We start from the raw sequence: 57,671 nt of genomic DNA, 5'->3' as shown, positions 1-57,671 counted from the left end.
CAGCAGGTCGAAGCCTTCGGCGTAGGCCTGCATCAGGCCGTACTCGATGCCGTTGTGCACCATCTTCACGTAGTGACCGGCACCGGGCGGGCCGGCGTGGATGTAGCCGTGCTCGGCGCGGTCGTGCTCGCCGCTGCGACCCTGGGTGCGCGGAATGTCGCCGACGCCTGGGGCGAGGGCCTTGAACAGCGGCTCCAGGCGCTCGAACACCGCTTTTTCACCGCCGATCATCATGCAGTAGCCACGGTCCAGGCCCCATACACCGCCGGAGGTGCCGACATCGAGGTAGTGCAGGCCACGCTTGCCCAGCTCGGCGGCGCGGCGCACGTCGTCTTTGTAGAAGGTGTTGCCGCCATCGATGATGGCGTCGCCGGGCTCGAGCAGGTCGGCCAGCTGGGCGATGGTCTGCTCGGTGATTTCGCCCGCGGGCAGCATGACCCACACCGCGCGCGGCGCCTTGAGTTTCTGCACCAGCGCACCGAGGTCGTGGGCGCCCACCGCGCCTTCGCCTTCCAGGGTGGTGATGGCTTCGCGGTTGCGATCGTGGACCACAGTGCTGTGACCTGCGCGCATCAGGCGCCTTGCGATATTGCCGCCCATGCGGCCAAGCCCGATGATTCCCAGTTGCATGTGACGACGCTCCAGTAGCTTTTGCTTTACAACAATTGACGATTTCAGATTAGTCCAGCGTTCTGGCAGAGGGTTCACCGACGAACGGGGCGACAACGATAAACAAAAAAGTTCCCAAGGGCCTGCGAAGAATTCAGAATGCGCGCCGCATGAAGCGACTACGCTTCCAATTGTCACCAGCCATGCGAGGTGTGCCATGGGTACCCTGATGCCAGCCACTCCCACCCAGACCCTCTATGTCACCGTGCGCCGCGACGAGTTGCGCCAGTTGAAGGACGAACGCGACCAGTTGCGTCAGCAGGTCGCCCAGTTGAACCTGTTGCTGCAGCAGGCCCGTGTGCAAGACAACACCACCGGCCTCTGATTCACCGCCCCGTCCAAATGGGAGCCGACCGGCTCCCCTGCGCACCATGACGCCCCTCTTCGAAGCTGTGCCGCGCCTATCGCGGATCGAACCCGCCTGCCAACGCTGCATGACCCTCATATTTTGCAACAACTAGCCAACGTTTGCGCGGGTAAACCGTCGCGAAAAAAATGACCAACGGGTCACATTGCTGTCGTTTCGTCCCCTACACTCCAGTTTCGGCCCGTGTTTTGCTCGGAAAATGTGACGCAAAAAAGTCGAACTTTGCAAAACACGGGCAGGTCAGGACTTAAGTAGGCCGACGCAAAAGGACTTCCTCACGCCAGGCCCACCCACCCCAACCAGTCCATACGTCTTTCGGCCGCAATGCCGAACGTGCCGTGCCTGCGCGCACGAATCCGGGGCAAGGACCGCACTACGAAGATGCAACAACGAGCAGAGAGCAGACCCACGAGCCAACGCTAAGCACACACCAGAACAAGGGACGGAGAGAAGTATGATCAGTGCCGCTGTCGAACCTCACGTAGAGTCATTCAACCCGGATAACCGCGAGCTGCTGCCACCGGCCCTCGCCCCGACAGTCAAGGCACCCGGCGCCCAGCGCCAGCACAATCGGCACAAGCGCAAGATCCTGTTCGTCACCTCGGAGATCGCCGACCTGGTCAAGACCGGTGGCCTGGGCGACGTGTCCTCGGCCTTGCCCCGGGCCCTGGCGCATCTGCACGATGTACGGGTGCTGATCCCCGGCTACCGTCAGGTGGTCGAGAGCGACAACCCCATCCACATCGTCGGCGAACTCGGCGGCCACGCGGCCTTGCCACCCTGCAAGATCGGCCGCATGGACCTGGCCGACGGCCTGGTGATCTACGTGCTGATCTGCCCCGAGCTGTACCAGCGCGACGGCACGCCCTACGGCGCCAACAACGGTCGCGACTGGCCCGACAACCATATCCGCTTCGCCCGCCTGGGCCTGGCCGCGGCGGAAATCGCCGCCGGCGAGGGCATGGCCCACTGGCGCCCCGATCTGGTGCACGCTCACGACTGGCCGGCCGGGCTCGCCCCGGCCTACATGCACTGGCGCGGCTTGAGCACTCCGACCCTGTTCACCATTCACAACCTGGCCTACCAGGGCGTGTACAGCCGTGGTTGCAGCCCGGAGCTGGCGATCCCGGACCATGCCATGCAGCAGGAAGGCATGGAGTTCTACGGCAAGCTGTCGTTCCTCAAGGCCGGGCTGGCCTACTCCAGCCACATCACCACGGTCAGCGCCACCTACGCCCGGGAAATCACCACCCCCGAGTTCGGCTGCGGCCTGGACGGTTTCCTTGCCAGCAAGGCCCAGCACGGGCTGCTCGGCGGCATCCCCAACGGCATCGACGAAAGCTGGGACGCGGCCACCGACCAGCATCTGCACCACAACTTCAGCATCAATGACTGGGCCGGCAAGGCGCGCAACGCCCAGCAGGTGCGCGAGCTGTTCGAATTGCAGCCGTCGGACGGGCCGCTGTTCGCCGTGGTCTCGCGGCTGGTCTACCAGAAGGGCCTGGACCTGACCCTGGGCGTGGCCGACGACATCGTCCGCCAAGGCGGCCAGATCGCCATCATCGGCCGCGGCGAACCGGAGGAGGAACAGGCCATGCGTGAGCTGGCCCTGCGTCATCCGGGCCGTATCGGCGTGCGCATCGGCTTCAACGAGACCGACGCAAGGCGCATGTTCGCCGGTTCCGACTTCCTGCTGATGCCATCGCGCTACGAGCCCTGCGGCCTGAGCCAGATGTACGCCCAGCGTTTCGGCTCGCTGCCGGTGGCGCGCAACACCGGCGGGCTGGCCGATACCATCGAGAACGGCGTCACCGGCTTTCTGTTCGACGACTCGACCGTGGACAGCTACCGCGAAGCCCTGGCCCGGGCGTTCTACGTGTACGCCAAGAAAGACCTGCTCAACGCCATGCGCTGCCTGTCGATGACCCAGCCGTTCAACTGGTGCCAGGCGGTGGAGCCCTACGCCCGGCTGTACGAAGACCTGGTCAGGCAGGCCCAGCACGCCCACTACTGAGCGGAGAGCCGGCGATGCACATACATGGCGCACAGTTGCTGGACGCCACGTCGGCGCGCTTCGCCCTCTGGGCGCCGGATGCGCGTAGCGTGAGCGTGGAAATCGAGCGGCAGCCGCCGGTGGCGCTGCTGCCCGACGAGCGTGGCTGGTACACCGGCGTCGCCCCCTGCCGGGCGGGCGACCGCTATCACTATCGCATCGACGATGAACTGCAGGTGGCCGACCCGGCGTCACGCTATCAGCCCGAGGGCGTGCATGGCCCCAGCGAACTGGTGGATGTCGGCAGCTATCGATGGCAGCACCCGTGGCAAGGCCGCCCCTGGCACGAGGCGGTGATCCAGGAGCTGCACGTGGGCCTGCTCGATGGCTATGACGGCGTGACGAAGGTCCTGCCACGGCTGACCGAACTAGGCATCAGCGCCATCGAGCTGATGCCCCTGGGACAGTTCCCCGGTGAGCGCAACTGGGGCTATGACGGCGTGCTGCCATTCGCCCCGCAGCACAGCTACGGCACGCCGCAGGCGCTGTGCGGCCTGGTCGACCAGGCTCACGGCCACGGCCTGATGGTGCTGGTGGACGTGGTCTACAACCACTTCGGCCCCGACGGCAATTACCTGCACCGCTACGCCAGCCCGTTTTTCCGCGACGACCGGCAGACGCCCTGGGGCGCGGCCATCGACTTCCGTCGCGCCGAGGTGCGCGAGTATTTCATCCAGAACGCGCTGATGTGGCTGTGCGACTACCGCTGCGACGGCCTGCGCCTGGACGCGGTGCACGCCATCGACCAGCCGGATTTTCTCGTCGAACTGGCACAGCGGGTACGCGCCGCCGTCGAGCCCGGGCGGCAGGTGTGGCTGGTGCTGGAAAACGAGCACAACCAGGCCGCGCTGCTGCACCAGGGCTTCGACGCGCAATGGAACGACGACGGCCACAATGCCCTGCATGTGCTGCTGACCGGCGAGACCGAAGGCTACTACGCCGACTACAAGGACCGGCCGATCGACCAGCTGGCCCGCTGCCTGGCCGAAGGCTTCGTGTTCCAGGGCCAGCCCGACCGCCACGGCACGCCTCGGGGCGAGCCCAGCGGTCACTTGCCACCCAGCGCCTTCGTGCTGTTCCTGCAGAACCACGACCAGGTCGGCAACCGCGCCCTGGGCGAACGCCTCACCCGCCTCTGCCCGCCGCAGGCCCTGCGCGCCGCCACCGCGCTGTTGCTGCTGGCGCCGATGATCCCGTTGCTGTTCATGGGCGACGATGACGGCAGCCGCGAGCCGTTCCTGTTCTTCACCGACTTTCACGATGAACTGGCCGATGCGGTGCGTGAGGGGCGACGCGGCGAGTTCGCCCACTTCGATGCCTTCGCCGACCCGCAAAAGCGCGCGCGCATACCCGACCCCAATGCCGAGGCGACCTTCGCCTCATCCAAGCCCCGGCAACAGAATGTGCTGGCCGGCTGGCACGGCCTGTACCAGCAATTGCTCGACCTGCGTCGACGCCATGTCATCGCGCACCTGCCCGGCACCCGCGCCCTGGGCAGCGAGGTACTCGGCGACAAGGCGCTGACCGCCCGCTGGCGCCTGGGCAATGGCGACGAGCTGCGTATCGACCTCAACCTCGCCGCCCTGCCCCAGCCGGTCGCGCTGCCGCCCCTGGAACGGCGTCTGTACGACAGCAGCGACAACGCCCACCCCGACTCGACTCTCGCGGCGCACAGCTGTGTGGTCAGCCTGCTGCCCCGCGACCAGGAGACGCCATGAGCGAACAGCCCCTTCACCGCCTGGCCGCCCGAGTGGGCCTGGCCCGTGACTGGATCGACGCCAACAATCGCCCGCAGCAGGTCAGCGACGACGTGCTGCGCCGGGTGCTCGAAGGCCTCGGCCACCCGGCCGGCGACGCAGCCGCCATCGCTGCCAGCCTGCGCGCCGTCGAACAGGCCGAGGACAGCGAACACCTGCCGCCGCTGCTGACCGTCGATGTCGGCCAGCCGCTGGACCTGCAACGCTATTTCAGCGCCGACCGCCAGGCGCACTGCACGCTGGAGGACGGCAGCCGGCGCAGCCTGGCCCTGGACGCCCAGGCGCGCCTGCCGGGCGAGCTGCCGGTGGGCTACCACCGCCTGGACATCGATGGCCGCACCTTCAACGTGGCCGTGGCACCGCCGCGCTGCCATGCCCTGGAGGACTGCGTCGAACAACAACCGCCGCGCTGCTGGGGCATCGCGGCGCAGCTGTACAGCCTGCGTCGCCCCGGCGATGGCGGCTACGGCGACTGCCTGGCCCTGGAGCAACTGGCGCGCAACGCCGCCGAGCGCGGCGCCGATGCCCTGGCGATCAGCCCGATCCATACCCTGTCGGCGTTCGACCAGCACCACTTCAGCCCCTACTCGCCATCCAGCCGGCTGCTGCGCAACGTGCTCTACGCCAGCCCCGGTGTCGTCTTTGGCGAACGCGAGGTGCGCATGGCCATCGAGACCTGCGACCTGCAGACGACTCTCGACACGCTGGAACAGCAGGCGCTGGTGGATTGGCCCCGGGCCGCGGCTGCCCGCCTGCGCCTGCTCGAGGCGCTCTATCGGCAATTCAGCCAGGGCGAGCATCCATTGCGCCAGGACTTCGACAGCTTCCGCGCCAGCGCCGGCGAGCAGCTGGAGCACCATTGCCGCTTCGAAGTGCTGCAAGCCGAAGCGGTCAGTACCGGCCTGGGCGCCGACTGGCGCCGCTGGCCCAAGGCCTGGCACGACCCCTACCACCCCGAAGTCGAGGCCTTCGCCAACGCCTACCCGGCGCGGGTCGAGTTTCACGCCTTCTGCCAGTGGCTGACCGAGCGCAGCCTGCAACGGGCCCAGGACGCGGCGCGCGGCAATGGCATGGCGGTGGGCCTGATCGCCGACCTGGCGGTGGGGGCCGACGGCGCCGGCAGCCAGGCCTGGAGCCGCCAGGACGAGCTGCTGGCCGACCTCCAGGTCGGCGCCCCGCCCGATATCCTCAATCAGTCCGGCCAGGACTGGGGGATCTGCGCCTTCTCCCCCGAGGGCCTGCGGCGCAACGGCTACCGCGCCTTCATCGAGATGCTGCGGGCCAACCTGGCCCATGCCGGCGGCCTGCGCATCGACCATGTGATGGGCCTGCGCCGCCTGTGGCTGATCCCCCGTGGCGCCAAACCCAGCGAGGGCGCCTACCTGGACTATCCGCTGGACGACCTGCTGCGCCTGCTGGCACTGGAGTCCACGCGGCACCAGGCGATCATCCTCGGCGAAGACCTGGGCACCGTGCCCGAAGGCTTGCGCGAGCGCCTGGCCGACAAGGCGGTGCTGGGCATGCGCGTGCTGCCGTTCGAGCAGACCTCGCCCGGGCAGTTCAAACCGATCCTCGACTGGCCGGACAACGCCTTGGCCACCACCGGCACCCACGACCTCGCCCCCCTGGCCGGCTGGCTGGTGAGCCGCGACATCGACTGGAGCCATCGCCTGCGACTGCTCGACGCCGCCGCCGAGTTGCGCTGGCGCCACACCCGGGCGCTGGAGCGCGACGGCCTGCGCCGCACCCTGGAACAGAACTATGGGCCGCTGGGCGACGACGCGGCGCTGATCGACGCGGCGATCCGCTACGTCGGCCATACCCGCGCGCCCCTGGTGCTGGTGCCACTGGAAGACCTGCTGGGCAGCGACGAGCAGGCCAACCTGCCCGGCACCACCGCAGGCCATCCCAACTGGCGCCGGCGCTTCAAGGCGCAGGTCGCCGACCTGCTCGACGACGAGGACGCCGCCCGCCGCCTGGAGCTGCTGGCCCAGGCCCGCGAACAGGCCTGGGAGCGCGATCGATGAAACCGTTGACCGCCACCCTGCGCCTGCAACTGCACAGCGACTTCACCCTCGATGACGCGGTGCCGCTGGTGCCCTACTTCGCTCGCCTGGGCATCAGCCACCTCTACGCCTCGCCGATCCTCGCCGCCCGCGCAGGCTCCCGGCATGGCTACGACGTGGTCGACCCGACCCGGGTCAACCCCGAGCTTGGCGGCGAGGCGGCGCTCGAACGCCTGGTGGCCGCCCTGCGCCAACATGGCATGGGGCTGATCCTCGACACCGTGTCCAACCACATGGCCGTGGGCGGCGCCGACAATCCCTGGTGGCAGAGCCTGCTGGCCTGGGGCCGGCGCAGCCCCTATGCGGAATTCTTCGATATCCAGTGGCACTCCAGCGACCCGTTGCTGGCCGGCCAGCTGCTGTTGCCGTTCCTCGGCAGCGACTATGGCCTGGCCTTGCAGAACGGCGAGATTCCACTGACGTTCGACGCGCAACAGGGGCGTTTCGAGGTAGCCCACCACGATCACCGCTTCCCGATCTGCCCGCTGGACTACGGGCGCATCCTCGACCAGGCCGAGGATCCGCGCCTGCTGGCATTGGCCGCGCGCTTCAGCGCCCTCGGCGAGGCCAGCGACCCTCTGACCGAGGCCCAACCACTGCACCGTGAGCTGGCGCGCCTGGCCGCCAGCGGCGCAGACCTGCAAGGCGCCCTCGCCGCCTTCGACAGCCGCATTGATGACGGCTTCAAGCGCCTGCACCTGCTGCTGGAGCGGCAGACCTATCGCCTGGCGAGCTGGCGCACCGCCGCCGACGACATCAACTGGCGGCGCTTCTTCGACATCAACGAACTCGGCGGCCTGCGCGTGGAGCGCGCGGTGGTGTTCGAGGCCACCCACGCCAAGCTGTTCGAGCTGATCGAGCGCGGCCTGGTCGACGGCCTGCGCATCGACCATATCGACGGCCTGGCCGACCCGCGCCGCTATTGCCGCAACCTGCGTCGGCGGGTCGACTCGTTGCTGGCGCGCCGGCCACTGGCCGGGGCGCTGGCACACTTCCCGATCTACGTGGAGAAAATCCTCGGCACCGACGAACACCTGCATCGCGACTGGCTTACCGACGGCACCACCGGCTACGAGTTCATGAATCAGGTGTCGCTGCTGCAGCACAACCCCGCCGGCGAAATATCGCTGGGCGAACTGTGGAGTGACGTCAGCGAACGCCCCGCGTTCCCCGAGGAGGTGCGCCTGGCCCGCCACCTGGTGCTCAACGCCAGCCTGGCCGGCGACTGCGAATCCGTGGCCCAGGCCCTGCTGCAGGTAGCCCGCGACGACCTGATGAGCCGCGATCTCACCCTCGGTGCCATTCGCCGGGCGTTGCAGGCGTTGGTCGAGCACTATCCGGTGTACCGCACCTACATCAATGCCTGCGGTCGCCCCGCCGAGGACGAAGCGTTCTTCCAGCAGGCGCTGGCCGGTGCGCGGCAGTCACTGGGGGAAGCCGACCGGCCCCTGATCGATCAGCTCGAACGCTGGCTCGGTGGCCAGCCGTGGCGCCAGCTGCCACCAGGCCGGCCACGCAAGCACCTGCGCCATGCCTGTGTGCGTTTCCAGCAACTGACCGCGCCCAGTGCCGCCAAGGCCGTCGAGGACACCGCGTTCTATCGTTCGGCCCGTCTGCTGTCGCGCAACGATGTGGGCTTCGACGCTGAGCGCTTCAGTGCCGATGCCTCCTGGTTCCACAACGAAGCCCAGCGCCGCCTGCGCGACTTCCCCGACAACCTGCTGGCCACCGCCACCCACGACCACAAGCGCGGCGAGGACTGCCGGGCGCGGCTGGCGGTGCTCAGCGAGCATGGCCCTTGGCTGGCCAGCCGTGTCGAGCATTGGCGTGAACTGGCCGCGCCGCTGCGCGAAACACTCGACGATGGCGACGCCCCCAGCCCCGCCGACGAACTGCTGCTGTTGCAGACCCTGCTCGGCAGCTGGCCGCTGACCCTCGACCCGCATGACCCTGCGGCCCTGCGCGTCTATGCCGAGCGCATCCGCCAATGGCAGCGCAAGGCGCTGCGCGAAGCCAAGCTGCGCAGCAGCTGGGCCGCGCCGAACGAACGCTACGAGCAGGCCTGCGCGGCCTATGTCGACGGCTTGCTGCTGGACGACGAGAACCAGCAGCTGCGCCAGTCCCTGCACGAGGCGGCGCGCCGCCTGGCCTGCCCCGGCGCCTTGAACGGCCTGGTGCAGTGCCTGTTGCGCATGACCACGCCCGGCGTGCCGGACCTGTACCAGGGCAACGAGTACTGGGACTTGTCCCTGGTCGACCCGGACAACCGCCGCCCGGTGGACTACCCTGCCAGACGGGCCAGCCTGGACGACGCCACGCCCCTGGCCGAGCTGCTCGCCCACTGGCGCGACGGCCGCCTCAAGCAAGCCCTGGTGGCCCGGGTGCTGGACGCCCGCCAGGCCCACCCCGAACTGTTCCAGCGTGGCGCCTACCTGCCACTCACCGTGCGCGGGCGCCATGCCGACAAGGTGCTGGCCTTCGCCCGCCTGGGCGAGGACACCCGCGCCATCATCGTCGTACCGCGGCTGGCCAGCGCCCTGCTGGGCCCGGCCGCCACCCCGTTGATCCCGGCACAGAACTGGGACGATACCCGGCTTGTCCTGCCGTTTGCCTTGTCGCCTGCCAACTGCTCGGGACTTTTCGGCGGCGGTGCTGTCACCCCTTCAAGGGAGCTGATGTTGAGCACCGTGCTGATGGAGTTTCCGGTCAATGTGTTGATTGAACATGCCTAACTGCATTCAGGAGCGTCGAGATGAGTGTCGAAGAAAAGCGTATTCGCGAGTTCGCCTATCAGATCTGGGAGTCGGAGGGTAAGCCGGCGGGCCAGGAGGACCGTCATTGGGAAATGGCGCGCAAGCTGGCCGAGGCCGAGGCACTGGCGCCCAAGGCCGCGCCGCGCAAGAAGGCGGCGGCCAAGCCGAAGGTAGCGGCGCCGGCGGAGAAACCGGTGGCAGCCAAGAAACCGCGGGCGGTGAAGAAGCCCGCTGCCGGCTGATTGCCGCACCGGCCTCTTCGCGGGTAAACCCGCTCCCACAAGTGCATGCAACTCCCCTGTGGGAGCGGGTTTACCCGCGAAGAGGCGCGCATTATCACCCAAGCAACTCACCGGACCACGAGGACCGCCATGAGCCCGCGCACCCCGAAGAAGACCCGCTCCGTCGCCCCGTCGCGCATCCGCGAGGGCCTGCCCTTCCCGCTCGGCGCCACCTGGGACGGCCTGGGGGTCAACTTCGCCCTGTTCTCGGCCAACGCCAGCAAGGTCGAGCTGTGCCTGTTCGACGCCAGCGGCGAGCAGGAGATCGAGCGTATCGAACTGCCCGAATACACCGACGAGATCTACCACGGCTACCTGCCCGACGCCCATCCGGGCCTGGTCTACGGCTACCGTGTGCACGGTCCCTACGAACCCGAGAACGGCCACCGCTTCAACCCCAACAAGCTGCTGATCGACCCCTACGCCAAGCAACTGGTCGGCACGCTGCAATGGTCCGAGGCGCTGTTCGGCTACACCATCGGCCACCCCGATGGCGATCTGTCGTTCGACGAACGCGACAGCGCGCCGTTCGTGCCCAAGTGCAAGGTCATCGACCCGGCGTTCACCTGGGGCCGCGACCAGCGCGTGCTGATCCCCTGGGAACGCACGATCATCTACGAAGCCCACACCCGTGGCATCAGCATGCGCCACCCGGCAGTGCCCGAGCACCTGCGCGGCACCTTCGCGGGGCTGGCCAACGACGAATTGCTGGCCCATATCAAGGCACTCGGCGTGTCGAGCCTCGAGCTGTTGCCGATCCACGCCTTCGTCAACGACCAGCACCTGCTGGACAAGGGCCTGAACAACTACTGGGGCTACAACAGCATCGCCTTCTTCGCCCCGCACCCGCGCTACCTGGCCAGCGGCAAGATCGCCGAATTCAAGGAGATGGTCGCGCACCTGCACGACGCCGGGCTCGAGGTGATCCTCGACGTGGTCTACAACCACACCGCCGAGGGCAACGAGCGCGGCCCGACGCTGTCGATGCGCGGAATCGACAATGCCTCCTACTACCGCCTGATGCCCGACGACAAGCGCTTCTACATCAACGATTCCGGCACGGGCAACACCCTCGACCTGAGCCATCCACGGGTGCTGCAACTGGTCACCGACTCGCTGCGCTACTGGGCCGGCGAGATGCACGTGGATGGCTTTCGCTTCGACCTGGCGACCATCCTCGGGCGCTATCACGACGGTTACAGCGAGCGCCACGGCTTCCTCGTCGCCTGCCGCCAGGACCCGATGCTCAGCCAGGTCAAGCTGATCGCCGAACCCTGGGACTGCGGCCCCGGCGGCTACCAGGTGGGCAACTTCGCCCCCGGCTGGGCGGAGTGGAACGATCGCTTTCGCGACACCGTGCGCAGTTTCTGGAAAGGCGACGAAGGCATGCTCGCCGACTTCGCCTCGCGCATCACCGCCTCGGGCGACCTGTTCAACAACCGGGGGCGGCGGCCCTACGCCTCGGTCAATTTCGTCACTGCCCATGACGGCTTCACCCTGCGCGACCTGGTGTCGTACAACGACAAGCACAACGAGGACAACGACGAGAACAACCAGGACGGCACCAACAACAACCTGTCGTGGAACTGCGGCGTCGAAGGCCCCACCGACGATCCCGAGATCAACGCCCTGCGCATGCGCCAGATGCGCAACTACTTCGCCACCCTGCTGCTGGCCCAGGGCACGCCGATGATCGTCGCCGGCGACGAGTTCAGCCGCACCCAGCACGGCAACAACAACGCCTACTGCCAGGACAGCGAGATCGGCTGGGTGAACTGGGACCTGGACCAGGACGGCAAGGATCTGCTGGCCTTCGTCAAGCGCCTGACCCGCCTGCGCCTGGCCTACCCGATCCTGCGTCGCTCACGCTTCCTGGTCGGCGACTACAACGAAGCGATCGGGGTCAAGGACGTCACCTGGCTGGCACCGGATGGCAGCGAAATGACCGTCGAGCAATGGGAAGACCCCCACGGACGCTGCCTGGGCATGCTGATGGATGGCCGCGCCCAGGTCAGCGGCATCGCCCGGCCCGGTGCCGAGGCGACCCTGCTGCTGATCGTCAACGCCTATCACGATGTGGTGCCGTTCACCCTGCCGGCGGTGCCGGAGGGCGACTACTGGAGTTGCCTGGTGGATACCGACCGGCCGGAGCTGCGCAAGCCGCAGCACCTGGCATTCGAAACGGTCTTCGAGGTCAAGGGCCGGTCGCTGCTGTTGCTGGTGTTGCAGCGCGAGGAAGAATGATCCAGAACCCGTCTCCCCGCGCCTCCGGGCGCGGGTTCAGCCGTGAAGATGACGGGTTTGCAGGCACCTGTAGCAACGATTCGGCATAGCCGCGAAGCGGCAAAGCACCGTTCTTGATATGCAAAGAACAAAACCAATCAAATTCAACAAGTTGATTAACTCAACAAGCCATTATCGACTTCTTCACGCTTTCTTGACGCAAGCGCCGGCGTCTCCTTAGCTGAACAGAACCAACACAGTAAAAATTCGTGCCGGGCCCTCTAGCTCGCGCCTTCGTGCGCGCCCGACGAGGCTGGCGCGCTGGTTTGGGTCGCCCCCTGTTTGCGTCGTACAGCTCGTGACACCAGGCCAGGTCCTCGGCTGTTCAACTCACAACAACAGGAGATCCGCCATGAAAAGCCCCTCGAATCCCTCGCGCTTCGATGCTTTTTTTTGCGCGGTTTCCACGTCGCTGCTCCTGGCAACCCCGGTGGAAACTTTCGCGTTCGAACTAGAGCAAAGCGAGCCCTTCGCCCGCTTCATGGAACAGCCCGAGGTGCAGCGACTATCGCTCGAGCCGCTGAGTGTCAGCGGCTTGAACCAAGGCATGCTCAGCGCCTTTTCCGAACGCATGGGCGAGCGCCACGGCCCGCTCGCCCCGGACCTGATCGCCAGCCAGTGGTCACAGTTCTTCCCCGGCGCCCCACGCTCGGGAGCCTTGCCACCCGCCCAGCTCGAGGCCCCCAGCCAGCAATTGATGATCGGCCCCGACTTGTTCGTGCGGGAAACCGCCGCTGGCAATGTACACCGCGCCGGGATCTTCGTCGGTCACAACAACCTGCAGAGCAGCTTCAACGGCATGCGCCCGCTGCTCGGTGACAAGCAGCGTAACGCGGTCAACCTCAGCGGCGAGAGCCTGGGCGTGTACTGGAGCATGACCCACGAACAGGGCTGGCACGTGGACGCCGTGGCCATGGGCACGCGCATCGACGTCAACGGCCGCTCCCAGGCCGGACAGCGGGTGGACGACAGCGGCCATGCGATGACCTTCTCGGTGGAGGGTGGCTACCCCATCGGCCTGGGCGGCGGCTGGGTGATCGAGCCCCAGGCGCAGTTGATCAACCAGCAGTTCTTCCCCGGCAGCCAGGTGCAGGAGGAAACCCTGCAGGCGTTCGACAGCCAGCCGAGCTGGAGCGGTCGGGTCGGTGCGAAACTGTCGGCGCGCTATGAAGTGAAAGGCATGCCGATCGAACCCTACGTGCGCACCAACGTGTGGTACGACTTCAGCGATGGCGACGTGGTCAAGCTCGACCAGGTGGACAAGATCTCCAGCTCGCGCAGCTCCACTTCAGTGGACCTGGGCTTGGGGCTGGTGGCACGGGTCACGCCGAATGTCGCGCTGTTCGTCAGCGCCGACTACAGCACCGACGTGGATGACAATGATCTCAACGGGCTGATCGGCAGTTTGGGGGTCAGGATGCGTTGGTAGATCATCAGCAACCACCGTCCTCTGTAGGAGCGGCCTTGTGTCGCGAAAGGGCCGCAAGGCCGCTCCTACAGGCGAGAGAAAAGCCAGTCACGCCGGCTTCATCACCAGCACCCCCAACGGCGGCAGGTTCAGCGCCAGCGACAGCGGCTGACCATGGCTGGCGATCTCGTCGCTGGCCAGCGCGCCGAGATTGCCCACGTTCGACCCGGCATACAGCCCGGCATCGCTGTTGAGCAGCTCCACCCACTGTTCGCCGAACGGCACGCCGATCCGATAGCCCTCGCGCGGCACCGGGGTGAAGTTGGCCACCACCAGCAACGGCTCGCCCTGGCTGCTCCAACGCAGCCAGGCATACACGCTGTTGTGCGCGTCATCGCCGATCAGCCACTGGAAGCCCTGGGCCTGGCAGTCCTGCTCGTGCAGCGCGGGCAGCTCGCGGTACAGCCGGTTGAGGTCGGCCACCAGTTTCTGCACGCCCTGGTGCTCGGGGTACTGCAGCAGGTACCAGTCCAGCTGCTGGTCGTGGTTCCACTCGCGCCACTGGCCGAACTCGCAGCCCATGAACAGCAACTTCTTGCCGGGGTGGGTCCACATGAACGCCAGGTACGCCCGCAGGTTGGCGAACTTCTGCCAGCGGTCGCCCGGCATCTTGTCGATCAGCGAATGCTTGCCGTGCACCACCTCGTCGTGGGAGATGGGCAGGATGAAGTGCTCGGAGTACGCGTAGATCAGCCCGAAACTCATCTCGTTGTGATGATAGGTGCGGTGGATCGGGTCGTTCTGGATGTAATGCAAGGTGTCGTGCATCCAGCCCATGTTCCACTTGTAGGCAAAGCCCAGGCCGCCCTGCTGCGCCGGCTGGCTGACCCCGGGCCAGGCGGTGGACTCTTCGGCGATGATCAGCGCGCCCGGCGCTTCATGGGCGGCAACGCCATTGAGGTGGCGGATGAAGTCGATGGCCTCGAGGTTCTCGCGTCCGCCATGGCGGTTGGGCACCCATTCGCCGGCCTTGCGCGAATAGTCGCGGTAGAGCATCGAGGCCACCGCGTCCACGCGCAGGCCGTCGATGTGGAAGTGCTTGAGCCAGTACAGCGCCGAGGCCAGCATGAAGCCGCGCACCTCGTTGCGGCCGAGGTTGTAGATCAGCGTGTTCCAGTCCTGGTGGAAGCCTTCGAGCGGGTTGTCGTACTCGTACAGGGCGGTGCCATCGAACCGCGCCAGGCCATGCTCGTCGGTGGGGAAATGCGCCGGCACCCAATCGAGGATCACGCCGATGCCGCCCTGGTGGCAGGCATCGACGAAGAAGGCGAAGTCCTCGGCGCTGCCATAGCGCGAGGTCGGCGCGAACAGCGACAGCGGCTGGTAGCCCCAGGAGCCGCCGAACGGGTGCTCCATGATCGGCAACAGCTCGATGTGGGTGAAGCCCAGTTCCTGCACGTAGGGCACCAGGCGCTCGGCCAGCTCGTGCCAGTTGTAGAAGCGCGCGACTTCACCGGCATCGTCCTGCTCGCAGCGCCAGGAGCCGGCATGCAGCTCGTAGATCGACAGCGGCGCGCTATAGGCATGCCGTTGGGCGCGCTCGGCCATCCAGTCGTGATCGCGCCAGTCATGGGCCAGCGCGCCGGCCACCATCGAGGCGGTGCTCGGCGGCAGCTCGGTGGCACGCGCCAGGGGGTCGGCCTTGAGCGGCAGCACGCCGTCCGCGCCCAGCACTTCGAACTTGTAGGCCTCGCCCACGCCGAGCCTGGGCACGAACAGCTCCCAAACCCCGGCGCTGTGGCGCAGGCGCATGGGGTGGCGGCGACCGTCCCAGTTGTTGAAATCGCCGACCACCGAGACCCGCCGGGCGTTGGGCGCCCACACCGAGAAGCACACGCCCGCGACGCCGTCGGCAACGGTCGGCTGGGCACCGAAACGCCCGGACAGGTCGCGGTGGTTGCCCTCGGCGAACAGGTAGAGGTCCATGTCGCCCAGTTGCGGGCCGAAGCTGTAAGGGTCCTCGGTGACCTGCTCGCCGCCGGCCCAGCCGATCTGCAGCAGGTAAGCCCGTGCCTCATCGAGGTGCGCGGTGAACAGCCCCGGCACGCTGCCCTGCACCATTTCGGCTAGCACCTGCCCATCGTCGCGCGCCAGCAGTCGTGCGTTCAGGGCATTGGGCAGGAAGGCGCGGACGAACAGGCCGCCCGCGCCGTCGCCATGGGGGCCGAGCACGGCAAATGGATCGGCGTGCTCGGCGCGGGCCAGGGCGTCGAGGTCCCGTTGCCGAAGGCCGCCGTTGTCACGCGTGGTTGCGTTCATTTATGACTCTCCCCAGGTACTGATCAGTCCATGCAGGCCATGCAAAGGCACGGCCAGCCAGCTTGGCCGGTTTTCGGCTTCATAGGTGATTTCGTAGGCGGCCTTCTCCAGGCAGAACAGCTCCAGCGCCGCGCGCTCGCCCTCGGCCTGCTGCCAGGCGTGAGGCATGGCGGCGGTGGCCAGCCCGTAGGCTTCGACGAAGGCGTGACGCGACTGGTGCAGGTACTGCCGGGCGACCCGCTGCCGGGCCTGGCGCGCCGCGTCGGACAGGTCGACCGCCGAGGCGCTGCGCAGGATCATCGCAGCAGCATAGTCGAAGGAGCGCAGCACGCCGCTGACATCCTTGTACGGGCTGTGTTTCGCCCGGCGCTCGTCCAGCGGGCGCGCCGGCTCGCCCTCGAAATCGATCAGGTAGGCATCGCCCTGCACCACCAGTACCTGGCCCAGGTGCAGGTCGCCGTGCACGCGCATCAGCAAGCCACCCCGGGCCTGCCGGGCAAGGTTGTCGACATGCTGCTGCAGGCCTTCACGCTGTTGCTGCAAGTCGTCGACCAGGGCCTGGCTGTCGCGGTCCAGCGTGTCGCGGTGCTGGGCCAGCAGGTCGAGGGCACGGGTCAGCTCAGTGCTGATCTGCCGGCTCCAGCGCTCGCTGTCCCGGGCATCGCTCGGGCGAGACTGGAACGCCGCGTCGTCGCTCGGCGCGGCCAACAGCAGGTGCATCTCGCCCAGGCGCTGGCCGAACAAGGCGGCGAAACCGGTCAGCTCGGCCAGGGCATCGGTATGCGCCTCCTGTTCGACATCGCCGGGTTCCATCTGATCGCGGATCGCCCGCTCCAGGGTGTTCTGCGTCCATTCCCAGGCATCGCCCTGGTTGCTCAGGTAGCCCTGGGCGATCATCAGCAGGTGGGGCTGCCCGCTGTCATCGACACGGCTGACCCAAGCCAGCAAGGGCGAGATATTGGCAAAGCCCGCAGCGCTGAGGTAAGCGCTCATCTCCAGCTCAGGATGCACGCCCGGATTGACCCGGCGAATCAACTTGAGCACCAGGCTGCCACCGACCACCACCGAGCTGTTGGACTGCTCGGCGCCCAGGTAGCGCACCTCGCTCTGCTCATCGAGCTGCAGCGCGGCCAATGCCTCGGTGCGATGGAAATGCAGCTCGCCCAGCCCGTCGCCACAGGACAGGCGCAGGCCCTCCTGGCAGCCCTTGAGCACGGCGCGAACGAACGGTTCGAGCACGAAGGCATCGGTGATCAGCCCCACCTGGCGGCCACGGCGCACCCGTGACAACGCCAGCTGCTGGGGCAAAGCGGTGTTGATCTGCTCTTCGGGCAGCAGGCCGAAGGGCAGCTGGTAGTGAGTGACGACGCCCTCGCTGTGCACTTCCAGCTCGGCGAGCAGCACCGGCAGCGCCGTGGTGGCGAAGCGCACGCCATAGCGCAGCCGCACCTGGTCGATCGGCCCTTCCTTGCCGGCGAACCAGCGGCGCTTGGGCAGGTATTGCGGCAGGATCGACCCCTGCAAGGTCTCGCGCGATGGCGACTCGAGCAGCTCCTCCATGCGCTTGCGCAGCACCAGGGTGGTCAGCTCGGGCAGCCCCTCGGCAGGCTGGACATGCCAACTGGGCATACGATCGTGGGAGGCCAGCAAGAACCAGTAGAAGCCATAAGGTGGCAGAGTCAGCAGGAACGGCAATTGGCCGATGGGCGGGAACGCGCTGCCACCGAGCATTTCTACCGGCACCCGGTCGGCGTACTGCGACAGCTCCAGCTCCGCTGCCTGGGCCGCCCGTGAGACGTTGGCCACGCACAGCACGATTTCGCCATTGCCGTCGGCATCGGTGTATTCACGGATATACGCCAGCACCCGGCGATTGCTCGGCGTGAGCATCTTCAGGCTGCCACGGCCAAAGGCCTTCTGCTGCTTGCGCACCGCCAGCAGACGGCGATTCCAGTTGAGCAATGAGTGCGGGTCGTGGGCCTGGGCCTCGACGTTGATGGTCTGGTAGCCGTACAGCGGGTCCATGATCGGCGGCAGCACCAGGCGCTGTGGGTCGGCCCGGGAAAAGCCGCCGTTGCGGTCCGGCGACCATTGCATGGGGGTGCGCACACCGTCGCGGTCGCCCAGGTAGATGTTGTCGCCCATGCCCAGTTCGTCACCGTAGTACAGGGTCGGAGTACCGGGCATCGACAGCAGCAGGCTGGTCAGCAGCTCGATACGCCGCCGGTCACGCTGCAGCAGCGGCGCCAGGCGTCGGCGAATGCCAAGGTTGATGCGCGCGCGGCGGTCCTCGGCGTAGTAGTTCCACAGGTAGTCGCGCTCGCGGTCGGTGACCATCTCCAGGGTCAGCTCATCGTGGTTGCGCAGGAAGATCGCCCATTGGCAGTTGGCCGGGATCTCCGGGGTCTGGCGCAGGATATCGGTGATCGGGAAGCGGTCCTCCATGGCCAGGGCCATGTACATGCGCGGCATCAGCGGGAAGTGGAAGGCCATGTGGCACTCGTCGCCATCGCCCTCGCCGAAGTACGGGCGGGTGTCTTCCGGCCACTGGTTGGCCTCGGCCAGCAGCATGCGGTCAGGGTAGTTGGCGTCGATCTCGGCGCGGATCGCCTTGAGCACGGTATGGGTTTCGGGAAGGTTCTCGTTGTTGGTGCCGTCACGCTCGATCAGGTACGGGATGGCGTCCAGGCGCAGGCCGTCGACGCCGATGTCGAGCCAGTAGCGCATCACCCCGATCACGGCCTTGAGCACCTGCGGGTTGTCGAAGTTCAGGTCCGGCTGGTGCGAGTAGAAGCGGTGCCAGAAGTACTGGCCGGCGACCGGGTCCCAGGTCCAGTTGGACTTCTCGGTGTCGAGGAAGATGATCCGCGTGCCGTCGTATTTCTGGTCATCGTCGGACCATACATAGAAATCCCGGGCCTTGCTGCCGCGCCTGGCGTGGCGGGCGCGCTGGAACCAGGGGTGCTGGTCGGAGGTGTGGTTGATGACCAGCTCCGTGATCACCCGCAGGCCGCGCTTGTGCGCCTCGGCGATGAAACGCTTGGCGTCGGCCATGCTGCCGTAGTCCGGGTGCACGGCCTTGTACTCGGCGATGTCGTAGCCGTCGTCGCGTCGGGGCGAGGGGTAGAACGGCAGCAGCCAGAGGGTGTTGACGCCCAGTTCGGCGATGTAGTCGAGCTTGCCGATCAGCCCTGCGAAATCGCCGATGCCATCGTTGTTCGAATCGAAGAACGATTTCACGTGCAACTGGTAGATCACCGCGTCCTTGTACCACAGCGGATCGTCGATGAAGGCTGCCGGGCGGGAACGCTTGGCCATTGGGGACTCCTTTCATTTTCCGGTTCGGCACGCACCCTGTAGGAGCGGCCTTGTGTCGCGAAAGGGGCGCGAAGCGGCCCCAGGATTTCAGCGACGCTGCAGATATTGCCGGGGCTGCTTTGCAGCCCTTTCCGACCGGTCCGACGTCTCGGCAAGGCCGCTCCTACAGGGGATTAGCGCAGCTTCTCGATGCGCCAGATACCAAACGGCTGGTGCCACGGCTCGATGCGCATCCACTGGGTCTTGCCATGCCAGGTCCAGCGGTGGCCATTCATCAGGTCCTCGCCCTGGGTGTCGGCGCTATCGTCCAGCCCCAACTCCCACAGCGGCAGCTCGAAACTGGCCTCCTGGGCGTTGTACGGGTCGAGGCTGATGGCCACCAGGATGACGTTGTCACGCTCGGGCGTGCGCTTGGCGAAATACAGGATCTGATCGTTCCAGCAGTTGAGGAACACCACCCCCAGGTGAGTCTGCAGGGCGCGGTTGTGCCGGCGGATGCGATTGAGCTGGGCGATCTCGGCGACAATGTTGCCGGGTTGGGTGAAATCGCGCGGGCGGATCTCGTACTTCTCCGAGTCCAGGTACTCCTCCTTGCCTGGCAGCGGCGTGCCTTCGCACAGCTCGAAGCCCGAATACATGCCCCACAAGCCCGAGCCCATGGTCGCCAACGCGGCGCGGATGAGAAAGCCGGCACGGCCTGACGTCTGCAGGAAGAACGGGTTGATGTCCGGTGTATTGACGAAGAAGTTGGGCCGGTAGCACTCGCTCCAGGGCGGCTGGTTGAGCTGCTCGAAGTACTCGCGCAGCTCCTGCTTGCTGTTACGCCAGGTGAAGTAGGTGTAGCTCTGGGCATAACCGACCTTGCCCAGGCGCGCCATCATCGCCGGGCGGGTGAAGGCCTCGGCGAGGAAGATCACCTCGGGGTGCTGGCTGCGCACATTGGCGATCAGCCACTGCCAGAACGGCAGCGGCTTGGTGTGCGGGTTGTCGACGCGGAAGGTCTTCACGCCCTCCTCCACCCAGCCGACCACCACGTCGCGCAAGGCCAGCCACAAGCTCGGCACCGATTCGGGGGCGTAGAAATCGACATTGACGATGTCCTGGTACTTCTTCGGCGGGTTCTCGGCGTAACGGATGCTGCCGTCGGGGCGCCAGCTGAACCAGCCAGGGTGCTCCGTGAGCCAGGGGTGGTCCTGGGAGCACTGGATGGCGAAATCCAGGGCGATCTCCAGCCCATGCTCGGCGGCGGCGGCGACCAGGCGGCGGAAGTCCTCGCGGCTGCCCAACTGCGGATGGATGGCGTCGTGTCCGCCCTCGGGACTGCCGATGGCGTAGGGGCTGCCGGGATCGCCGGGCTCGGCCTGCAAGGCATTGTTGCGGCCCTTGCGGTGCTTCATGCCGATGGGGTGGATCGGCGGGAAGTACAGCACGTCGAAACCCATGTCGCGGATCATCGGCAGGCGCTGGTGCACATCGTCAAACGTGCCGTGGCGCTGCGCGTCGTCGGTGACCGAGCGCGGAAACAGTTCGTACCAGCTGGCGAACAGCGCCGCCTCGCGGTCGACATCCACGGGAAACTCGCGGCTGCGGGTGAGGTAGCTGCGGTGCTCGGCCTCGGCCATCAGTTGCGCCGCGTCGGGGTGCAGCAGCAACGCCACCTGGTCATCCACCGGCAAATCCGGCAGGCGCTGTTGCAAGGTTTCAAGCTGCTCGCGCAGCAACCCGTCGCTGCGTTCGATGCCCTGGCCCAGCAGCAACCGGCCCTCTTCCAGTTCGAGCTTCACGTCCACACCGGCGGCGTACTTCTTCTCCAGGTCATGACAGTAAGTGGCGAAAGGGTCGACCCAGGCTTCGATGCTGAACAGGTGCAAGCCCAGATCGGTCGGGGTGAACGCCGCCAGCCACAGGTCGTTGCCGAGCGAATGCATGGCCACGCAGTGCCAGCGCCGACTGTAGGCCTGGCGCCAGTACAGGCTCACCGCCAGGCGATCGTGGCCATCGCTGTAGACCTTGGCGCTCACCTCGACCTGGTGGCCGCGCACCGCCTTGCTGGCGAAGCTGCCGCCGTCGAGCACCGGGCTTGCGTCCTCGATCACGATGCGCGGCGCCAGCAGCGCCTGGGACAGGCTGATGGCCTGGTCCGGGTGATCGTTGGCCATGGGCACGCTTTCGAACGGCTCTTTACCAGACATCGACCTGCTCCCCTGGGCTGGTGGCGGTAAGGGTTCAGAGCCGTGTTGGCGCACGTGGGTTCAAAAAAAATGAGCGTCGGGCGCAGGCCTGGGTCAAAGCCTGCGACACCGCTTCATTCATCCCCCGAGGCCAGGCCCATGAACATTCCCATTCCACCGGAGACACCCGACCCGAACATCGACGACCCGACCTTGCCGCCGCCGGTGCCCGAGCAGGATCCGGACGAGCTGCCGGTCAAGCCGACCGTGCCACCGACCGTGGGCGACCCGCCGAGCGAGGAGCCGCCGGTGAAAGGTAGAGGATAGACAAGGTTGTGGAATTTTGACCGCCTGAACCGGCCCCATCGCGGGGCAAGCCCGCTCCCACACAGACTTGTGGGAGCGGGCTTGCCCCGCGATGGGGCCGGCCCTGACAGCACAAAGTCCGGCCCGATACACCTGGCATTTCTACCAGTAGCGCCCGCTCACGAAGCCACGTAAAGAGAAGCACCACCCTCTGACGACCACCTCCAGCATGCGCTCGCGCCTCTACATCGCCTTCCACCTGCAGCGGATTCTCGCCGGTTTCCTCGAACAGAGCCTGCACTGGATCCGGCCGAACATCGCGATGGACGAACTGGGCGCCGACAGCTTCGACGTGGTCGAACTGCAGGCCATCGTCGAAGAGACGTTCGGCATCGTCATCCCCCATCAAGTCCAGACGTACACCACCTTTGCCGAACTGGTCGACCTGGTCTACAAAGCGCTGCCTAACCTCCCAGCTCCTCCACGCTGATCTCACGCATCCGAAACTTCTGCACCTTCCCCGTCACCGTCATCGGAAACTCATCCACGAACCGGAAATGCCGCGGCACCTTGTAATGGGCGATGCGCGCCTTGCACCAGCCCTGCAGCTCCTCGACCGTGACGCTATGTCCCGGGTGCAGCTTGATCCACGCCACCACCTCTTCCCCGTACTTGCTGCACGGAATACCGATGACCTGGGCATCGGCCACCGCCGGGTGGGTGTAGAAGAACTCCTCAAGCTCGCGCGGGTAGATGTTCTCGCCACCGCGAATGATCATGTCCTTGTTGCGCCCGACGATACGCACGTAACCCTCGTCGTCCATCACCGCCAGGTCGCCGGTGTGCATCCAGCGCGCCGGGTCGATGGCGTCAGCGGTGGCCTGGAGATTGTCCCAATAACCGAGCATCACGCTGTAGCCCCGGGTACACAGTTCGCCGATCTCGCCACGGGCAACGATGCGCCCGTCGGCATCCACCAGCTTGGTCTCCAACTGCGGCTGGGTCCGGCCGACAGTGGTCACGCGCAGTTCCAGCTCGTCGTCCGGGCCGGTCTGCAGCGACACCGGGCTGGTCTCGGTCATGCCGTAGGCGATCTGCACCTCGGCCATGTGCATCTGCTCGATGACCTTGCGCATCACCTCGATCGGGCAGGTGGCGCCGGCCATGATGCCGCTGCGCAGTGTGGACAGGTCCAGCGCGGCGCGGCTGGGGTGGTCGAGCATGGCGATGAACATGGTCGGCACGCCATAGAGGATGCTCGCGCGCTCCTCGGCCACGGCGCGCAGGGTGAGTTCGGCGTCGAAGGCGTCGTTGGGATAGATCAGGGTGCTGCCGTGGGTGATGCCACCAAGGTTGCCCATGACCATGCCGAAGCAGTGGTACAGCGGCACCGGGATCACCATGCGATCCTGCTCGGTCAGGCCCAGGCTCTCGCCGACCATGTAGCCGTTGTTGAGCAGGTTGTAATGGCTCAGGGTCGCGCCCTTGGGCGCGCCGGTGGTGCCGGAGGTGTACTGGATGTTCACCGGCTGGTCGAACTGCAGGCCCTGCTGCCGGGCCTCGTAGGCAGCGAGCTCCACCTGCCCTGCCCGCCCGGCCAGCGCGGTCCAGGGCAAGAAGCCCGTGGGCGGCTCGACAGCCAGGCTGATCACCCCGCGCAGGTCGGGCAGGCGTTCGCTGGCCAGCTCGCCCACGGCATGGGCCGCCAGCTCAGGTACCAGGTCCTGCACCATCGCGTGGTAGTCGGAGGTCTTGAAAGCGTCGGCACACACCAGCCAGCGGCAGCCGGACTGGCGCAGCACGTATTCCAGCTCGCCCACCCGATAGGCCGGGTTGATATTGACCAGAATCCCGCCGACCTTGGCGGTGGCCAATTGCAGGATGCACCACTGGGCGCAGTTGGGCGCCCAGATGCCGACCCGCTCGCCGACCTCCACGCCCAGCGCCATCAAGGCCCGGGCATGCACGTCGACCTCGGCGGCCAGCTCGCGCCAGCTGTAGCGCAATCCCTGGTGGCGCACCACCAGCGCCTCGCGCTCGCCGTGGCGGGTGACGGTGGCATCGAAGGCCTGGCCGATGGTCAGGGTAAGCAATGGTTTGTCTTGACGACCGCGCGTGTAGCTTGGTTGAGGCATGGTTGTCCCTTCTTGTGGTTGTTCTGGGCATGACTGAAGCAGGCGGCAATTACTCTGGCGTAGATTTACGTTTACGTAAAGGTGACGTTCCGATTGACAGCCCCGGAAGGCAGGTTTACGTTAACGTCAACCACGTATCACGGCGACCTTGTGGAAACGAGGTTGTGAAAACAAAGTTGTGGGAGCGGAGTTGTGGGAGCGGGCTTGCCCCGCGATGAGGCCGGACCAGGCAACACAGCTGGCCGTTCTGACGGGCATCGCGGGGCAAGCCCGCTCCCACAACCCCGCTTCCACAAGGTCGCCGTGGTACCTCGAATTTCAAGAACAAGAAGGTGCCTCCCATGCATTACCCCAGCCTGAACTTCGCCCTGGGCGAGACCATCGACATGCTCCGCGACCAGGTGCGCACCTTCGTCGCCGCCGAACTGGCGCCGCGCGCCGCGCAGATCGACCACGACAACCTGTTCCCCGCCGACATGTGGCGCAAGTTCGGCGACATGGGCCTCTTGGGCATCACCGTGCCGGAAGAATACGGCGGCGCCGGCCTGGGCTACCTGGCCCACGTGGTGTCGATGGAAGAGATCAGCCGCGCCTCGGCCTCGGTGGCCCTGTCGTACGGCGCCCACTCCAACCTGTGCGTCAACCAGATCAACCGCAACGGCACCCATGAGCAGAAGCAGAAGTACCTGCCCAAGCTGATCAGCGGCGAGCATATCGGCGCCCTGGCCATGAGCGAGCCCAACGCCGGCTCCGACGTGGTGTCGATGAAGCTGCGCGCCGAAAAACGCGGCGACCGCTACGTGCTCAACGGCAGCAAGACCTGGATCACCAACGGCCCCGACGCCAACACCTACGTGATCTACGCCAAGACCGACCTGGACAAGGGTCCCCACGGCATCACCGCGTTCATCGTCGAGCGCGACTGGAAAGGCTTCAGCCGCAGCAACAAGTTCGACAAGCTGGGCATGCGCGGCTCCAACACCTGCGAGCTGTTCTTCGATGACGTCGAAGTGCCGGAAGAAAACATCCTCGGCCAGCTCAACGGCGGCGTGCGCGTGCTGATGAGCGGCCTGGACTACGAGCGCGTGGTGCTCGCCGGCGGCCCCACCGGCATCATGCAGAGCTGCATGGACCTGGTGGTGCCCTACATCCACGACCGCAAGCAGTTCGGCCAGAGCATCGGCGAGTTCCAGCTGATCCAGGGCAAGATCGCCGACATGTACACCCAGCTCAACGCCAGCCGCGCCTACCTGTACACCGTGGCCCAGGCCTGCGACCGCAGCGAAACCACCCGCAAGGACGCCGCCGGGGTGATCCTGTACACCGCCGAGCGCGCCACGCAGATGGCCCTGGAGGCGATCCAGATCCTTGGCGGCAACGGCTACATCAACGAGTTCCCGGCCGGGCGCCTGCTGCGTGACGCCAAGCTTTACGAGATCGGCGCCGGCACCAGCGAGATTCGCCGGATGCTGATCGGCCGCGAACTGTTCAACGAAACCCGCTGAAGAAGCTTCAAGCAGCAAGCTACAAGCGGCAAGTAACAGCGCTGCACGCTTGTAGCCACAACACTGAACAATCTTGCAGCTTGAAGCTTGAGGCTTGATTCTGCGCGAGGAGTCATGATGATCCTGAAGTCACAGTTGAACGTTAAATCACCAGAGTTCGCGCAGAGCTGGGCCGCCATGGCGGCCCAGGTCCAGGCCCTGCGCGGCCTGCTCGCCCAGGTCAATCAGGGCGGCGGGCCGAAGGCCCAGGAGCGGCATACCTCGCGCGGCAAGCTACTGCCCCGCGAGCGCATCGACCGCCTGCTCGACCCGGGCTCGGCGTTTCTCGAGATCGGCCAGCTGGCCGCCCATGAAGTCTACGGCGAAGACGTGCCGGCCGCCGGCGTGATCGCCGGCATCGGCCGGGTCGAAGGCGTGGAGTGCATGATCGTGGCCAACGACGCCACGGTCAAAGGCGGCTCCTACTACCCGCTGACGGTGAAAAAGCACCTGCGCGCCCAGACCATCGCCCTGCAGAACCGCCTGCCGTGCATCTACCTGGTGGACTCCGGCGGCGCCAACCTGCCGCGCCAGGACGAAGTGTTCCCCGACCGCGAGCACTTCGGGCGAATCTTCTTCAACCAGGCCAACATGAGCGCCCTGGGGATCCCGCAGATCGCCGTGGTGATGGGCTCGTGCACCGCCGGTGGCGCCTATGTGCCGGCCATGGCCGACGAGGCGATCATGGTGCGCCAGCAGGCGACCATCTTCCTGGCAGGCCCGCCTTTGGTAAAGGCCGCGACCGGTGAAGTGGTCAGCGCCGAGGACCTCGGTGGCGCCGACGTACACTGCCGCACCAGCGGCGTGGCCGACCATTACGCCGACAACGACGAGCATGCCCTGGCCATCGCCCGGCGCAGCGTCGCCAACCTCAACTGGCACAAGCAGGGCAAGCTGCAGTGCCAGGCGCCGATCGCGCCGCTGTACAACGCCGAGGAGCTGTACGGCGTGGTCCCGGCCGACGCCAAGCAGCCGTTCGATGTGCGCGAGGTGATCGCCCGCCTGGTCGATGGCTCGGCGTTCGATGAGTTCAAGGCGCTGTTCGGCACCACCCTGGTGTGCGGCTTCGCCCACCTGCACGGCTACCCGGTGGCGATCCTGGCCAACAACGGCATCCTCTTCGCGGAAGCTGCGCAAAAAGGCGCGCACTTCATCGAGCTGGCCTGCCAGCGCGGCATCCCGCTGCTGTTCCTGCAGAACATCACCGGCTTCATGGTCGGCAAGAAGTACGAGGAAGGCGGCATCGCCAAGCACGGCGCCAAGTTGGTGACCGCGGTGGCCTGCGCCCAGGTGCCGAAGTTCACGGTGATCATCGGCGGCAGTTTCGGCGCCGGCAACTATGGCATGTGTGGCCGCGCCTACGACCCGCGCTTCCTGTGGATGTGGCCCAACGCCCGCATCGGCGTGATGGGCGCCGAACAGGCCGCCGGCGTGCTGGCCCAGGTCAAGCGCGAACAGAGCGAGCGCAGCGGCGAGGCGTTCAGCAGCGAAGACGAGAAGAAGCTCAAGCAGCCGATCCTCGACCAGTACGAGCGCCAGGGCCACCCCTACTACTCCAGCGCCCGGCTGTGGGACGACGGCGTCATCGACCCGGCGCAGACCCGCGACGTGCTCGGCCTGGCGTTGTCCGCCGCGCTGAACGCCCCGATCGAACAGAGCCGCTTCGGCATTTTCCGGATGTGACCCATGAGCGAATTCGCCACCCTTGAATTGGTCAAGGACCCTCGCGGCTTCGCCACCCTGTGGCTGAGCCGGGAAGACAAGAACAACGCCTTCAACGCACAGATGATCCGCGAACTGATCGTCGCCCTCGACCGCCTGGCTGAAGACGCCAGCCTGCGCTTCGTGGTGCTGCGCGGCCGCGGCCGGCACTTCAGCGCCGGCGCGGACCTGGCCTGGATGCAGCAGTCGGCGCAGCTGGACTTCAACACCAACCTCGACGACGCCCACGAGCTGGGCGAGCTGATGTACGCCCTGCACCGGCTCAAGGCGCCGACCCTGGCCGTGGTGCAAGGCGCGGCCTTCGGCGGGGCGCTGGGGCTGATCAGCTGCTGCGACATGGCCATCGGCGCCGAGGACGCGCAGCTGTGCCTGTCGGAAGTGCGCATCGGCCTGGCCCCGGCGGTGATCAGCCCGTTCGTGGTCAAGGCCATCGGCGAGCGCGCCGCCCGCCGCTACGCCCTCACCGCCGAGCGCTTCAGCGGCGTGCGCGCCCGCGAGCTGGGCCTGCTGGCCGAGGTGTACCCGGCCAGCGAGCTGGACGCCCAGGTCGAGGCCTGGGTCGACAACCTGCTACAGAACAGCCCGCAGGCGCTGCGCGCCACCAAAGACCTGCTGCGCGAGGTGGACGCCGGCGAGCTGAGCCCGGCCCTGCGCCGCTACTGCGAGAACACCATCGCCCGCATCCGCGTCAGCGCCGAAGGCCAGGAAGGCCTGCGCGCTTTCCTGGAAAAACGCCGTCCCGCCTGGCAAGACAACAAGGAGCCGCGCCCATGAGCCGACCCACGCTGACCACCCTGCTGGTCGCCAACCGCGGCGAGATCGCCTGCCGGGTAATGCGCACCGCCAAGGCCATGGGCCTGACCACCGTGGCCGTGCACAGCGCCACCGACCGCGAGGCGCGCCACAGCCGCGAGGCCGATATCCGTGTCGACCTCGGTGGCACCAAGGCCGCCGAAAGCTACCTGGTGATCGACAAGCTGCTCGCCGCGGCCAAGGCCAGCGGCGCCCAGGCAATCCACCCGGGCTATGGCTTCCTGTCGGAGAACGCCGGTTTTGCCCGCGCCATCGAACAGGCCGGGCTGATCTTCCTCGGCCCACCGGCCAGCGCCATCGACGCCATGGGCAGCAAGTCGGCGGCCAAGGCGCTGATGGAGTCCGCTGGCGTGCCGCTGGTGCCGGGCTACCACGGCGAGACCCAGGACCTGGAGACCTTCCGCGCCGCCGCCGAGCGCATCGGCTACCCGGTGCTGCTCAAGGCCAGCGCCGGGGGCGGTGGCAAGGGCATGAAGGTGGTCGAGGACGAGAGCCAGCTGGCCGACGCCCTGGCCTCGGCGCAGCGCGAGGCGCAGTCATCGTTCGGCGATGCGCGCATGCTGGTCGAGAAGTACGTGCTCAAGCCGCGTCATGTGGAGATCCAGGTGTTCGCCGACCAGCACGGCAACTGCCTGTACCTCAACGAGCGTGACTGCTCGATCCAGCGTCGCCACCAGAAGGTGGTCGAGGAAGCTCCCGCGCCGGGCCTGTCCCCCGAACTGCGCCAGGCCATGGGCGAGGCCGCGGTGCGCGCCGCCCAGGCCATCGGCTACGTGGGCGCCGGCACCGTCGAGTTCCTGCTCGATGCCCGTGGCGAGTTCTTCTTCATGGAAATGAATACCCGCCTGCAGGTGGAGCACCCGGTCACCGAGGCCATCACCGGGCTCGACCTGGTGGCCTGGCAGATCCGCGTGGCCTGCGGCGAGCCGCTGCCGATCACCCAGGAGCAGGTGCCGCTGATCGGCCATGCCATCGAGGTGCGGCTGTACGCGGAGGATCCGGCCAACGAGTTCCTGCCGGCCACCGGTACCTTGGCACTGTACCGCGAGTCGGCGCCGGGCGAAGGCCGCCGGGTGGACAGCGGCGTCAACGAGGGCGACGTGGTGTCGCCGTTCTATGACCCGATGCTGGGCAAGCTGATCGCCTGGGGCCAGGACCGCGAACAGGCGCGCCTGCGGTTGCTGGCGATGCTCGATGAGTTCGCCATTGGCGGGGTGAAGACCAATATCGCCTTCCTGCGCCGCATCCTCGCGCACCCGGCGTTTGCCGAGGCGCAGTTGGACACCGGGTTCATTCCGCGTCACCAGGACGTGTTGCTGCCTGCGCCCCAGGCGCTGCCGGCGCAGTTCTGGGAGGCTGCCGCCGAGGCGTGGCTGCAAGGCGAGCCTGCGTTGCAGCGCCAGGACGACCGCGCTTCACCGTGGGCGGCTCGCGATGGCCTGCGCCTGGGCTTGCCGGCGCGCAGCAGCCTGCACCTTCAGTGCGAAGGGCATGAACAGGCGGTGGCGCTGGAGCGCAGCGCGCCTTCGGCCTATCGGCTGGAGGGGGAGCAGCTGTGTCATGACCAGGACGGCCTGCGCCGTCGGTATCTGGCGGTGCGTCGGGGTGGCACCTTGTACCTGCAGTGGGCCGGCGAGTTGCACGCCATCAGCGTCCATGACCCGATTGCAGCGGCGGAAGCCAGCCACAGCCATCAGGGCGGGCTGGGCGCGCCCATGAACGGCAGCATCGTGCGAGTGCTGGTGGAGCCGGGGCAGGTGGTCGAGGCCGGTACCGCGTTGGTGGTGCTGGAGGCGATGAAGATGGAGCACAGCATTCGGGCGACCCACTCCGGGACGGTGAAGGCGCTGTTCTGCCAGGAGGGGGATATGGTCAGCGAAGGGACAGTGCTGGTGGAGTTGGAGGGGGCGTAACGGCGGCAATGTGTTCGCCGAAAGGGTTGTTTCGCCTATGAGATCGAGCGCCGCCCGCGCGGCGCATCGCGACGCAAGGCCGCTCCTACATTTGTTGCAACGTGTCGAACCTGTCAGGCCATGGTTGCCCGCCCTGGTGCATGCCTTGAGACAGGTGAGGCGGCAGTGGCGCCCACGCTGAAATCGCGTCGTACCCACAAGGCGGGCCAGGTGATGGCACAGGATTGACTGGCCCGAAACAGATGTAGGAGCGGCCTTGCGTCGCGATGCGCCGCGCGGGCGGCGCTCGATCTCAAGAGCGCTGCAAGGCTCCCGCCTGGCACCTCGCAGCCCCAACACGGTCTAGGCGCGAACCTAGAGCACCCCGTGCATCCGCACCACGACCCCGAGAAACTCGCACCCGTCCTCGCACAACACCGTCGGATACAAGGTATTGAGCGGCCTGAGCATCTGCTGTCCGCCCTCCTCGATCAGCTCGCGCAGCACCGCCGGCTTGCCCGGCTGCCGAGCCACCACCAGCCTGCCCGGCGCAGGCTCGACTCCCGCATCCACCAGCACCAGCACGCCCTGCGGCACGCTCCTGCCACTGGCGGCATTCATCGAATCATTCTCCACCGGCAACCAGAACGCATTGCCGGCCGGCATGTACCCGGTCAGCTCGTGGGTTTCACTGGATTCAGGCAATGCCCCTTGCAAGTCGGCCCAACGCAGCACCGGGAAGCGAAAACTGGCATGGCGCAGGGCATTGACCGAAGGCGGTCGGTCCACCGCATAAACACCCCGGTTCTCACGCGCCGTCAGGTCACGCTCAACCACCATCACCCGGGCTTCCAGATACACCAGCCCAAGCTTTTCCAGTTTTTCGTTGACGGTTACCAGGGTCGGCCTGCGCGTGCCGCGCAGCCAATGGCCAACGCCGCCTTGGGTCATGCCCAGACGCTCGGCCAGTTGATGCTGCTTGAGGTTGTGCTCACGCTGGTAGCGCGACAGAAATTCGATCCAGTTTTCCATGGCTGAGAACGATACGGACTGGATGAACGGCATCAATACACATCTAGAATTATCTTAGCAGGTAGAAATAATACAGATTGACCTATTATCAGCGTTCATTGTCCTGGAACGGATTTCATAGGTGCAGTCATGAGCAATGTGAAAAAAGAAGAAACAGATCTCGACGAAGAGGCCGCGCGCCGCGCCCTCGACTACTACCTCAACCCCCCTCCCGCCGCTCCTGACCTGGAGCGCACGCTCTGGACCCTGCGCGAAGGCGTGAGCAGTGCCCAGGCCAGCGAGCACGCCATGGCCCTGCTGCGCTGCGCCGCCGCCACGGCACAGGAAACCGGCAGCCATCTGCAGGGCACGACGCGGGAAGTGGTGTTTGCGCTGATGCACATGATCAACATGGCCCGCGCGTTGTTGGAGCAGTGCCACGCCACGGAAAAGGCATCGATCTGAAGGGAGAACGTGATGGCCGACGAACGGCAAAAGCCCCGATTGCCGGGGACGAGGTGTGCGTCAGTTAGATATTTTTTAGAAAATCGCGGAAAAATCATTTGACTGGCAAATGATAACGATTATTATTGCACTCAGCAGGTCGCGAGACCCGCTGGATAACCTGCAACGTCCTCAGGTCGGACGCTCAGATTATCTCCTCATCAGGCTAATCACGGTTTTTGACCCGGCTTTTTGCCGGGTCATTTTTTTTTGGCTCTTCAGGCTAATGAAGATCGTTGATGGCGGCGATGATAGCAAAACTGTGTCAGGACGTGAACGCTCATTACAAATCTTTGCCGAATCAGCACTTGAGAATCAATCTCGTTTAGCTTAAGCTGATTCCGCGTCAAGGAAGATGCCCCCACCCCTTTCCTTAATGAGCAAGGAGCTATCCATGACCCGCCTGCTGCTGCCCCTCGAGCACGACCCGCGCACCGCCGAACAGCATGGCGATGACGCGCTGCTGCATGCGCTCAAGCGCCTGCCGCGCCGGGTCCAGCAAGTCTTCCTGCTCAACCGCCTCGACCAGCAGGGCTTCGCCGCCATCGCCGAACGCCTGGACCTGCCGCTGATCAGCATCGAGCGCCACATGAACCAGGCCCTGCAGACCGCCCGCGCGCCCGGCGACGCGCTGGCCAGCATCGCCGGCCAATGGTACGTGCGCCTGCAAAGTCCGCAGGTGACCGCCAGCGAACGCATCGACTTCCGCCGCTGGCTGGATACCGACCCCGAGCACCTGCGCGCCTTCCACGAAACCGAACTGCGCTGGCGCAGCCTGCTCGCCCCTGCCCGGCAATTGGGCCATGACGGCTGGTACCGGCAAGGGCGTGCGGCGCTGTCGCTGGGTGGCTGCTCGATTGCCGTCGGGCTTGGTGTTGCCGCCCTCGTGGCGCTGGGGCTGCTGGCCTGACACCTCATGCACTGTGCAATCCCTGTAGGAGCGGCCTTGTGTCGCGAATGGGCCGCAAGGCTGCCCCGGCTTTCTGCATCGCTAGCAAAAAACTGGGGCTGCTGCGCAGCCCTTTCGCGACACAAGGCCGCTCCTACACACGTTAATCCTGATCAACATACGCACCCTCGCCACCAAGCGGTGTAGAGTACGGTCACAACAACGCCAACAGGAGGCTGGCAATGACCGTGACGCTCTCCCCGCTGCACATCGACTGCGATTTCGACTCCGGCAACATCCTGGTCCTGGACGCCAGCAACCCTGCACACGTCCACCTGAACATCCGCAAGGACAGCCACAGCGACCACTTCCAGTGGTTCCACTTCAAGGCCAGCGGCCTGACCCCGGGCCAGGTCCATCGCTTCAGCCTGGACAACGCCCATGAGTCCTCCTACAAGAACGCCTGGACCGGCTACCACGCCGTGGCCTCCTACGACCAGGAGACCTGGTTCCGCGTGCCCAGCCAGTTCGACGGCAAGGCCCTGAGCTTCGACTTCAAGGCTGAACAGGCGCAGGCCTGGTTCGCCTATTTCGAGCCCTACCCGCGCGCGCGCCACAACCAGCTGATCGAGCGCGCCAAGCAGATCCCGGGCGTCGAACTGCTGGCCAGCGGGCGCAGCGTGCAGGGCCGTGATATCCCGCTGCTACGCGCGGGCAGTGGCGCGACCGGCAAGCGCAAGCTGTGGATCATCGCCCAGCAGCACCCCGGCGAGCACATGGCCGAATGGTTCATGGAAGGCGTGATCGACGCCCTCCAAGCCAACGGCCCGGTCATCCAGCAACTGCTGGCCAAGGCCGACCTGTACCTGATCCCCAACATGAACCCGGACGGCGCCTTCCTCGGCCACCTGCGCACCAACTTCAAGGGCAAGGACCTCAACCGCGCCTGGCAGGATGCCAGCGTCGAGCTGAGCCCCGAGGTGTTCTTCGCCCAGAGCCAGATGAAGCTGCATGGTGTGGATGCGTTCATCGACGCCCATGGCGACGAGGAGATCCCCCATGTGTTCACCGCGGCCTGCGAGGGCAACCCCGGCTACACGCCACGCATCGCCAAGCTCGAAGAGCAGTTCCGCAGCACCCTGTGCAGCCTGACCCCGGACTTCCAGACCCAGTACGGCTACACCCGCGACAAGCCGGGCCAGGCCAACATGACCCTGGCCTGCAATGCCGTGGGCCAGGCCCATGACTGCCTGTCGCTGACCCTGGAGATGCCGTTCAAGGACCACGACGATGCGCCGAACCCGCGCACCGGCTGGTCGGGCGAGCGCTCGAAGGCGCTGGCCGGGGCGGTGCTGGAGACGTTGCTGAAGATGGTCGGCGATCTACGCTGATTACTGAGGTTGGCACCGGCTTCGCCGGTGTTCGCGGGTAAACCCGCTCCCACAGGCTGTGGAAGCGGGTTTACCCGCGAATGCGTCAGCGCGGCAACATCAGGCTTTGCGCTAGAACTGCACATCCAGAATCACACTGTCGGTATAGGTCGCCGCCGGCGGTGTGGCCTGGTCGGTGTACACCTTGGCGTTGTAGTTGAACACCTGGCTCCCGGTCCCGGTCCCCGCCCCGGGATTCACCTCGGCATCGCTGCTCGAACGCCGCGCCGCGCCCACCGAGCCCCAGCGCACCACGCCGGCACTCTTGAAGATGTCATAGGCCAGATAGTTGTTGGCGCTGGACTTCATCCGCCGCCGCCCGCCCGAGACATTCTGCCCGTCATCCAGCCCCACCGTGTAGTTGCTGCCCTTGGTGCACGACACGCTCACGCTCTGGTTCACCGTGCCGAACCCGGCCACCACCGGCGCGCTGGCGAAGCTGATGTTGGGCGTGGTGATCTGGCAGTCGTTGGTCACCGTGAGACTGACCAGCAAGGTCTGGTTGCCACTGCCGATGTCGCGCCCCAGGCAGATGGCACCGATACCGATCCCCGAACAGTAGTTCCAGCTCCAGGCGATGTTCAGGGTTTCCTGGTACAGGCCGGCGGCGACGTTGGCGCCGACCACGGTCTTCAGGTACAGCGGCACGGTCTTGGGCGTGGTGCCGTTGAGCAGGCCCAAGGCATCGATGATGCCGTTGCGGGCAAAGTCGAACTGCACGCCGCGGCTGATCGGATAGCTGGTGGTATTGTTCGCGTAGAGCGTGTAGGGGATCACATCACCGGTCGGGCCCACCAAGCCACTGCTGGACGAAGTGAAAGTGGCATAGAAATGGTCATTGCTGGTCAACAGCGACAACAGCGAACCGGTGCACTGCAGGCCGGCATTGGTGGTCGAGGCACTCTGCACCGTGGTGCGCACCAGCGTCGAGTTGACCGAGCCGAAGGCCGCCGGCGCGGTGGCCACCGAAGAGCACAACGCCCAGGCAGCCCCCGGCAGCGCCAGCAGCCCTGCCAGGCACCCAAGGATCAGCCGGTTCATCGGCACACCAGCGGGCCGATCAGCGGGATCGGCCCCTGCCCTTCAGGCAGGTCGAACGCCACCTGGCACTGCCCGCCATCGGCCTTGTCCACCTGCAGGCGATTGTGCGGCGCCAGGTTCTCCAAGTAGACCAACCCATCCCACCCCACCACCGCCTCGCCGCCGCTTTCCTGGTGGCGTACCCGGCTGCCCAGCTTGAGCTCCCGCTGGTCAGCATCGACCAGCACCAGGCTTGCCGCCAGCACACGCTTGAGCGGGAACTCCAGCAGGTAGCCACTGCCACGGCGCACCGCCACGCGCTGCTCCACCTGCGGCGCCAGCACATCGGCGGGCAAGTCCATCGGGTCGATCTCGTATTTGCCGCGGTAGTAACCGCTGCTGTACGGCACCAACAGGTGGCCGTTGCGGTCGGTGCGGCCGATCTGCTGGTTCTCGTAGCGCACCGGCACATCGGCGTAGCCGCTGGTGCTGACCACCACGAAGGCGTCGTCGATACGGTTGGCGGCGAACAAGCCTGCATCCATCAGCACCAACGAGCCGCTGGCGTCGGCCCAGCGGGTCATCTCGCCGCTGCTGCCGTAGGCGCCCACCTGCAACTGCACCGACTGCAGACGCCAGGTCAGGTCGGCCTGGCGGTAGTCGTCGCGGTTGCCGCCAGTGGCGTAGCCCAGGTTGTAGCCCACCCCGCCGCCCACCGGCACCGCCTGGCTGTAGTTGACCCGCTGCAGGTCCTGGCCATCCTTGCTGCGTTCGGCGCTGAAGGCCAGGGTGCCGCGCAGGTCGAACGGGATCACCAGTTGCGCCTGCACCGCCCACTGGCTGTCACCGACCTCGCGGTTGGCCGACAGGTACAGGCTGCTGTTGCGCCACAGCGGCTTGCTCCAGCTCAGGTTGATCAGCCGCGTGCGCGTGCCGTCGCCGGCGCGCACGTCGAAGTAACCGGCGCCAAGGCTGCCGTAGCGGTCCAGGTTGAGGCTCAGGGTGGCCTGCTCGCTGCGCTGGCTCAGGCGGGTGAAGGGGCTGTCGACCAGCGACAGGTCGGCGTAGTCGCCGTGGCGTTGCACGCGCTGGTAGTTGAAGCCGATACGGCGGCTGTTGTACTGGTAGCCCAGCGCCACCTGCTGCCCTGTATCGCCTTCGAAACGGCTCTGGGCCAGCGCCGCGTTGAGCACGCCGAAGGTACCCAGGCGCAGGTTGCCGCCCAGGCCGCCGAGCATCATCGACTCGGCGCTCTCGGCATGGGTTTCCAGGGTGAAGTAATCGGACACCCCGTGGCGCAATGTCGCCGAGGCCACGCCCGGGCCATAGGCGAAATCGCGCACGGCATAGTCGCGGCGCAGGCTGCCGGCGGCCACCGAGAAGTCCGACAGGCCCTTGGCCAGTAGGCTGCTGGTGACATAGAACGGCAAGGTGGTCGACACCTGCCGGCCAAGGGCGTCGGTGGTCACCACCACCGCTTCGCCAGCGCCGTTGATGAACGGCACGTTGGTCAGGGTGTAGGGGCCCGGCTGCAGCTCGGTGCTGCTGCTCTTGTAGCCGTTGATGAACAGGTCCAGCGAGGTCGGCACGGCGGCTTCGCCGGCAAAGGCCGGCAGCGGATAGGTAACCAGGTCGGGACGGGCGCCGAAGTCGCGGGACAGTTGCAAGCCGCCCACCCGCACCGAGGTGGTCCAGGGCAGCGCGCCGGTCACCAGGTCGCCGGCCTCGTAGGTGAGCAGGCGCTGCTCGTCGGTGTAGCGGAAGGTGGTGTCGTAGCGCAGGAAACCCTGGCGCCCCTGGGCCTGGGCGCCATTGAACGACTGGCGCCACTGCCCGGTGGTGGAAAAGGTGCCCCAGTCGTCGAACAGGCGCAGCTCGTTCCAGGCGGCCAGGTAGCTGCCACCCTCGTCGGTGTCATTGAGGTAGGCGTCATAGTTGAGCAAGGCGCCAAAGCTGCTGCGCGCGTCGCTGGCCGGGTACAGGTTGCGCTCGCCGACCTGCTGGTCGGGCAGCCAGGCCGGCGGCACCTGCAGCAGCAGGCGCTGGTTCTGGCTGTCGTAGTCGCTGTGCAGGCCGGGGATCTCGTCCAGGGCCACTTCGCCCTGGGGCTCGCCCGGCAGCCTGATGCCCGCCTCGCGCAACACCTCGCTGGCCAGGTACAGGCGCCCGGCGCGCTGCTGCACCGGCACCAGCTCAGCCTTGGCCACCTGGTTCACCAACAAGTCGAGGTACAGCGTGGCGTCGGCGATGGCGGCATGCTCCGAGGGCGGCGGCGGCAGGTCGTCGGCCACGCCCAGGCCGGGCCCCAGCACCGCCAGGCCCAGCCACAACCGGTGCGTTGCCACCCGCACCCAGCTCACACACGATTTCCAACCATTACCGGGTCCTCCCTGGCCCCTGTGATCCGTTCAAGCGCAGGTCACAGCCCCTGTTTGATGGCCTGCGCCACCTCCTGGCCGTTGACCCGCCCCTTGAGCACGCTGGCCGCACCCGGCGCGGCCGGTGCCGGCCAGCGCATGCTGGCGCCGGGCAGCACGTAGCCGAGCAGCCCCTCGACCAGCGGCCGGTCCTGGCCGGCCTGCTGCAGCACCACGTCGGTCAGCCGCGCATGCACAGGCCCCGTGTTGCGCAGCTCGACATAGGGCTTGCCCTGCACCGTCACCGCGCGCCAGCTCAACTGCGGCTTGCCCACGCCTTCGGCACTGCGCTTGCCCTCCGGGTCGGGCTTGCCCCACAGCCCCTCGCCGTAGACGAACAGCGGCACCGAGTAGCGCATCTGCAGGCGGATCGCCGCCTTCGGCCCTTCGCTGGCGGCATCGGCCGGCAGCGGCGAAGGGATCTCGTCGATGATGATGCGGTAGGCCTGTTCCTGGCCTGCGGGCGAGCTGCCGGTGCGGGTCAGGCGGATCAGTTGCTTCTGCCCCGGCGGGATATTGGCCACCGGCGGGCTGCCGATGATCTCGCGCTGGGCCTGGAACTGCTCCTGGTACTCGCCCTGGCGCCAGGCGAACACCCGCACCTGCAGGCTGGTCGGCGCCGCGCCGCGGTTTTCCAGCCACAGCGCGCCGGCCTTCTGGTCGGCCTCCAGCACCGGGTCGATCGGCCAGATCAGCACCGAAGTGGCCGCGAAGGCCGATGCGCAGCTGGCCAACAGCAGCAGCCCGATGATCCCACGCGCCCGTTTCGCGCCTTCCCCCATGCCCCTCTCCTTCTCTGGTTATCCGCAGTGGCCTTTCACCAGGTCACCGTCACTTGCACGACATCGGTATAGGTCCCGGCCGGCAGGGTGCCGGTCAGGGTGGTACGGCCATAGACCGGCAGCTTGATCGCCGTCGGGTCGCTGTAGCTCACCGCCACGCTGCTGCCGATGCCCAGGCTCTGGCTGAACGCGGCGTCGCGGTACAGCTGGTAGGCCAGCAACTGCGTGCCCCCCGAGCGCTTGAGATTGCGCGTGCCGCTGGCGCTGTTCTGGCCGCCGTCCAGGCTCATGCTCAGGGCCACGCCGGGGGTGCACTGGAAGGTCACCGTGCTGCCGCCGAGCGAGGTGCTCAGGGTAGCGGTGGACAGCGCCGAACTGGTGCCGTAGTCGAGCACGCCATAGGCCGTCACGCCGCCGACCACCAGGCAGCCGGCGACGATCTGCGCCGTCACCTGGAAGGTGCTGCTGGTGACCGCATGGGCACCCTGGGTCAGCGCCAGGCACAGCCCGACGGCCAGCAGCCGCGCCGTGCCCGGCATGGCTCAGAAACTCAGCTCGACCGCCACCGTGTCGGTGTACACCCCGGCCGGCAGGCCGGCCTTGCCGCGGGCCTGGCCGTACAGGTTGACGGTCTGCGCCACGCCGGTGCTGGTCGGCAGGGTGATGGTGCCGTCGATCGCCAGCAACTGCGTGTGTCCGGCGTCGGTGTAGAAGTCGTAGGGCACGAAGTTGCCCGCGCCATCGGCCAGGGCCCGAGTCCCCCCGGCGGACTGCGAATCATGGGTACCGGCACGCACCTTGATCGTCGGCACCGTGCCTGCCGAGCAGAGAATGCTCATGGCCCCGCCACCGCCGCCGAGCACCTGGCCGTTGGCGGTGGTGAACAGCGAGTCCTGGGTGCCGAAATTGAGGCTACCGAAGTTGAGCCCGGAGCTGCCGCCGCTGCCATTGACCTGGCAGGCGGCGGTCAACGTCAGGGTCGAGCTGATGGTGCCGGTCACGGTGGCGGCCTGGGCCTGGGCGGCCAAAGCCAGGCCGAGACCAACGAATATGCAGCGGGTGAGGTGCTTGGGCATCGGAATCTCCTTGCGTGTTACCAGTCCAGGGTCACCCTGAGGGTGTCGCGATACAGCCCGGCGGGCAGCGCGCGTGGCTGCGCGACCACCACGCCGTAAATCGGCACGGGCACTTGCTGGGTACTGCTGATGGTGAAGGTACGGGCCTGGCCGATGCCGTAGCGGCTGTTGCCGCCCGGGTCGATGGCCAGCTGGTAGGGGATCAGTTCACGGCCATTGCTCAGGCGGCGTATGCCGTCGCCGCCGTTCTGCCCGCCATTGATGCGCACGCTGAAGGCGCGCACCTGTGGCGAGCAGCTGATCTGCAGGCTGCCCTCGCCGCCCGCCTCGTCGACCCGGCTGGTCAGGGGCTGGTCCCAGGTCGGCCCGCGCGCGCCGAAGTCCATCAGGCCGGGGTTGCCAAGCGTGGCCGGCTGCGGGTCGCTGCTGATCTGGCAGGCGGCGCTGATCACCAGGCGCGCCTGGATGAAGCCGGTGCTGGTGCCATGGGCCGCACCGCTGGGCAACAGCAGCGGACCGAGGGTGAGCAGCAGAATCGAAGTGCGGTGCAGCGCGTCCATGGGCATGCCCCTTCCTACCAGGTGACCGTGACTTTGAGCAGGTCGGTGTACAGCCCGGTGCGGGGCACCCAGGCCAGCTTGTCGATCCGCGCATACAGAGGCAGGTCCACGGCGCCGCTGTCCGGCACCCGCGCCGATTGCGCCGCATCCACCGCCAGAGGCTCGCGCCAGGCCGCGTCGCGATAAAGACGATAGGGAATCGGCCGGGCCATGGCATCGGGGCTGGCGAGGTAGCGCAACTCACCCACCCCGCCGTGCAGGCCGCCATCGACACGGACCTGGTAAGGCGTGTCGGGGTTGCACTCCAGGCGCGGGGGCCGCTGCGCCAGCAGCACGCCGGTCAACGGCGCCCCTGGGCCATCGAGGCGCGCCGCGACGCCCAGGTCGATTCGACCCAGCGCCTGCGGGCCAGCGTCGCGCTGCTGGTTGGCCAGCATGCAACCGCGTTGCACGCGAACCTGCACCTCGACGAGAAAGTCCGCCGCCAGGACGCCGCCACTCAAGCACAGGCCCAACAGCGCGGCAACCACGCGTTCCGTCACCCTGTCGATCCTTGTCTGCATAGGTTGAGCTTGAGCGTAGCAGTGGGATTGCATCCGCACCGCCGCAGGGCTACCCCTCTTTGGCATTAATGAAAATGGCGAATCACCGATAGGAAGTTTCCTCGTGCCCCAGTGAAACCCTTCACGCGCCTACGCCTCTAACTGGCCATGTACCGGCAAACTCATCAGCCTTCTGTTACCGTGCAGCACCTATATCCCTCGCCAACTGCCTACCCGGTACAGGGCAGGCCCTGACAGGAGCTCTGCCTTGAGCCACTCAGCGACCCCGCTCGACCAGGCGATCGAACGCTGTGCCCAGGAGCCGATCCAGGTACCGGGCAGCATCCAGCCACAAGGCTTCCTGCTGGTGCTGGACGAGGGCACGATGCACGTGCTTCAGGCCAGCGAGAACGTCGAGCGCTGGTTCGGCCTGCCCGTGGACGACCTGCTGGGACAGCCCTTCGCGGCCTTGATCGACGAAGGCTTCGACTTGCAAGGTCAGCTGGGCTACCTGCCGGATGGCGACGTCTTTCCGTTCCATATCGGCGATGTGCGGCTGCGCCGCGACGCACCCTGCCAGCAAGTGCTACGCATGCTCGCCCACCGCCATGACCAGGTGCTGATCCTCGAGTTCGAACCCAGCTTGCGAGGCGCCACGGGGCTCTATCAAGGCGACTACTATCCACTGGTGCGCGCATTTGTCAGCACCCTGCACCAGGCGACCAGTATCGAGGAGCTGCTGCAGCATTCGGTACGGCAGATCAAGCGCATCACCGGCTTCGGCCGGGTCAAGGCCTACAGTTTCGACAGCGAAGGCAACGGCACCGTGCTCGCCGAAGAGGCCGAACCTGGCTACCCGAGCTACCAGGGCCTGAGTTTTCCGGCAGCCGACATACCGCGCCAGGCCCGCGAGCTGTACCGGATCAATCGCATCCGCCTGATCGAGGATGCCGACTACCAGCCCTCGCCGCTGTGCCCGCCTCTCAATCCATTGACCGGCAAGCCGCTGGACATGAGCTTTGCCGCCCTGCGCAGCGTCTCGCCGGTACACCTGCAGTACATGCGCAACATGGGCACGCTGGCGTCGATGTCGCTGTCCATCGTGGTCGACGACAAGCTGTGGGGCCTGGTCTCGTGCCATCACCAGCAACCCCGGCCGGTGGACTTCCAGACCCGCACCGCCTGCGAGCTGCTGGCCAGCGTGCTGTCGCTGCAGATCGAATCACGCGAATCCCACGACCGCACCCGCACCTTGCTCGAACTGCGCGAGCGCATCGTGCGCATGCTGGCGTCGATGGCCGACCACGACAGCGTCAGCGAAGGCCTGCTCGAACTGCCACAGGTGCTGTTGGCCTTCGCCGGCGCCAGCGGCGCCGCGATCATCAGTGCCGAGCGCTGCGACCTGATCGGCGACACGCCCTGCGCGGCCCAGGTCAACGCCCTGGTGCACTGGCTGGGGCAGCGCAACGAGGATGCGGTGTTCCATAGCGACAACGTCGCCAGGGACATCGACGAGCTGCCGGAGCTGGCCCGCCATGTCGGCGGCGTGCTGGCCGTGGCCATTTCGCAGATTCACTCGCACTACCTGGTGTGGTTCCGCCCCGAACAGGCGCGCCTGGTCAACTGGGCGGGACGCCCCGACAAGGCGATCAGCCCCCAGGGACACCTCAGCCCACGCCACAGCTTCGAACGCTGGCAGGAGGAGGTGCGTGGGTTCAGCGCGCCGTGGGACCCGTTGATCATCGATGGCGTGCTGGAGCTGCGCAGCGCCGTGCTGGGCATCGTCCTGCGCAAGGCCGAGGAGCTCGCGCAACTGGCCGGCGAGCTCAAGCGCTCCAACAAGGAGCTCGAAGCCTTCTCCTACAGCGTCTCCCACGACCTGCGCGCACCGCTGCGACACATCGCCGGCTACAGCGAACTGCTCGCCGAGATCGAGGGCGAGCACTTGAGCGAACGTGGGCGGCGTTTCCTGTCGCACATCGATGAAGCCGCGCATTTTGCCGGCTCGCTGGTAGACAATCTTCTAAACTTCTCGCACATGGGACGTTCGGCGTTGCGTCTGGCGGATGTCGACCTCAACGCCCTGGTCGACGCCATTCGCCTGGAGCTCGAACCTGATTACCAGGGACGCGAAATCCTCTGGTCGATCGCCCCATTGCCCAAAGTCATCGCGGATCCGGCGTTCATCAACATGGCCCTGCACAACCTCATCGCCAATGCCATCAAGTACAGCCGCGGGCGCACGCCGGCGCGCATCGAGATCGGCGCCAAGCACCACGGGCATGAGACCGAAGTGTACGTGCGCGACAACGGCGTAGGGTTCGACATGGCCTACGCCAGCAAGCTGTTCGGTGTGTTCCAGCGCCTGCACCGCATGGAGGAATTCGAAGGCACCGGTATCGGTCTGGCCAGCGTGCGCCGCATCATCGAGCGCCACGACGGCCGGGTCTGGGCCGAAGGTCAGGTTGGCCAGGGCGCCAGCTTCCATTTCACCCTCCCCCGCCACCCAGCGCATTCCTGAGGCGTCCGCACCCATCATGCTCAAACCCATTCTGTTGGTCGAAGACAACCCCAGGGACCTGGAGTTGACCCTCCTCGCGCTGGAGCGCAGCCAGTTGGCCAACGAAGTCATCGTGCTGCGCGACGGTGCCGAGGCCCTGGATTATCTGCTGCGGCGCAACACCTACGCCGAGCGTGACGATGGCAATCCGGCAGTGTTGCTGCTGGACCTCAAGCTGCCCAAGATCGATGGCCTGGAGGTGCTCAAGCAGGTGCGCGACACACCGGAGTTGCGCAGCATCCCGACGGTGATGCTGACGTCTTCGCGCGAGGAGCCGGACCTGCTGCGCGCCTATGAACTGGGGGTCAACGCCTACGTGGTCAAACCGGTCGAGTTCAAGGAGTTCGTGGCCGCCATCTCCGACCTGGGAGTGTTCTGGGCGGTGCTCAACGAGCCGCCACCCGGATCCCTGCGCCTGAACAGGCGCGGCGGCAATTGAGCCAGAACGCGATGCACGACGCGCCACTGCGGCTGCTGCTGGTCGAAGACAGCTCGATGGACGCCGAACTGACCCTGCTGCGCCTGGAGCGCAGCGGACTGCAGATCCAGTCGCGCCTGGTGTTCGATCACATCGGCGTCGAGCATGCCCTGGGAGAGGCCAGCTACGACCTGGTCCTGTGCGACTGCGTGCTGCCCGGCTCGTCCGGCAGCCAGGTGCTGGCCATCGTCCAGCGCCTGGCGCCCGACGTGCCGTTCATCTTCCTCTCCGGCATCTACGGCGAGGAGCATGCGGTGGAGATGATTCGCCTCGGCGCCACCGACTACGTGCTGAAGAAGAACCTGCCCCTGCTGCCCAAGGCCGTGCGCCGGGCCTTGACCGAAGTGCAGGAGCGCCAGCGCCGACGACGTGCCGAAGAGGCACTGGCCGATGTCGAGGCCCGCGCCCGGATCGCCATCGATGCGGCCGGCATGGGCAGCTGGGACTTTCGCCCGCAGCAGGGCCAGATGTTGTGGGACGACCGCTGCAAGACCCTGTTCGGTATCCCTGTCGATACCGAGATGAGCCTGGAGGTGTTCTACGCCGGCATCTATCCCGACGACCTGGCAAGGGTGCGCGAGGCCGTCGAGCAGGCCATGCGCCCGGACAGCGATGGGCTGTACCGCGTCGAATTTCGCATCGCCCAGCCCGACGGCCTGGAACCGCGCTGGCTGCTCTCCAGCGGCCAGACCCAGTTCGTCGACGGTCGTTGCGTGCGCTTTGCCGGCGTGCTGCAGGACATCCACCAGCAACGACAGGCCACACGCGCCCTGGAGCAACTCAACGAGATGCTCGGCGAACGGATCGAGCGACGCACCCGCGAGCGAGATCGGGCCTGGGAGCTGTCCCACGACTTGCTGGCGGTATTGAACAAGGACCTGACACCCGTCACGCTGAACCCCGCGTGGCAATCCAGCCTGGGCTTCACCCGGGAACAACTGGGCCAGACCTCGCTGCTCAAGCTGCTGCCCGAGACAGACCAAGAGGCGCTGCTCGCCGAACTCGCCGCCTTGTCGCAGGGGCGCAGCAGTGCCCGCTTCGTCGGCCGCATCCTGCACGCCAGCGGGCAGCAGCGCTGGCTGTCCTGGGCAGTGGTTCCGGACGACAACCTGCTGTACGTGGTCGCCCGCGACATCACCAGTGAACGCGAGGCGGCGCTCGACCTGGCCGAAGCCAACGAACGCCTGCGCGAGCAGATTGCCGAGCGCGAACGCATCGAAGCCACCCTGCAACAGATGCAGCGCCTGGAAGCGGTCGGCCAGCTGACCGCGGGCGTGGCGCACGACTTCAACAACCTGCTCACGGTGATTCTCACCGGCGCCAGCTTCCTCCAGCGCGACCTCGACAAGGGCTCGCTGGACAAGGCCCACACCCGCCTCCAGTACATCCGCGAAGCCGGCGAGCGTGGCGCCAAGCTGACCGCGCAGCTGCTGGCATTTTCACGCAAGCAACGGCTCGAACCGGTGGCCCTGGATCTGAACCGCACCCTCTGCGGGCTGGAGGAACTGCTGCGCCGCACCCTGGGCGGCAGCATCGCGGTACGGCTGGATCTGGATGAGCAACTCTGGCAGGCGCTCACCGACCCGACCCAGACCGAAATGATCATCCTCAACCTGGCGATCAATGCCCGTGATGCGATGCCCAAGGGCGGCCAGCTGACCCTGGCCACCCGCAACGGCCGAGTCAGCAGCCGTCCTCGCCGCCCGGAAGACCCGGAACCTGGCGAGTACGTGGTGCTGTCGATTCGCGATACCGGCTGCGGCATGAGCGATGAGGTGGTGGCCAAGGTCTTCGAGCCGTTCTTCACCACCAAGGACATCGGCAAGGGCTCGGGCCTGGGCCTGGCCCAGGTGTTCGGCTTCGCCAAGCAATCCGGCGGCGGTGTGCGCATCGATACCACGCCCGGGCACGGCACTCAGGTCAGCGTTTACCTGCCCGCCGTGCGCCAACCAGCGTCGCGGATACCCGCCGAGCCGGACAAGCCCGTCGTGCTGTCACGGCAGGCCAAGGACCGTCAGGTGCTGCTGGTGGATGACGACCACCTGGTACGCGAGATGATTGGCGATGTACTGCGCCGTCATGGCTACCGGGTGCGCCAGGCGCACAGCGGCGAACAGGCACTGGCCTTGCTCGACGAGCACGTGGAAGTCTTGCTCACCGACTTCGCCATGCCCGAGTTCAATGGCGCCCAGTTGGCCATGGCGGCTCGCGAGCGCTTTCCGGGCCTGCCCGTGGTGTTCCTCACCGGCTACGCGCAGTTGCAAGGGCTGGAGCTGCCTGGCTGTTCGGTGATCCAGAAGCCGGTAAGCGAGCAGGCATTGGCTCGGGCGCTGGCCGAGGCACTGGAAAACAGGTAGGCAGAAACGAAAAAATCGCCGGTCGGCGATTTGCGAGAAGGTAGTGCTGGAAAATGGCAGGGGCGGCTGGATTCGAACCAACGCATGGCAGGATCAAAACCTGCTGCCTTACCGCTTGGCGACGCCCCTGTATCGGATATGCCGGGTGGCTGACCACCGCGCATCTGACTATTCGCTGCATGTGACGCTGTGCAGGAATGGCGCGCACTTTAACAAGCTTTTTTCGAAGTGGGAAGTTTTTTTTAAAAAAAATCGCAGAAAAACAGCAGGTTAGTTGTACCTGCCTGAATTCGAGCCGATTTCACCAGCCTTTTCGCGGGCTAGCCCGTTCCCACACGGGCAGCCACTCGTCTAATTTCCCGCGCCCTGTTTCAACACAATCGCGATCCACCCTTCCAATCAGATAGACCCCATCTGCGCATCAACAAGGAGGACGCCATGCCAGTTTCCCACGATCTCTACCAGGACCTGCACTACCCACGCGAGATCGTCCAGCAACGCCGCCAGCAGGACCGGCAACTCGACCGTCTGCTCGACGAATACATGGACATCGACAACCAGGTACTGGCCGCCGAGTCCATCTCGGCGGGCAACTTCGTCGATGACGACCTGCGCCACCTGAAGGAGCGGCGCCTGGCGATCAAGTACATGATCGAACGCCAACTGGAGCACCAGGGCTGACCTATCGCATTTCACGATCAGTGCCCGGCACATTCTCGATTGCTCGCAAGGGCTGTCCTCGCGCAAGCTGCTGCCTGCCAAATTCCGCCCCAAGGAGCATGCCCTTGTCCAGCTGGATCCCCGCGCCCCTGCGCCACCTGGGTCAGCGTCGACGCCCCGACGCGCTCGCGGCCAGTGCCTTGATGGAGCACTTCCAGGGCCAGGCCGACGAGCGCGGCTACACCTTGAGCGACGGCCAGCGGCGGGTGATCGAACACATGGCCGCACAGCTGGAGGCGCTCGCCGACGACCGGGCGAACAGCCTTTACTTGCACGGGGCGGTGGGGCGCGGCAAGAGCTGGCTGCTCGACGTGTTCTTCGACGCCGTGCCCACGCCGAGCAAGCGCCGCCTGCATTTCCATGATTTCTTCGCCCGCCTGCACCAGGGCATGCATCGCCATCGCTCGCTGGACGATGCTTTGGGCACCACGCTCGAGCAATTGCTCGGCGACTGCCGGGTGCTGTGCTTCGACGAGTTCCACGTCCACGACATCGGCGATGCCATGCTGCTGACCCGGCTGTTCGACGCCCTGTTCGCGCGTGGCGTGATGCTGCTGGTGACGTCCAACTACGCGCCCGAGAGCCTGCTGCCCAACCCGCTGTACCACGAACGCTTCCTGCCGGTGATCCGCCTGATCAACAGCCGCATGAAAGTGCTCGAGGTGGGCGGCGACACCGATTTTCGCAGCCTGCCGAGCAACCGCGAACGCCAGCGTTTCACTCGGGGGCATTACATCTGGCCGGGCGAACAGGCACAGCGCCAGGCCCTCGCGCTGCCCTCGCCAGACCCTGTCATGCTGGAGATCAACCAGCGCCCATTGCGCGTCCTGGCCTGCGATGGACGCCAGGTGATGTTCGCGTTCCAGGACCTGTGCGAGCAGGCCACCGCGGTGATCGACTACCTGGTGCTGGCCGAGCGCTACGAGCGCTGGGTCATCGACGGCCTGGACGACCTGGCCGAATGTTCGCTGGCGGCGCAGCAGCGCTTCGCCAACCTGATCGATGTGCTGTACGACCAGGATCGGGAGCTGGTGCTACTGGGGCGACGACCACTGGCGCAGAGCCTGGGCGGTGCCATCGCCGACCTGATGCGCACGCGCAGCCGGCTGGGGCAGCTGCATCAGGTCGGGCCAGGCCAGTCGCTCGCCGACCTGTAGGCTATCCGGTTCGACGCCCCGATACAGCACGGCATTAGCGCATGGCTTGGGGCCTGAGGGAGCAACTGTCTTGCTCAATTTTTTCAAACTGACGCGTCACCCTGTGGGAGCGGCGGTGTGCCGATGGGACTTGCCCGCGAACACCGGCGCAGCCGCTGCCAGGCACCACGTCGTTTGCCTGGGGGGCAATTTCAGCCCGCCCGTGGCAGGTCCGCCAACACCGCCTCCATTTCCCCCAGCACCGCCGGGTCGTCCAGGGTCGACGGCGGCACATAGTCCTGTCCATCGGCGATCTTGCGCAGCACCGCCCGCAGGATCTTGCCCGAGCGGGTCTTGGGCAGGCGCTTGACCAACCGCACCCGGTTGAAGCAGGCCAAGGCGCCAATCTGTTCGCGTACGCTGGCCACCAGCTCGCCCTGCAGCTGCGCCTCGCCGATGCCCTGGCCGTCCTTGAGCACCACCAGCGCCAGCGGCACCTGGCCCTTGATCTCGTCATGCACGCCGATCACCGCGCACTCCGCCACGGCCGGATGGCGCGCCACCAGGTCCTCCATCTCACCGGTGGACAGGCGATGGCCGGAGACATTGATCACATCGTCGGTGCGCCCCATGATGTAGACGAAGCCGTCCTCGTCCAGGTAACCACCGTCACCGGTGTGGTAATAGCCCGGGTAGCTGTGCAGGTACGCCTGCAGGTAGCGCTCGTGGTCGCCCCACAGCGTCTGGCTGCACCCCGGCGGCAACGGCAGGGCGATAACGATCGCGCCCTGCTGGTTGGGCCCCAGCGGCTTGCCGTCGTCGTCCAGTACCTGCACGTGATAACCCGGCACCGCACGGTTGCTCGACCCCGGCCGTGCCGCGCTGCCTTCGAGGCCGACGCAGGGCGCGGTCACCGGCCAGCCGGTCTCGGTCTGCCACCAGTGGTCGTGCACCGGCTTGCCGCTGACCCGCTCGAGCCATTCATGGGTGCTCGAATCAAGCTTCTCTCCGGCCAGGAACAGCTGGCGCAGCGAGCCGAGGTCATGGCGGCGGATCAGCTCGCCTTCCGGATCCTCCTTGCGGATCGCGCGCATGGCAGTGGGCGCGCAGAACAAGCCGTTGACCTTGTACTGCTCCACCACCCGCCAGTAGGCCGAGGCATCCGGGGTGCGGATCGGCTTGCCCTCGTAGAACACCGTGGTACAGCCGCTCATCAGCGGCCCATAGACGATCAGCGAATGGCCGACCACCCAGCCCACGTCGGAAATCCCCCACCACACATCACCCGCCTGCATGCCGTAGACATGGCGCATGGCATAGCACAGGGCGACCGCGTTGCCGCCATTCTCGCGCACGATCCCCTTGGGTTTGCCGGTGGTGCCGGAGGTGTACATGATGTACAGCGGATCACCCGCGTCCAGCTCCACCGGTGCCACCGGCTCGGCGCCGATCAGCGCCTGCTGCCAGTCCAGGTCGCGCCCGGCCTGCAGCTCGGCGCGCGCCTGCGGGCGTTGCAGCACCAGTACATGCCGTGGCTGATGGCGGGCCAGCTGCAGGGCGCGATCGACCAGGGGCTTGTATTCGATCACCCGGTCGAACTCCAGCCCGCACGAGGCCGTGAGCAGCAGTGCCGGCCGGGCATCGTCGATGCGCAGGGCCAGCTCGTTGGCGGCAAAGCCGCCGAACACCACCGAATGCACCGCGCCGATGCGGGCGCAGGCGAGCATGGCCATGGCCGCCTGGGGCACCATCGGCATGTAGATGATCACCCCGTCGCCCTTGCCCACGCCCAGCGAACGCAGCAGCCCGGCCAGGCGCGCCACCTCGTCACGCAGTTGGTGGTAGGTGAAGGTCTGCTGCGCGCCGGTCACGGGCGAATCGTAGATCAGCGCCAGCTGTTCGCCGCGGCCCTGCTCGATCTGGTGGTCGAGGGCCAGATCGCAGCTGTTGAGGCGACCATCGGCGAACCAACGGTGGGTGCCGTCGGTGTTCTGCTGCAGGGTCAGGGAAGGCTTGCGCTGCCAGGCCAGCTGGTCGGCCTGGGCCTGCCAGAAAGCGGCGGGATCGCTGATGGAATGGGCGTAGCTGTGCTGATAGGTCATTGGTTCGCAACCCGGTACTTGTTGTTATTGAAGGGCGAACACCGAGTATGGACCGGGGTCGCGCAACCGCCATCGGACTTAAGTCGCAACCCATATGCAGATTTGCCCTGGCCGAGCGCTTACAATGACCGCCCCCACGGACAGAACAGCCCCATGCATACCCTCGACGACCTGCGCGCCGGCCGCCTGCGCGGCATCACCCGCCTGGACCTCTGCCAGGGACTGACGGATTTCCCTCGGGAGATCTTCGACCTGGCCGACAGCCTCGAGGTCCTCAACCTGACCGGCAACGCCCTGAGCGATCTGCCCGACGACCTGCACCGCCTGACCCGACTCAAGGTGCTGTTCTGCTCGGAAAACCGCTTCACCCACCTGCCCCACGCCATTGGCCGTTGCCAGGCCCTGGAAACCGTGGGTTTCAAGAGCAACCGCATTACCCGGGTCGACGCCCAGGCCTTGCCTCCTTCATTGCGCTCGCTGGTACTCACCGACAACGCACTGGCGCGACTGCCCGAGGCGTTGGGGGACTGCCCGCACCTGCAGAAGCTGATGCTCGCCGGCAACCGCCTCGACAGCCTGCCCGAGAGCCTCGCCCGCTGCGAACGCCTGGAACTGCTGCGCATCGCCAGCAATCGCCTGGCGGCCCTGCCCGACTGGCTGCTGCGCATGCCGCGCCTGGCCTGGCTGGCCTACGCCGGCAACCCGCTGCCACCTGGCTTCGTCGCCCCGGCCAACGATGCGCACTGCCCCACGCTGCGCTGGCAGGACATCGAACTTGAAGAAGAACTCGGCCGCGGCGCCTCCGGGCTGATCCACCGTGCCCACCTGCGCGGCCAGAACGCACCGGTGGCGGTCAAGCTGTACAAGGGCGCCATCACCAGCGATGGCTCGCCGCTGGCGGAAATGAGCGCCTGCATCGCCGCCGGCGATCATCCGCGACTGGTGCGCCTGGCCGGGCGCATCGACGATCACCCGCAACGCTTGCCGGCACTGGTGATGCAACTGATCGATACGCACTGGTCGAACCTGGCCGGCCCGCCGAGCCTCGACAGCTGCACCCGCGACCGCTATCCCGAGGCACGCCGACTGAACCTGGCCAGTGTGCGACGCCTGGTCGCCGGCATCGCCTCGGTCTGCGCGCACCTGCATGCTCGCGGCCTGGGCCATGGCGACCTGTATGCCCACAACATCCTGTTCGACGACGACGGTCAGTGCCTGCTGGGCGACTTCGGCGCCGCCTCGTTCCACCCAGGCAACGGCAGTGCCCAGGCAGAAGCACTTGAACGCCTGGAAGTACGAGCCTTCGGCATTCTCGTCGAGGAGTTGCTGGGGTGCTGCGAAGAACCGGACAGCACACTGCGGCAAATGGCCGAGCGCTGCCAGCAAGCCGATGTGCTGGCACGTCCAGCCTTCAACGAGCTGGCGATGCAACTGACCGATTGAGTTCGCTCGTCTGTACCGGCGGGTTTAGCCGCGAAGCACGCTTCGCGGTGCCTGGCAGCCATTGCCCCACTTCGGTGCAAAGCCTCTAGAATAGGCCACCTCCTCCGTCACAGAGCCGCCCCATGGACATCGATCAGGCCCGAACCTTTCTGGAAATCGTGCGTTGCGGCAGCCTGGTCGCCGCCGCCGAGCGCCTGTTCGTATCGCAGACGGCCATCACTGCCCGGGTCCAGCGCCTGGAGCAGCAGCTGGGTTGCCAGCTGTTCGTGCGCAGTCGCAGCGGCGCCAGCTTGACCAGCGACGGCGAGGCCTTCGTCGTCTACGCCAATCAGCTGGTGCAGACCTGGGAGGCGGCCCGCCGCGACCTGCCGCTGCCGCAAGGCTGCCAGCAGGTACTGCACGTGGGCGGCGAAGTGAGCCTGGGCAACCCGATGATGCTCGACTGGGTCAGCGCCCTGCACCGCGAGCTGCCCAGCCACGCCATCCGCAGCGAAGTCAGCGATGGCGAGTCGCTGCTGCGCAAGGTCGAGATGGGCCTGCTCGACGCCGCGCTGGTGTACCAGCCCACCTATGGCCCAGGGTTGCAAGTCGAACAACTGATGGAAGAAAAACTGATTCGCGTGCGTCGGGTGGATGTGCCTGAACCCTATGTCTACATCGACTGGGGCGAAGCGTTCCGTCGCCAGCACGATGCCGCCCTGCCCGACCTGTCGCGCCCGGCGCTGAGCTTCAACCTTGGCCCGCTGGCCTTGCAGTTCATCCTCGACCAGGGCGGCAGCGGCTACTTCCGTACCCGGGTGGTACAGACCTATTTGCAGCGCGGGACGTTCGAGCGCGTGCCGCAGGCGCCGGAGTTCACCTACCCGACCTACCTGGTCTATGCCCGCAAGCGCGACAGCGAGGCCCTGCAGCAGGCCTTCACGGTGCTGCGCCGGCTGGTCGCGGCCGGCGAGAGCGACTGGTCACAGCGCTGGGACCCGCTGATCTGAAACCTGCGCGGCGGCATTGAGCAGATGCCGCCTGAGCCCGGCGATCAGGTCAGTCTGGGTGATCACCCCCACCAGGCTGTCACCGTCGAGCACCGGCAGGCAGTGCAGGCCCTGCTCGCTGAGCAGCGGCAGCAAGCGCTCCAGTGGGTATTCGCTGCCGACGCTGACCACGCGGCGGCTCATCACCTGCTCCAGGATCACGCTCCGCCGACGGAACAGCCCGCGCCAGCCAGGACGCCCGCGGGCCATGGCCGGACCGACCAGGTCGCTGAGGCTGACGATACCGACCAGGCGGCCATTGTCCAGTACGGGCAAGGTCTTCAAGTGATGGCTTGCAAGCATTTTCCACGCCTGCTCCAGCGTGGTGCCTGGGGTGGCGGCCTGCACGTCGCGGGACATCACCGAGCGCGCGGTGATGCCGCCCAGGCTGCGTTGCAGGGCATGCTGCTCGGTGGCCAGGATGATGCGCTCCAGCTCGTCGCGGGTGACGTCGACGAACTCGCCGATCTCCTCCAGGGCCTGATCCAGATCCTCGCCGCGAATGCCGACCCGCTCACCCGGCAGCGGGTCGTGGGTATGCTGCAGGTCCTTGCGCGGCACCGCGCCCTTGGGGTAGCGCACACCGGTCAGGCGGTTGTACAGCAGCGCCACGCCCACCAGGATCAGCGCATTGAGCATTATCGGTTCGAGCAGGTGGTCGCCCATCGCCACCAGGCCCGGATCGGCCAGCACCGCACTCACCGCCACGCCGCCACCGGGCGGATGCAGACAGCGCAGCAGGCACATCACCAGGATCGCGAGCCCCAGCGCCGCCGCCGCTACCCAAAGACCATCGCCAAAGCCGTGGCGCATGGCCAGGCCCACGGCGCCGGCCAGCGCGTAGCTGCCCAGCACCGGCCAGGGCTGTGCCAGAGGCCCGGAGTGCACGGCGAACACCAGCACCGCCGAGGCCGCCAGCGGGCCCAGCAGGTGCAGGGCGATGGATGGACCATAGGCCAGGCTGCACAGGTAGCCGGCGAGGAACAGGCCCAGCAGCGCGCCGACACCTGCACGCAGCCATTCCTTGGGGGGGATGTTCAGGGGCGCCGGGAGCAGGCGCTGCAAACGACTTTCGGGACGCGAGGCAGACATCGAGGTATTCGGATCGTGTTCTTGTGCGGAAAAAGAAAGCCCAGCGCGACCGGCCTGGGCCCTGTGTTGCGCAATGCAATGGCGCAAGGGGCTCCGTCCATGGAGAGATGGAAACCGCAGGGTTTCGTGGGCAGGGATTGTGCCGGGCGTGGGTGGCGGTGGGCCAATTCAAAAAACTGCGGCTGTACTGCAATTTTTTTGCAGGGTTGATCCGCTTCTCTTCAGGGCATGCGCAATCCTGTAGGAGCGACCGGTCCGACGCCTCGGCAAGGCCGCTCCTACAGGATTGCGCACCCCGGATCAACGCCCCTTGCGCGGCAGTTCGATACTGACCCGTAGCCCGCCCTGCGGGCTTTCCAGCAGCGCGATCCGCCCGCCCCAGGCCTCGACGATATCGCGCACGATGCCCAGCCCCAGGCCATGCCCATCGACCTGCTCGTCCAGCCGCGAACCGCGCTCGAGCACCTGCAGGCGTTGTGTCTCGGGGATGCCCGGACCATCATCGTCCACCCACAGCCGGTAACCCTCGGTGGTCGGCGCGATACCCAGGCGCACCTCGCTGTCGGCCCACTTGCAGGCGTTGTCCAGCAGGTTGCCGAGCAACTCCAGCAGGTCCTCGCGATCCCACGGCAACAACAGCCCCGACGGCACATCGCGCTCGAGCAACAGCCCTTCGCCATGGATCATGCCGAGGGTCGACAACAAGCCCGGCAACTCGGCATCGCAGTCGAACTGCGCGCCCGGCAACGCATCGCCGGCCAGCCGCGCGCGGTTGAGCTCTCGGGCCAGGCGCTGCTGGATCTGCTCCAGTTGCTCGCGCATTTGCGCCCGCACCTCGGGCAGCGCTTGCAAGCGTTCGCCAGCGGCCAGGCTGAGCAGTACCGCCAGCGGTGTCTTCAAGGCATGGCCAAGGTTGCCCAGGGCGGTGCGCGAACGCCGCAGGCTGTCCTCGGTATGGGCCAGCAGGTGGTTGATCTGATCCACCAGCGGCTGCAGCTCGCTGGGCACCTCGGCATCCAGCTGCGAACGCTGGCCCTGCTGCAACTGGGCGATCTGCCGACGCGCCCGCTCCAACGGGCGCAGCGAGCGGGTCACGATGATGCGCTGCAGCACCAGCACCAGCACCAGCGCCACCAGGCCCAGGCCGATACCGATCTGCTGCATGCGCCGGAAGCCCTCGCGTACGGGCGAATAGTCCTGGGCCACGCTGATGGAGATGTCCTGGCCCAGGCGCCGGTAGTCACCACGATAGGCCAGCAGTTGCTGGCCCTCGGGCCCCAGTTCGTGGCCATCGTCCAGGCCGGTCTTGCCCGGCTTGGGCATGTCCAGGTCCCACAGCGAACGCGATCGCCACGTCCCCTGGTCGAAGTCGATGCGAAAGTAATAACCCGAGAACGGCTGCTGGTAGGCCGCCGACAGTCGCCGCTCGTCCAGCTGCAGACCCGATGGCCCGCGCACGATGGCCACCAGCAGGTTTTCGCTTTCCTTGCGCAGGCCGTTTTCCAGATAGCGTTGCAGGCCGGCCTCGAACAGCCAGAGGGTGAGCTGCGCCAGCGCCAGGCCCACCACCACCAGCACCGCCACCAGGCCCAGGCTCAGGCGCGCCTGGATCGATTTCACGCAACGCTCCCGGCGTAGACGTAACCCTGGCCACGGCGCGTCTCGATCACGCTGCGCCCAAGCTTGCGACGCAAGTGATTGACATGCACTTCGAGCACATTGGAATCACGCTCGGTCTCGCCGTCATACAGGTGCTCGGCCAGGTGGCTCTTGGACAACACCTGCCCGGGGTGCAGCATGAAGTAACGCAACAGGCGAAACTCCGCGGCGGTCAGCTGGATGTCGGCACCTTCGCGGCTCACGCACTGACGCGATTCATCCAGGTGCAGGCCGGCGGCCTCCAGCTTCGGCTGGTTGGCCAGGCCCTTGGCCCGGCGCAACAAGGCCTGGATGCGCAACTGCAGCTCCTCGGGGTGAAAAGGCTTGCTCAGGTAATCGTCGGCACCGGCCTTCAGTCCCTCGATGCGCTCGGCCCATGAGCCGCGGGCAGTGAGGATCAGCACCGGGGTGGCCAGGGCGGCCGCACGCCATTGCGCCAGCACCTCGAGCCCGGGCAGGCCGGGCAGGCCGAGGTCGAGAACGATCAGGTCATACGGTTCGCTCTGGCCCTGGTAGACCGCGTCGCGGCCATCGGCCAGCCAGTCCACGGCATAGCCCTGGCGTTGCAGGGTGGCGGTCAGTTCGTCGGCCAGGGGGACATTGTCCTCGACAAGCAGCAGGCGCATTCAGTCGTCTTCCTCGTCTTTGAGCAACGCGCCGGTGCGGGCATCGAGCTTGATCTCGCGCACCACGCCGGCCGGGGTCAGCAGCTCGACCTCGTACTCGTAGCGCTCGTGTTTCTCTTCCAGCTCCGCTTCCAGCAGCCGCGCCCCGGGGTAACGCCCCAGGGCGGACTCGAGCAGTTGCTCCAGCGGCAGGATGATGCCCTTTTGCCGAAGCTCGAGGGCCTCATCCTGATCCAGGTCGCGCGCGGCGGCCAGCGAGCAGACGGTCATCAGTGCGAAGGCAAGATAGCGCGTCGTTCGCGGTAGATCGCTCATCAGTTGTCCCGGACGTCCCGCAGCACTTCACCGGTCTTGGCATCAACGTCCACGTCCCATTCGACGTTCTGCGCATCACGCAGCTCGACCTTGAGCACATAGCGGCCATAGGTGTTTTCCAGCTCGGAATCGGTGATGGTGGCGCCTGGGTGCTTGGCCTTGGCGATGTCTGCGATTTTTTGCAGCGGCTGAACGGTACCTGCCTTTTCCAGGCCACTGATCTCGTGAGCAGGCACATCGGCCAGGGCAACGCTGGCGCCAAACGTCAGGGCGGCGGCAGTAACAAGGGCAGTCAAAGTTTTCATGAGGTTCTCTCCAGCGAGATGGGTAATTTGTCTACGGGGTTAAGATTAACCACCGGTCCTTAACTCAACCTGAAAACAGCTGGCCGCATGATAGCGCAGCTCTTGGTGCCCATGCGCAGTCCCTTGTAGGAGCGGCCTTGTGTCGCGAAAGGGCCGCAAAGCGGCCCCAGCGATCTTTGCATGAACGCTGACATCCTGGGGCTGCTGCGCAGCCCTTTCGCGACACAAGGCCGCTCCTACAGGGGGGGTGTACGTCCAGCCCAGCGATACACTCTATACTGCCCGCCGGCCCCACCCGAGACCCCGCCATGAGCGCCATCCACATCAAGTACCCCGCCCTGACCTTCAAGGCCGGCCAACGCGCCCTGCGGCAGATCCGCGAGCGCGGCCTGCGGGCCGCCGATGTCGGGGTGCTGCCGGGCGCCGCTGGCGGACCCAAGCCACTGGGCATCCAGGGCCTGGACCTGGCGCTGTTCGGTGAGTGGTTGCCGACGGCGCCGCGTCAACGCGCCCTTGTCGGCGCCTCGATCGGCTCCTGGCGCTTCGCCAGCGCCTGCCTCGACGACCCGGTCGCCGGCATCCGACGCCTGGGCGAGCTGTACACCGAGCAGGATTTCGCCAGGGGCGTGACCCCTAAGCAGATCAGCCAGAGCTGCCAGCGCATGCTCGACGACCTGCTGCAAGGCCGTGACGAGCAGATCCTCGCCAACCCGCATTACCGCCTGAACATCCTGGTGGTGAAAAGTCACGGCCAACTCGCCCACGACCACCGCGGCCGGCTGGGCGTGGGCCTGTCGGCGGTGATCGCCAGCAACCTGCTCGGGCGCTCGCGCCTTGCCCGGCATTTCGAACGAATCATCCTGCATGACCGCCGCAGCGCGCCGCCGCTGGATGCCTTGACCGACTTCCCCTCGCGCTGCCTGCCGCTGGACCTGGCCAACCTGCGGTACGCCCTGCTCGCCTCGGGCTCCATCCCAATGATCATGGAGGGCGTGCGCGACATCCCCGGCGCGGGCGCGGGCACTTACCGCGACGGTGGCCTGCTCGACTACCACCTGGACCTGCCCTACCAGGGCGACGACCTGGTGCTCTACCCGCACTTCACCGACAAGGTGGTGCCGGGCTGGTTCGACAAGGCCCTGCCCTGGCGCAAGGGTGACGCCAGGCGCCTGCAGAACGTGCTGCTGATAACGCCATCGCCGCAGTACCTGGCCGCCCTGCCCTATGGCAAGCTGCCGGGGCGCAAGGACTTCAAGCGCTTCATGGGCGATGCGCCGGGCCGCAGGCGCTACTGGTACAAGGCCATCGCCGAAAGCCAGCGTCTGGGCGACGAACTGCTGGAGCTGATCGCCACCGGGCGGTTGCAGGATCGGTTGCAAGCCTTGTAGCGGGCATGCTGGTAGACTGCGCGCATCATCGATTCACACAGAGTTATGCCAGCGTGGAAATTTTCAAAGAGTTCACATTCGAATCGGCCCACCGCCTGCCCAACGTCCCTGCCGGGCACAAGTGCGGTCGCCTGCATGGTCACTCGTTCAAGGTCGCCCTGCACCTGACCGGCCCGCTCGATCCGCACACCGGCTGGATCCGCGACTTCTCCGAGATCAAGGCGATCTTCAAGCCGATCTACGAGCAACTGGACCACAACTATCTGAACGATATTCCAGGCCTGGAAAACCCCACCAGCGAAGTGATCGCCAAGTGGATCTGGGACCAGGTCAAGCCGCTGCTGCCGGAGCTGTCGAAGGTGCGCATCCATGAG

45 protein-coding genes and 1 tRNA gene (1 of these 46 running past the window's edge) are annotated in these 57,671 nt (G+C 66.5%); 26 read left to right on the top strand and 20 right to left on the bottom strand.

Annotation, left to right across the window (positions count from 1 at the left end; all coding sequences use genetic code 11):
- A protein-coding gene (gene gnd, locus N5D48_RS01790; protein WP_279880459.1) for a phosphogluconate dehydrogenase (NAD(+)-dependent, decarboxylating) crosses the window boundary here: on the bottom strand, window positions 1–828 show its 5' portion. The gene continues 354 nt to the left of window position 1, outside the view; the window shows 828 of its 1,182 coding nt (coding positions 1–828); it begins with the start codon at window positions 826–828; its stop codon lies off the left edge, out of view.
- On the opposite strand from gnd, the gene N5D48_RS01785 reads away from it, so the two are divergent.
- The 8 genes from N5D48_RS01785 (at window position 827) to N5D48_RS01750 (ending at window position 13,658) form a co-directional block, all read left to right on the top strand.
- The gene (locus N5D48_RS01785; RefSeq protein ID WP_279880457.1) at window positions 827–994 is read left to right on the top strand and encodes a DUF6026 family protein; all 168 of its coding nucleotides are present in this window, start codon (window positions 827–829) and stop codon (window positions 992–994) included. The genes gnd and N5D48_RS01785 overlap by 2 nt on opposite strands.
- 496 nt (window positions 995–1,490) lie before the next feature.
- Window positions 1,491–3,050 carry a glycogen synthase GlgA gene (glgA, locus tag N5D48_RS01780; protein ID WP_279880455.1) on the top strand — a complete coding sequence of 520 codons (1,560 nt, stop codon included), beginning with the start codon at window positions 1,491–1,493 and terminating at the stop codon, window positions 3,048–3,050.
- A 14-nt stretch (window positions 3,051–3,064) separates the two neighbouring features.
- Window positions 3,065–4,807 (top strand): malto-oligosyltrehalose trehalohydrolase, encoded by a 1,743-nt coding sequence (treZ, locus tag N5D48_RS01775; protein WP_279880452.1) that lies wholly within the window; start codon window positions 3,065–3,067, stop codon window positions 4,805–4,807.
- A complete protein-coding gene (malQ, locus tag N5D48_RS01770) occupies window positions 4,804–6,873 on the top strand; it encodes a 4-alpha-glucanotransferase (RefSeq protein ID WP_279880449.1) in 2,070 nt (689 codons plus the stop codon). Before treZ ends, malQ begins: the two co-directional genes overlap by 4 nt.
- Complete coding sequence (locus tag N5D48_RS01765; RefSeq protein WP_279880447.1) at window positions 6,870–9,644, top strand: malto-oligosyltrehalose synthase; 2,775 nt, start codon at window positions 6,870–6,872, stop codon at window positions 9,642–9,644. The genes malQ and N5D48_RS01765 overlap by 4 nt, the downstream gene beginning before the upstream one ends.
- Before the next feature lie 20 nt (window positions 9,645–9,664).
- On the top strand, window positions 9,665–9,907 hold the full coding sequence (locus tag N5D48_RS01760) for a DUF2934 domain-containing protein (protein ID WP_279880445.1): 243 nt from the start codon (window positions 9,665–9,667) through the stop codon (window positions 9,905–9,907).
- 129 nt (window positions 9,908–10,036) lie between these two features.
- A complete protein-coding gene (gene glgX, locus N5D48_RS01755; RefSeq protein ID WP_279880443.1) occupies window positions 10,037–12,190 on the top strand; it encodes a glycogen debranching protein GlgX in 2,154 nt (717 codons plus the stop codon).
- Window positions 12,191–12,581: 391 nt separating this feature from the next.
- The gene (locus N5D48_RS01750; protein ID WP_279880441.1) at window positions 12,582–13,658 is read left to right on the top strand and encodes an autotransporter outer membrane beta-barrel domain-containing protein; all 1,077 of its coding nucleotides are present in this window, start codon (window positions 12,582–12,584) and stop codon (window positions 13,656–13,658) included.
- An 87-nt stretch (window positions 13,659–13,745) separates the two neighbouring features.
- Here the strand turns inward: N5D48_RS01750 and glgB are convergent, their stop codons facing one another.
- The 3 genes from glgB to N5D48_RS01735 form a co-directional block, all read right to left on the bottom strand.
- Window positions 13,746–15,956: a 1,4-alpha-glucan branching protein GlgB gene (gene glgB, locus N5D48_RS01745; protein ID WP_279880439.1), complete on the bottom strand. Its 2,211-nt coding sequence runs from the start codon at window positions 15,954–15,956 to the stop codon at window positions 13,746–13,748.
- On the bottom strand, window positions 15,957–19,274 hold the full coding sequence (treS, locus tag N5D48_RS01740; RefSeq protein ID WP_279880437.1) for a maltose alpha-D-glucosyltransferase: 3,318 nt from the start codon (window positions 19,272–19,274) through the stop codon (window positions 15,957–15,959).
- 173 nt (window positions 19,275–19,447) lie between these two features.
- Window positions 19,448–21,466, bottom strand: a complete 2,019-nt coding sequence (locus tag N5D48_RS01735) for an alpha-1,4-glucan--maltose-1-phosphate maltosyltransferase (RefSeq protein ID WP_279880435.1) — start codon at window positions 21,464–21,466, stop codon at window positions 19,448–19,450.
- 138 nt (window positions 21,467–21,604) lie between these two features.
- On the opposite strand from N5D48_RS01735, the gene N5D48_RS01730 reads away from it, so the two are divergent.
- Both N5D48_RS01730 and N5D48_RS01725 read left to right on the top strand, forming a co-directional pair.
- Window positions 21,605–21,772, top strand: coding sequence for a hypothetical protein (locus tag N5D48_RS01730; RefSeq protein WP_279880433.1), 168 nt, complete (start codon window positions 21,605–21,607; stop codon window positions 21,770–21,772).
- 208 nt (window positions 21,773–21,980) lie between these two features.
- Window positions 21,981–22,241, top strand: coding sequence for an acyl carrier protein (locus tag N5D48_RS01725; RefSeq protein WP_279880431.1), 261 nt, complete (start codon window positions 21,981–21,983; stop codon window positions 22,239–22,241).
- On the opposite strand, the gene N5D48_RS01720 is transcribed toward N5D48_RS01725, so the two are convergent.
- The gene (locus N5D48_RS01720) at window positions 22,216–23,886 is read right to left on the bottom strand and encodes an AMP-binding protein (RefSeq protein WP_279880429.1); all 1,671 of its coding nucleotides are present in this window, start codon (window positions 23,884–23,886) and stop codon (window positions 22,216–22,218) included. The genes N5D48_RS01725 and N5D48_RS01720 overlap by 26 nt on opposite strands.
- Before the next feature lie 341 nt (window positions 23,887–24,227).
- Here N5D48_RS01720 and N5D48_RS01715 point away from each other — a divergent pair, with 341 nt between their 5' ends.
- The 4 genes from N5D48_RS01715 (at window position 24,228) to N5D48_RS01700 (ending at window position 29,878) form a co-directional block, all read left to right on the top strand.
- A complete protein-coding gene (locus N5D48_RS01715) occupies window positions 24,228–25,391 on the top strand; it encodes an isovaleryl-CoA dehydrogenase (RefSeq protein ID WP_279880427.1) in 1,164 nt (387 codons plus the stop codon).
- A 114-nt stretch (window positions 25,392–25,505) separates the two neighbouring features.
- On the top strand, window positions 25,506–27,113 hold the full coding sequence (locus N5D48_RS01710) for a carboxyl transferase domain-containing protein (protein WP_279880425.1): 1,608 nt from the start codon (window positions 25,506–25,508) through the stop codon (window positions 27,111–27,113).
- 3 nt (window positions 27,114–27,116) lie between these two features.
- Window positions 27,117–27,926: a gamma-carboxygeranoyl-CoA hydratase gene (locus N5D48_RS01705; protein ID WP_279880423.1), complete on the top strand. Its 810-nt coding sequence runs from the start codon at window positions 27,117–27,119 to the stop codon at window positions 27,924–27,926.
- Entirely contained in the window at window positions 27,923–29,878 is a 1,956-nt protein-coding gene (locus tag N5D48_RS01700) for an acetyl/propionyl/methylcrotonyl-CoA carboxylase subunit alpha (protein ID WP_279880421.1), read from the top strand. Before N5D48_RS01705 ends, N5D48_RS01700 begins: the two co-directional genes overlap by 4 nt.
- 354 nt (window positions 29,879–30,232) lie before the next feature.
- Here N5D48_RS01700 and N5D48_RS01695 read toward each other — a convergent pair whose 3' ends face one another.
- Entirely contained in the window at window positions 30,233–30,889 is a 657-nt protein-coding gene (locus tag N5D48_RS01695) for a S24 family peptidase (RefSeq protein WP_279880419.1), read from the bottom strand.
- A 129-nt stretch (window positions 30,890–31,018) separates the two neighbouring features.
- Between N5D48_RS01695 and N5D48_RS01690 the strand changes: the two genes are divergently transcribed.
- The 3 genes from N5D48_RS01690 (at window position 31,019) to N5D48_RS01680 (ending at window position 33,652) form a co-directional block, all read left to right on the top strand.
- Window positions 31,019–31,333, top strand: coding sequence for a hypothetical protein (locus N5D48_RS01690; RefSeq protein ID WP_279880417.1), 315 nt, complete (start codon window positions 31,019–31,021; stop codon window positions 31,331–31,333).
- Between the two features lie 433 nt (window positions 31,334–31,766).
- Window positions 31,767–32,282 (top strand): DUF4880 domain-containing protein, encoded by a 516-nt coding sequence (locus N5D48_RS01685; protein WP_279880415.1) that lies wholly within the window; start codon window positions 31,767–31,769, stop codon window positions 32,280–32,282.
- A 221-nt stretch (window positions 32,283–32,503) separates the two neighbouring features.
- Window positions 32,504–33,652, top strand: coding sequence for a M14-type cytosolic carboxypeptidase (locus N5D48_RS01680; protein ID WP_279880413.1), 1,149 nt, complete (start codon window positions 32,504–32,506; stop codon window positions 33,650–33,652).
- A gap of 111 nt (window positions 33,653–33,763) precedes the next feature.
- Here the strand turns inward: N5D48_RS01680 and N5D48_RS01675 are convergent, their stop codons facing one another.
- From N5D48_RS01675 to N5D48_RS01645, 7 genes are all read right to left on the bottom strand, one after another.
- Window positions 33,764–34,732: a spore coat U domain-containing protein gene (locus tag N5D48_RS01675; RefSeq protein ID WP_279880411.1), complete on the bottom strand. Its 969-nt coding sequence runs from the start codon at window positions 34,730–34,732 to the stop codon at window positions 33,764–33,766.
- Entirely contained in the window at window positions 34,729–37,062 is a 2,334-nt protein-coding gene (locus N5D48_RS01670; protein ID WP_279880542.1) for a fimbria/pilus outer membrane usher protein, read from the bottom strand. Before N5D48_RS01670 ends, N5D48_RS01675 begins: the two co-directional genes overlap by 4 nt.
- A 68-nt stretch (window positions 37,063–37,130) precedes the next feature.
- Window positions 37,131–37,910: a molecular chaperone gene (locus tag N5D48_RS01665; protein WP_279880409.1), complete on the bottom strand. Its 780-nt coding sequence runs from the start codon at window positions 37,908–37,910 to the stop codon at window positions 37,131–37,133.
- Window positions 37,911–37,945: 35 nt separating this feature from the next.
- Window positions 37,946–38,449 carry a spore coat U domain-containing protein gene (locus N5D48_RS01660; protein ID WP_279880407.1) on the bottom strand — a complete coding sequence of 168 codons (504 nt, stop codon included), beginning with the start codon at window positions 38,447–38,449 and terminating at the stop codon, window positions 37,946–37,948.
- Between the two features lie 3 nt (window positions 38,450–38,452).
- The gene (locus N5D48_RS01655; RefSeq protein ID WP_279880405.1) at window positions 38,453–38,986 is read right to left on the bottom strand and encodes a spore coat U domain-containing protein; all 534 of its coding nucleotides are present in this window, start codon (window positions 38,984–38,986) and stop codon (window positions 38,453–38,455) included.
- Between the two features lie 17 nt (window positions 38,987–39,003).
- On the bottom strand, window positions 39,004–39,537 hold the full coding sequence (locus N5D48_RS01650; protein WP_279880541.1) for a spore coat U domain-containing protein: 534 nt from the start codon (window positions 39,535–39,537) through the stop codon (window positions 39,004–39,006).
- Window positions 39,538–39,560: 23 nt separating this feature from the next.
- Entirely contained in the window at window positions 39,561–40,088 is a 528-nt protein-coding gene (locus N5D48_RS01645; protein ID WP_279880402.1) for a spore coat U domain-containing protein, read from the bottom strand.
- Window positions 40,089–40,356: 268 nt separating this feature from the next.
- Here N5D48_RS01645 and N5D48_RS01640 point away from each other — a divergent pair, with 268 nt between their 5' ends.
- The 3 genes from N5D48_RS01640 to N5D48_RS01630 are packed head-to-tail and all read left to right on the top strand — an operon-like array spanning window position 40,357 to window position 45,483.
- On the top strand, window positions 40,357–42,609 hold the full coding sequence (locus N5D48_RS01640) for an ATP-binding protein (RefSeq protein WP_279880400.1): 2,253 nt from the start codon (window positions 40,357–40,359) through the stop codon (window positions 42,607–42,609).
- A 16-nt stretch (window positions 42,610–42,625) separates the two neighbouring features.
- A complete protein-coding gene (locus N5D48_RS01635) occupies window positions 42,626–43,087 on the top strand; it encodes a response regulator (RefSeq protein WP_279880398.1) in 462 nt (153 codons plus the stop codon).
- An 11-nt stretch (window positions 43,088–43,098) separates the two neighbouring features.
- Window positions 43,099–45,483, top strand: coding sequence for a hybrid sensor histidine kinase/response regulator (locus N5D48_RS01630; protein ID WP_279880539.1), 2,385 nt, complete (start codon window positions 43,099–43,101; stop codon window positions 45,481–45,483).
- 54 nt (window positions 45,484–45,537) lie between these two features.
- Here N5D48_RS01630 and N5D48_RS01625 read toward each other — a convergent pair.
- Window positions 45,538–45,612, bottom strand: a tRNA-Gln gene (locus N5D48_RS01625).
- A gap of 309 nt (window positions 45,613–45,921) precedes the next feature.
- Between N5D48_RS01625 and N5D48_RS01620 the strand changes: the two genes are divergently transcribed.
- Both N5D48_RS01620 and zapE read left to right on the top strand, forming a co-directional pair.
- Window positions 45,922–46,164 carry a hypothetical protein gene (locus tag N5D48_RS01620; RefSeq protein ID WP_279880396.1) on the top strand — a complete coding sequence of 81 codons (243 nt, stop codon included), beginning with the start codon at window positions 45,922–45,924 and terminating at the stop codon, window positions 46,162–46,164.
- 104 nt (window positions 46,165–46,268) lie between these two features.
- Window positions 46,269–47,360 (top strand): cell division protein ZapE, encoded by a 1,092-nt coding sequence (zapE, locus tag N5D48_RS01615; RefSeq protein WP_279880394.1) that lies wholly within the window; start codon window positions 46,269–46,271, stop codon window positions 47,358–47,360.
- A gap of 191 nt (window positions 47,361–47,551) precedes the next feature.
- On the opposite strand, the gene N5D48_RS01610 is transcribed toward zapE, so the two are convergent.
- Entirely contained in the window at window positions 47,552–49,441 is a 1,890-nt protein-coding gene (locus N5D48_RS01610; protein WP_279880392.1) for a propionyl-CoA synthetase, read from the bottom strand.
- A 153-nt stretch (window positions 49,442–49,594) separates the two neighbouring features.
- On the opposite strand from N5D48_RS01610, the gene N5D48_RS01605 reads away from it, so the two are divergent.
- Together N5D48_RS01605 and N5D48_RS01600 are read left to right on the top strand one after the other, a co-directional pair.
- Entirely contained in the window at window positions 49,595–50,884 is a 1,290-nt protein-coding gene (locus tag N5D48_RS01605; RefSeq protein WP_279880389.1) for a leucine-rich repeat-containing protein kinase family protein, read from the top strand.
- A gap of 122 nt (window positions 50,885–51,006) precedes the next feature.
- Window positions 51,007–51,873, top strand: a complete 867-nt coding sequence (locus tag N5D48_RS01600) for a LysR family transcriptional regulator (protein ID WP_279880387.1) — start codon at window positions 51,007–51,009, stop codon at window positions 51,871–51,873.
- On the opposite strand, the gene N5D48_RS01595 is transcribed toward N5D48_RS01600, so the two are convergent.
- The 5 genes from N5D48_RS01595 to N5D48_RS01575 form a co-directional block, all read right to left on the bottom strand.
- Window positions 51,847–53,004 carry an HPP family protein gene (locus tag N5D48_RS01595; protein ID WP_279880385.1) on the bottom strand — a complete coding sequence of 386 codons (1,158 nt, stop codon included), beginning with the start codon at window positions 53,002–53,004 and terminating at the stop codon, window positions 51,847–51,849. The two genes, N5D48_RS01600 and N5D48_RS01595, sit on opposite strands and share 27 nt — an antisense overlap.
- 300 nt (window positions 53,005–53,304) lie before the next feature.
- A complete protein-coding gene (locus N5D48_RS01590) occupies window positions 53,305–54,624 on the bottom strand; it encodes a sensor histidine kinase (RefSeq protein ID WP_279880383.1) in 1,320 nt (439 codons plus the stop codon).
- Complete coding sequence (locus tag N5D48_RS01585) at window positions 54,621–55,289, bottom strand: response regulator transcription factor (protein WP_279880381.1); 669 nt, start codon at window positions 55,287–55,289, stop codon at window positions 54,621–54,623. The genes N5D48_RS01590 and N5D48_RS01585 overlap by 4 nt, the downstream gene beginning before the upstream one ends.
- The gene (locus tag N5D48_RS01580) at window positions 55,290–55,604 is read right to left on the bottom strand and encodes a PepSY domain-containing protein (protein WP_279880379.1); all 315 of its coding nucleotides are present in this window, start codon (window positions 55,602–55,604) and stop codon (window positions 55,290–55,292) included.
- Window positions 55,604–55,909 (bottom strand): PepSY domain-containing protein, encoded by a 306-nt coding sequence (locus tag N5D48_RS01575; protein WP_279880377.1) that lies wholly within the window; start codon window positions 55,907–55,909, stop codon window positions 55,604–55,606. The genes N5D48_RS01580 and N5D48_RS01575 overlap by 1 nt, the downstream gene beginning before the upstream one ends.
- A 308-nt stretch (window positions 55,910–56,217) precedes the next feature.
- On the opposite strand from N5D48_RS01575, the gene N5D48_RS01570 reads away from it, so the two are divergent.
- Together N5D48_RS01570 and queD are read left to right on the top strand one after the other, a co-directional pair.
- The gene (locus tag N5D48_RS01570; RefSeq protein ID WP_279880375.1) at window positions 56,218–57,297 is read left to right on the top strand and encodes a patatin-like phospholipase family protein; all 1,080 of its coding nucleotides are present in this window, start codon (window positions 56,218–56,220) and stop codon (window positions 57,295–57,297) included.
- Between the two features lie 53 nt (window positions 57,298–57,350).
- A partial coding sequence (gene queD / locus N5D48_RS01565; protein ID WP_279880373.1) for a 6-carboxytetrahydropterin synthase QueD occupies window positions 57,351–57,671 on the top strand: 321 nt, incomplete at its 3' end.

Source organism: Pseudomonas sp. GD03858, assembly GCF_029840925.1.
Lineage (GTDB): Bacteria > Pseudomonadota > Gammaproteobacteria > Pseudomonadales > Pseudomonadaceae > Aquipseudomonas.
Note: the sequence above shows the minus strand (reverse complement) of the source record. Positions and strands in the feature narration are given on the sequence as shown.

Coding starts and splice junctions, on each gene's coding strand:
- N5D48_RS01735 (WP_279880435.1), bottom strand. CDS start 21,466: ATGTCTGGTAAAGAGCCGTTCGAAAGCGTGCCCATGGCCAACGATCAC.
- N5D48_RS01660 (WP_279880407.1), bottom strand. CDS start 38,449: ATGCCGGGCACGGCGCGGCTGCTGGCCGTCGGGCTGTGCCTGGCGCTG.
- N5D48_RS01725 (WP_279880431.1), top strand. CDS start 21,981: ATGCGCTCGCGCCTCTACATCGCCTTCCACCTGCAGCGGATTCTCGCC.
- N5D48_RS01665 (WP_279880409.1), bottom strand. CDS start 37,910: ATGGGGGAAGGCGCGAAACGGGCGCGTGGGATCATCGGGCTGCTGCTG.
- malQ (WP_279880449.1), top strand. CDS start 4,804: ATGAGCGAACAGCCCCTTCACCGCCTGGCCGCCCGAGTGGGCCTGGCC.
- N5D48_RS01570 (WP_279880375.1), top strand. CDS start 56,218: ATGAGCGCCATCCACATCAAGTACCCCGCCCTGACCTTCAAGGCCGGC.
- N5D48_RS01710 (WP_279880425.1), top strand. CDS start 25,506: ATGATGATCCTGAAGTCACAGTTGAACGTTAAATCACCAGAGTTCGCG.
- N5D48_RS01695 (WP_279880419.1), bottom strand. CDS start 30,889: ATGGAAAACTGGATCGAATTTCTGTCGCGCTACCAGCGTGAGCACAAC.
- N5D48_RS01700 (WP_279880421.1), top strand. CDS start 27,923: ATGAGCCGACCCACGCTGACCACCCTGCTGGTCGCCAACCGCGGCGAG.
- N5D48_RS01685 (WP_279880415.1), top strand. CDS start 31,767: ATGACCCGCCTGCTGCTGCCCCTCGAGCACGACCCGCGCACCGCCGAA.
- N5D48_RS01620 (WP_279880396.1), top strand. CDS start 45,922: ATGCCAGTTTCCCACGATCTCTACCAGGACCTGCACTACCCACGCGAG.
- glgB (WP_279880439.1), bottom strand. CDS start 15,956: ATGAACGCAACCACGCGTGACAACGGCGGCCTTCGGCAACGGGACCTC.
- treZ (WP_279880452.1), top strand. CDS start 3,065: ATGCACATACATGGCGCACAGTTGCTGGACGCCACGTCGGCGCGCTTC.
- N5D48_RS01785 (WP_279880457.1), top strand. CDS start 827: ATGGGTACCCTGATGCCAGCCACTCCCACCCAGACCCTCTATGTCACC.
- N5D48_RS01585 (WP_279880381.1), bottom strand. CDS start 55,289: ATGCGCCTGCTGCTTGTCGAGGACAATGTCCCCCTGGCCGACGAACTG.
- glgX (WP_279880443.1), top strand. CDS start 10,037: ATGAGCCCGCGCACCCCGAAGAAGACCCGCTCCGTCGCCCCGTCGCGC.
- N5D48_RS01760 (WP_279880445.1), top strand. CDS start 9,665: ATGAGTGTCGAAGAAAAGCGTATTCGCGAGTTCGCCTATCAGATCTGG.
- N5D48_RS01705 (WP_279880423.1), top strand. CDS start 27,117: ATGAGCGAATTCGCCACCCTTGAATTGGTCAAGGACCCTCGCGGCTTC.
- N5D48_RS01675 (WP_279880411.1), bottom strand. CDS start 34,732: ATGAACCGGCTGATCCTTGGGTGCCTGGCAGGGCTGCTGGCGCTGCCG.
- N5D48_RS01750 (WP_279880441.1), top strand. CDS start 12,582: ATGAAAAGCCCCTCGAATCCCTCGCGCTTCGATGCTTTTTTTTGCGCG.
- N5D48_RS01715 (WP_279880427.1), top strand. CDS start 24,228: ATGCATTACCCCAGCCTGAACTTCGCCCTGGGCGAGACCATCGACATG.
- N5D48_RS01630 (WP_279880539.1), top strand. CDS start 43,099: ATGCACGACGCGCCACTGCGGCTGCTGCTGGTCGAAGACAGCTCGATG.
- N5D48_RS01610 (WP_279880392.1), bottom strand. CDS start 49,441: ATGACCTATCAGCACAGCTACGCCCATTCCATCAGCGATCCCGCCGCT.
- glgA (WP_279880455.1), top strand. CDS start 1,491: ATGATCAGTGCCGCTGTCGAACCTCACGTAGAGTCATTCAACCCGGAT.
- N5D48_RS01575 (WP_279880377.1), bottom strand. CDS start 55,909: ATGAAAACTTTGACTGCCCTTGTTACTGCCGCCGCCCTGACGTTTGGC.
- N5D48_RS01580 (WP_279880379.1), bottom strand. CDS start 55,604: ATGAGCGATCTACCGCGAACGACGCGCTATCTTGCCTTCGCACTGATG.
- N5D48_RS01690 (WP_279880417.1), top strand. CDS start 31,019: ATGAGCAATGTGAAAAAAGAAGAAACAGATCTCGACGAAGAGGCCGCG.
- N5D48_RS01765 (WP_279880447.1), top strand. CDS start 6,870: ATGAAACCGTTGACCGCCACCCTGCGCCTGCAACTGCACAGCGACTTC.
- N5D48_RS01730 (WP_279880433.1), top strand. CDS start 21,605: ATGAACATTCCCATTCCACCGGAGACACCCGACCCGAACATCGACGAC.
- N5D48_RS01680 (WP_279880413.1), top strand. CDS start 32,504: ATGACCGTGACGCTCTCCCCGCTGCACATCGACTGCGATTTCGACTCC.
- N5D48_RS01655 (WP_279880405.1), bottom strand. CDS start 38,986: ATGCCCAAGCACCTCACCCGCTGCATATTCGTTGGTCTCGGCCTGGCT.
- N5D48_RS01595 (WP_279880385.1), bottom strand. CDS start 53,004: ATGTCTGCCTCGCGTCCCGAAAGTCGTTTGCAGCGCCTGCTCCCGGCG.
- N5D48_RS01605 (WP_279880389.1), top strand. CDS start 49,595: ATGCATACCCTCGACGACCTGCGCGCCGGCCGCCTGCGCGGCATCACC.
- treS (WP_279880437.1), bottom strand. CDS start 19,274: ATGGCCAAGCGTTCCCGCCCGGCAGCCTTCATCGACGATCCGCTGTGG.
- N5D48_RS01720 (WP_279880429.1), bottom strand. CDS start 23,886: ATGCCTCAACCAAGCTACACGCGCGGTCGTCAAGACAAACCATTGCTT.
- N5D48_RS01600 (WP_279880387.1), top strand. CDS start 51,007: ATGGACATCGATCAGGCCCGAACCTTTCTGGAAATCGTGCGTTGCGGC.
- N5D48_RS01635 (WP_279880398.1), top strand. CDS start 42,626: ATGCTCAAACCCATTCTGTTGGTCGAAGACAACCCCAGGGACCTGGAG.